This is a genomic window from Streptomyces sp. NPDC036764 (assembly GCF_055609385.1).
The window spans coordinates 397,108-454,778 of the sequence record NZ_JBVJPT010000006.1; the positions used below are offsets into that span (position 1 = coordinate 397,108).

The 57,671-nt window shown below is 70.6% G+C and carries 48 protein-coding genes (2 of these 48 only partly in view); 16 read left to right on the forward strand and 32 right to left on the reverse strand.

Annotated features, from left to right (window positions below):
• From ACZ69Q_RS24645 to ACZ69Q_RS24660, 4 genes are all read left to right on the forward strand, one after another.
• Positions 1 to 406, forward strand: partial view of a DUF2252 domain-containing protein gene (locus ACZ69Q_RS24645; RefSeq protein WP_471045476.1) — the 3' end only. Its footprint begins 920 nt before the window's first position; the window shows 406 of its 1,326 coding nt (coding positions 921-1,326); the start codon falls outside the window, past its left edge; it ends in the stop codon at positions 404 to 406.
• An 89-nt stretch (positions 407 to 495) separates the two neighbouring features.
• Positions 496 to 1,194 (forward strand): hypothetical protein, encoded by a 699-nt coding sequence (locus ACZ69Q_RS24650; protein ID WP_471045478.1) that lies wholly within the window; start codon positions 496 to 498, stop codon positions 1,192 to 1,194.
• 100 nt (positions 1,195 to 1,294) lie between these two features.
• Entirely contained in the window at positions 1,295 to 2,143 is an 849-nt protein-coding gene (locus ACZ69Q_RS24655) for a thioredoxin domain-containing protein (protein WP_471045479.1), read from the forward strand.
• A gap of 81 nt (positions 2,144 to 2,224) precedes the next feature.
• Positions 2,225 to 3,886, forward strand: coding sequence for an alkaline phosphatase D family protein (locus ACZ69Q_RS24660; RefSeq protein WP_471045480.1), 1,662 nt, complete (start codon positions 2,225 to 2,227; stop codon positions 3,884 to 3,886).
• Between the two features lie 12 nt (positions 3,887 to 3,898).
• Here the strand turns inward: ACZ69Q_RS24660 and ACZ69Q_RS24665 are convergent, their stop codons facing one another.
• A complete protein-coding gene (locus tag ACZ69Q_RS24665) occupies positions 3,899 to 4,471 on the reverse strand; it encodes a dienelactone hydrolase family protein (protein ID WP_471045483.1) in 573 nt (190 codons plus the stop codon).
• 95 nt (positions 4,472 to 4,566) lie between these two features.
• Between ACZ69Q_RS24665 and ACZ69Q_RS24670 the strand changes: the two genes are divergently transcribed.
• A complete protein-coding gene (locus tag ACZ69Q_RS24670; protein ID WP_471045485.1) occupies positions 4,567 to 5,688 on the forward strand; it encodes a mechanosensitive ion channel family protein in 1,122 nt (373 codons plus the stop codon).
• 67 nt (positions 5,689 to 5,755) lie between these two features.
• On the opposite strand, the gene ACZ69Q_RS24675 is transcribed toward ACZ69Q_RS24670, so the two are convergent.
• The 6 genes from ACZ69Q_RS24675 to ACZ69Q_RS24700 all read right to left on the reverse strand — a co-directional run bounded on the left by ACZ69Q_RS24675 (position 5,756) and on the right by ACZ69Q_RS24700 (position 11,393).
• Entirely contained in the window at positions 5,756 to 6,496 is a 741-nt protein-coding gene (locus ACZ69Q_RS24675; protein ID WP_471045487.1) for an SDR family NAD(P)-dependent oxidoreductase, read from the reverse strand.
• A 37-nt stretch (positions 6,497 to 6,533) separates the two neighbouring features.
• On the reverse strand, positions 6,534 to 8,120 hold the full coding sequence (locus ACZ69Q_RS24680) for a Na+/H+ antiporter (protein ID WP_471045601.1): 1,587 nt from the start codon (positions 8,118 to 8,120) through the stop codon (positions 6,534 to 6,536).
• Positions 8,121 to 8,207: 87 nt separating this feature from the next.
• Positions 8,208 to 8,678 carry a GNAT family N-acetyltransferase gene (locus ACZ69Q_RS24685; protein WP_471045490.1) on the reverse strand — a complete coding sequence of 157 codons (471 nt, stop codon included), beginning with the start codon at positions 8,676 to 8,678 and terminating at the stop codon, positions 8,208 to 8,210.
• On the reverse strand, positions 8,675 to 9,619 hold the full coding sequence (locus ACZ69Q_RS24690) for an RluA family pseudouridine synthase (RefSeq protein ID WP_471045493.1): 945 nt from the start codon (positions 9,617 to 9,619) through the stop codon (positions 8,675 to 8,677). Before ACZ69Q_RS24690 ends, ACZ69Q_RS24685 begins: the two co-directional genes overlap by 4 nt.
• Positions 9,620 to 9,693: 74 nt before the next feature.
• Complete coding sequence (gene lspA, locus ACZ69Q_RS24695) at positions 9,694 to 10,293, reverse strand: signal peptidase II (protein ID WP_471045496.1); 600 nt, start codon at positions 10,291 to 10,293, stop codon at positions 9,694 to 9,696.
• A 71-nt stretch (positions 10,294 to 10,364) separates the two neighbouring features.
• Positions 10,365 to 11,393, reverse strand: a complete 1,029-nt coding sequence (locus tag ACZ69Q_RS24700; protein WP_471045498.1) for a TraR/DksA family transcriptional regulator — start codon at positions 11,391 to 11,393, stop codon at positions 10,365 to 10,367.
• Between the two features lie 631 nt (positions 11,394 to 12,024).
• On the opposite strand from ACZ69Q_RS24700, the gene ileS reads away from it, so the two are divergent.
• Positions 12,025 to 15,162, forward strand: coding sequence for an isoleucine--tRNA ligase (ileS, locus tag ACZ69Q_RS24705; protein WP_471045501.1), 3,138 nt, complete (start codon positions 12,025 to 12,027; stop codon positions 15,160 to 15,162).
• 209 nt (positions 15,163 to 15,371) lie between these two features.
• On the opposite strand, the gene ACZ69Q_RS24710 is transcribed toward ileS, so the two are convergent.
• From ACZ69Q_RS24710 to rsmH, 16 genes are all read right to left on the reverse strand, one after another.
• Positions 15,372 to 16,532, reverse strand: a complete 1,161-nt coding sequence (locus tag ACZ69Q_RS24710) for a DivIVA domain-containing protein (protein WP_471045504.1) — start codon at positions 16,530 to 16,532, stop codon at positions 15,372 to 15,374.
• Positions 16,533 to 16,587: 55 nt separating this feature from the next.
• Positions 16,588 to 16,875 (reverse strand): YggT family protein, encoded by a 288-nt coding sequence (locus ACZ69Q_RS24715; protein ID WP_471045506.1) that lies wholly within the window; start codon positions 16,873 to 16,875, stop codon positions 16,588 to 16,590.
• A gap of 50 nt (positions 16,876 to 16,925) precedes the next feature.
• On the reverse strand, positions 16,926 to 17,567 hold the full coding sequence (locus ACZ69Q_RS24720) for a cell division protein SepF (RefSeq protein WP_030950524.1): 642 nt from the start codon (positions 17,565 to 17,567) through the stop codon (positions 16,926 to 16,928).
• Between the two features lie 125 nt (positions 17,568 to 17,692).
• Positions 17,693 to 18,412 (reverse strand): YggS family pyridoxal phosphate-dependent enzyme, encoded by a 720-nt coding sequence (locus tag ACZ69Q_RS24725; RefSeq protein ID WP_471045509.1) that lies wholly within the window; start codon positions 18,410 to 18,412, stop codon positions 17,693 to 17,695.
• Between the two features lie 6 nt (positions 18,413 to 18,418).
• A complete protein-coding gene (gene pgeF, locus ACZ69Q_RS24730; RefSeq protein ID WP_471045510.1) occupies positions 18,419 to 19,147 on the reverse strand; it encodes a peptidoglycan editing factor PgeF in 729 nt (242 codons plus the stop codon).
• A 10-nt stretch (positions 19,148 to 19,157) separates the two neighbouring features.
• Positions 19,158 to 20,354 (reverse strand): cell division protein FtsZ, encoded by a 1,197-nt coding sequence (gene ftsZ / locus ACZ69Q_RS24735; protein WP_471045511.1) that lies wholly within the window; start codon positions 20,352 to 20,354, stop codon positions 19,158 to 19,160.
• Positions 20,355 to 20,641: 287 nt separating this feature from the next.
• Complete coding sequence (locus tag ACZ69Q_RS24740; RefSeq protein ID WP_471045513.1) at positions 20,642 to 21,439, reverse strand: cell division protein FtsQ/DivIB; 798 nt, start codon at positions 21,437 to 21,439, stop codon at positions 20,642 to 20,644.
• 23 nt (positions 21,440 to 21,462) lie between these two features.
• Entirely contained in the window at positions 21,463 to 22,557 is a 1,095-nt protein-coding gene (murG, locus tag ACZ69Q_RS24745) for an undecaprenyldiphospho-muramoylpentapeptide beta-N-acetylglucosaminyltransferase (protein WP_030955152.1), read from the reverse strand.
• A 6-nt stretch (positions 22,558 to 22,563) separates the two neighbouring features.
• Positions 22,564 to 23,925: a putative lipid II flippase FtsW gene (gene ftsW / locus ACZ69Q_RS24750; RefSeq protein WP_471045516.1), complete on the reverse strand. Its 1,362-nt coding sequence runs from the start codon at positions 23,923 to 23,925 to the stop codon at positions 22,564 to 22,566.
• A 103-nt stretch (positions 23,926 to 24,028) separates the two neighbouring features.
• Positions 24,029 to 25,453, reverse strand: a complete 1,425-nt coding sequence (gene murD, locus ACZ69Q_RS24755) for a UDP-N-acetylmuramoyl-L-alanine--D-glutamate ligase (RefSeq protein ID WP_471045519.1) — start codon at positions 25,451 to 25,453, stop codon at positions 24,029 to 24,031.
• Positions 25,435 to 26,508 (reverse strand): phospho-N-acetylmuramoyl-pentapeptide-transferase, encoded by a 1,074-nt coding sequence (mraY, locus tag ACZ69Q_RS24760; RefSeq protein ID WP_471045522.1) that lies wholly within the window; start codon positions 26,506 to 26,508, stop codon positions 25,435 to 25,437. Before mraY ends, murD begins: the two co-directional genes overlap by 19 nt.
• Positions 26,505 to 27,911, reverse strand: a complete 1,407-nt coding sequence (locus ACZ69Q_RS24765) for a UDP-N-acetylmuramoyl-tripeptide--D-alanyl-D-alanine ligase (RefSeq protein ID WP_471045525.1) — start codon at positions 27,909 to 27,911, stop codon at positions 26,505 to 26,507. The genes mraY and ACZ69Q_RS24765 overlap by 4 nt, the downstream gene beginning before the upstream one ends.
• 4 nt (positions 27,912 to 27,915) lie before the next feature.
• Positions 27,916 to 29,445, reverse strand: a complete 1,530-nt coding sequence (locus ACZ69Q_RS24770; RefSeq protein ID WP_471045528.1) for a UDP-N-acetylmuramoyl-L-alanyl-D-glutamate--2,6-diaminopimelate ligase — start codon at positions 29,443 to 29,445, stop codon at positions 27,916 to 27,918.
• A 172-nt stretch (positions 29,446 to 29,617) separates the two neighbouring features.
• Complete coding sequence (locus tag ACZ69Q_RS24775) at positions 29,618 to 31,579, reverse strand: peptidoglycan D,D-transpeptidase FtsI family protein (RefSeq protein ID WP_471045531.1); 1,962 nt, start codon at positions 31,577 to 31,579, stop codon at positions 29,618 to 29,620.
• 5 nt (positions 31,580 to 31,584) lie between these two features.
• A complete protein-coding gene (ftsL, locus tag ACZ69Q_RS24780) occupies positions 31,585 to 32,163 on the reverse strand; it encodes a cell division protein FtsL (RefSeq protein ID WP_471045534.1) in 579 nt (192 codons plus the stop codon).
• 78 nt (positions 32,164 to 32,241) lie between these two features.
• Positions 32,242 to 33,198 carry a 16S rRNA (cytosine(1402)-N(4))-methyltransferase RsmH gene (gene rsmH / locus ACZ69Q_RS24785; protein WP_471045536.1) on the reverse strand — a complete coding sequence of 319 codons (957 nt, stop codon included), beginning with the start codon at positions 33,196 to 33,198 and terminating at the stop codon, positions 32,242 to 32,244.
• A gap of 419 nt (positions 33,199 to 33,617) precedes the next feature.
• Between rsmH and ACZ69Q_RS24790 the strand changes: the two genes are divergently transcribed.
• The 4 genes from ACZ69Q_RS24790 to ACZ69Q_RS24805 all read left to right on the forward strand — a co-directional run bounded on the left by ACZ69Q_RS24790 (position 33,618) and on the right by ACZ69Q_RS24805 (position 39,265).
• Entirely contained in the window at positions 33,618 to 34,166 is a 549-nt protein-coding gene (locus ACZ69Q_RS24790; RefSeq protein WP_471045538.1) for a beta-class carbonic anhydrase, read from the forward strand.
• 316 nt (positions 34,167 to 34,482) lie between these two features.
• Positions 34,483 to 35,526 (forward strand): AAA family ATPase, encoded by a 1,044-nt coding sequence (locus ACZ69Q_RS24795; RefSeq protein WP_471045541.1) that lies wholly within the window; start codon positions 34,483 to 34,485, stop codon positions 35,524 to 35,526.
• A complete protein-coding gene (locus ACZ69Q_RS24800; RefSeq protein WP_471045544.1) occupies positions 35,523 to 36,884 on the forward strand; it encodes a DUF58 domain-containing protein in 1,362 nt (453 codons plus the stop codon). Before ACZ69Q_RS24795 ends, ACZ69Q_RS24800 begins: the two co-directional genes overlap by 4 nt.
• Positions 36,881 to 39,265: a transglutaminase TgpA family protein gene (locus tag ACZ69Q_RS24805; protein ID WP_471045547.1), complete on the forward strand. Its 2,385-nt coding sequence runs from the start codon at positions 36,881 to 36,883 to the stop codon at positions 39,263 to 39,265. The genes ACZ69Q_RS24800 and ACZ69Q_RS24805 overlap by 4 nt, the downstream gene beginning before the upstream one ends.
• Positions 39,266 to 39,612: 347 nt before the next feature.
• Here the strand turns inward: ACZ69Q_RS24805 and ACZ69Q_RS24810 are convergent, their stop codons facing one another.
• From ACZ69Q_RS24810 to ACZ69Q_RS24820, 3 genes are all read right to left on the reverse strand, one after another.
• Positions 39,613 to 40,005 (reverse strand): DUF3040 domain-containing protein, encoded by a 393-nt coding sequence (locus ACZ69Q_RS24810; RefSeq protein ID WP_471045550.1) that lies wholly within the window; start codon positions 40,003 to 40,005, stop codon positions 39,613 to 39,615.
• A 291-nt stretch (positions 40,006 to 40,296) separates the two neighbouring features.
• Entirely contained in the window at positions 40,297 to 41,067 is a 771-nt protein-coding gene (locus tag ACZ69Q_RS24815) for a methyltransferase (protein WP_471045552.1), read from the reverse strand.
• 184 nt (positions 41,068 to 41,251) lie between these two features.
• The gene (locus ACZ69Q_RS24820) at positions 41,252 to 41,830 is read right to left on the reverse strand and encodes an SAV_6107 family HEPN domain-containing protein (RefSeq protein ID WP_471045554.1); all 579 of its coding nucleotides are present in this window, start codon (positions 41,828 to 41,830) and stop codon (positions 41,252 to 41,254) included.
• Between the two features lie 166 nt (positions 41,831 to 41,996).
• Between ACZ69Q_RS24820 and ACZ69Q_RS24825 the strand changes: the two genes are divergently transcribed.
• The 5 genes from ACZ69Q_RS24825 (at position 41,997) to ACZ69Q_RS24845 (ending at position 48,149) form a co-directional block, all read left to right on the forward strand.
• Positions 41,997 to 42,854, forward strand: a complete 858-nt coding sequence (locus ACZ69Q_RS24825; protein WP_471045556.1) for an ATP-binding cassette domain-containing protein — start codon at positions 41,997 to 41,999, stop codon at positions 42,852 to 42,854.
• Complete coding sequence (locus ACZ69Q_RS24830; protein ID WP_471045557.1) at positions 42,826 to 44,910, forward strand: YhgE/Pip family protein; 2,085 nt, start codon at positions 42,826 to 42,828, stop codon at positions 44,908 to 44,910. The genes ACZ69Q_RS24825 and ACZ69Q_RS24830 overlap by 29 nt, the downstream gene beginning before the upstream one ends.
• 23 nt (positions 44,911 to 44,933) lie before the next feature.
• Complete coding sequence (locus tag ACZ69Q_RS24835) at positions 44,934 to 45,563, forward strand: TetR/AcrR family transcriptional regulator (protein ID WP_471045560.1); 630 nt, start codon at positions 44,934 to 44,936, stop codon at positions 45,561 to 45,563.
• Positions 45,564 to 45,964: 401 nt separating this feature from the next.
• Positions 45,965 to 46,579, forward strand: coding sequence for a DUF4126 domain-containing protein (locus tag ACZ69Q_RS24840; protein WP_471045563.1), 615 nt, complete (start codon positions 45,965 to 45,967; stop codon positions 46,577 to 46,579).
• Between the two features lie 55 nt (positions 46,580 to 46,634).
• Positions 46,635 to 48,149: a phytoene desaturase family protein gene (locus tag ACZ69Q_RS24845; protein ID WP_471045565.1), complete on the forward strand. Its 1,515-nt coding sequence runs from the start codon at positions 46,635 to 46,637 to the stop codon at positions 48,147 to 48,149.
• 47 nt (positions 48,150 to 48,196) lie between these two features.
• Here the strand turns inward: ACZ69Q_RS24845 and ACZ69Q_RS24850 are convergent, their stop codons facing one another.
• The 6 genes from ACZ69Q_RS24850 to ACZ69Q_RS24875 all read right to left on the reverse strand — a co-directional run bounded on the left by ACZ69Q_RS24850 (position 48,197) and on the right by ACZ69Q_RS24875 (position 55,968).
• Positions 48,197 to 49,141, reverse strand: a complete 945-nt coding sequence (locus ACZ69Q_RS24850; RefSeq protein ID WP_471045567.1) for an SCO2102 family sporulation regulator — start codon at positions 49,139 to 49,141, stop codon at positions 48,197 to 48,199.
• A gap of 57 nt (positions 49,142 to 49,198) precedes the next feature.
• Entirely contained in the window at positions 49,199 to 50,122 is a 924-nt protein-coding gene (gene metF, locus ACZ69Q_RS24855; protein ID WP_471045568.1) for a methylenetetrahydrofolate reductase [NAD(P)H], read from the reverse strand.
• A gap of 253 nt (positions 50,123 to 50,375) precedes the next feature.
• Positions 50,376 to 51,038 carry a thiamine phosphate synthase gene (gene thiE, locus ACZ69Q_RS24860; protein WP_471045569.1) on the reverse strand — a complete coding sequence of 221 codons (663 nt, stop codon included), beginning with the start codon at positions 51,036 to 51,038 and terminating at the stop codon, positions 50,376 to 50,378.
• Positions 51,039 to 51,575: 537 nt separating this feature from the next.
• Entirely contained in the window at positions 51,576 to 51,941 is a 366-nt protein-coding gene (locus ACZ69Q_RS24865; RefSeq protein WP_403455987.1) for an Rv2175c family DNA-binding protein, read from the reverse strand.
• Between the two features lie 76 nt (positions 51,942 to 52,017).
• Positions 52,018 to 53,235 carry an NAD(P)/FAD-dependent oxidoreductase gene (locus ACZ69Q_RS24870; protein ID WP_471045572.1) on the reverse strand — a complete coding sequence of 406 codons (1,218 nt, stop codon included), beginning with the start codon at positions 53,233 to 53,235 and terminating at the stop codon, positions 52,018 to 52,020.
• 1,686 nt (positions 53,236 to 54,921) lie between these two features.
• Positions 54,922 to 55,968, reverse strand: coding sequence for a pentapeptide repeat-containing protein (locus ACZ69Q_RS24875; RefSeq protein WP_471045574.1), 1,047 nt, complete (start codon positions 55,966 to 55,968; stop codon positions 54,922 to 54,924).
• A 1,458-nt stretch (positions 55,969 to 57,426) separates the two neighbouring features.
• On the opposite strand from ACZ69Q_RS24875, the gene ACZ69Q_RS24880 reads away from it, so the two are divergent.
• Positions 57,427 to 57,671 carry the start of a hypothetical protein gene (locus ACZ69Q_RS24880; protein ID WP_471045575.1) on the forward strand. Its footprint extends 259 nt past the window's final position, so 245 of the gene's 504 nt are visible here — the first part of the coding sequence; the start codon lies at positions 57,427 to 57,429; the stop codon falls past the right edge of the window.

Here is a 57,671-nt window from a genome sequence, read left to right on the forward strand (position 1 = left end):
GCACGAGGGCCACCGCACGGTGATCTCCCAGCGTGCCCTTCAGGCGCACGCCGACCCGTGGCTGGGCTGGACCGAACTGGACGGCGCGGGCCAGCTCGTCGCCGAGGTCTCGCCGTACGCGGTGGACCTGGACTGGGGCGACATCGACGACCCGGAGGAGATCGCGTCGGTCGTCGCCGACCTCGGCCGGGCCACGGCCACGATGCACGCCGCGGCGGACGACACCTCCGGCGAGTCCCTGGTGCCGTTCTCCACCGAGCGTGCCATCGACGCGGCCATCGCGGCCGACGAGGACGGCTTCGCGGAGCTCCTGGTCGACTTCGCGCACGGCTACGGCGCCCGCGCGCGTGCCGACCACCAGATCTTCGTGGACCTGTTCCGCAACGGCCGGATCCCGGGTCTGTGACGGACAGGCCACTCACGGTCGCTCCCCGGCCATTCACAGGCACCCTTTAGGGGTCTCTTACAGGAGCACGTGACACACTCTCCACCGCTATGGACATATCCGGGACCCAGTTGCGAGCCGTACGCGCGGCGCTCTTCACGGCATTCGTCGTGACACTGAGCACCGCGTCGCACGTGCTGCTGTCCCGGGCACCCCTGCCGCTGAACACGGTGACCCTGCTCACGGCCACCGTGTTCGTCCTCGCCTACGCCCTGGCCGGGCGCGAGCGGACCTTCGGCCGGATCGCCGCCTTGTTGATCCCGCTGGAGCTGGCCGCCGACACCGTCCTCACCACCGGCCAGCACGTCTGTTACGGCAGGGCGGGCGGCCCGGTCGCCGGCCCGCTGGCCTCGGTCGGCTGGGACGTCCTGTGCGGCGACGGCACCCAGGTCGGCACCCCGCTGGCGCAGGTCACCGGCACCGACCCGGACCGGCTCGGCGGTCTCCTCGGCCATGTCGACCCGGCCACCGCCTGGCTCCTGCTCGGCGCCCACATCGGCGTCGGCCTCCTCGCCGCGGCCTGGCTGCGCCGCGGCGAGCGGGCCCTGGCCCAGTTGCTGAGCGCGGTCGCGGCGACCACGTTCCGGCCGCTGCTCACGGCGGTCGCCGCGGTGACGGTCCGGACGACCGCCCCGGCCCGCCGCCTGCCGCGCCCCACCGACCGTACGGCCGCCGCCCGCAGCCGCCTCCTCGTGCACTCCCTGGGACGACGTGGACCGCCTCGCTCCCCCGCCTTCACCTGCGCGTGACCAGCGTCCGTCCGACGCGCGTGAACGGCGACCGAGCAGCACAGCCCACCCATACGTATCCCGCACACGACGTGTGCGTGTCCCCATGGAGATCACCAACATGAGCAAGCGGAACAGCCAGGCCGCGAAGACGGCGGCCCGGGAGCGGCTGCGCATCGAGCGCGAGCGCGAGGCGAAGCGGGCGAAGGTCAAGCGACAGCTCATCGTCGCCGGCTCCATCGTCGGCGTCCTGGCGATAGCCGGCGGCATCAGCTACGCGGTCGTCCAGGCCAACAAGCCCAGCCAGTGGGAGGCCGTACTGGACCAGAAGGTCGTCGCACCCGCCAACACCTCGGGCGAGAACGGCACCACCGTGGTCATCGGCAAGAGCAGCGCGAAGAAGACCCTGAAGCTGTACGAGGACCCGCGCTGCCCGATCTGCGCCTCGTTCGAGCAGACCGTCGGCTCGACCGTCAAGAAGGGCTACGACGAGGGCAAGTACAAGATCCAGTTCATCGGCGGCACCTTCCTGGACGGTGACACCGACAAGGACGGCAAGCTGGAGATCGGTTCCCGGGGCGAGGGCTCCAAGAACGCGATGAGCGCCCTCGGCGCCGCCCTGAACGTCAGCCCCGAGGCCTTCCTGGAGTACAAGGAGGCCCTCTACTCGGCGAAGTACCACCCCGAGGAGTCGGAGGACAAGCTCAAGAGCGACGACTACCTGATCGAGGTGGGTGACTCCGTCGACGCCCTCAAGAACAACAAGAAGTTCCAGGACGCCGTGAAGAACGGCACGTACGACGCGTGGGCGCTGGCCATGTCCCACACGTTCAACACGAACAAGGACGACGTCAACGGCACGCCGAGCCTCGTCATGGACGGCAAGAAGCTCACCGGGGCGGACGGCAAGAACGCCCCGATGACGGTGCCCGACTTCAACAAGGCGATCGAGACCGCCCTCAAGGGCTGAATCGAACCTTCAGAGGAAGAGCGGGCGAACTTTTGTGAGTTCGCCCGCTCTTGTTCATACCAGTCAGTAACCTGATCGGCTGTGACCAGTCGATACAGATCACCAGAGCAGCACAACTCCCTCGCCCCTCGCCGCCGTACGGTCGTCAAGGCCGCGGCGGCGACGGCTGTCCTGGCGGGTCCGCTCGCCGCGGCGCTGCCCGCCGGTGCCGCCGAAGCGGGCCCCGCCTTCCTGCACGGCGTCGCCTCCGGTGACCCGCTGCCCGACGGCGTCCTGCTGTGGACCCGGGTGACGCCGACCGCCGAGGCGACGCCCGGCTCCGGGATCGGGCGTCCCACCGAGGTCAGTTGGGTCGTCGCCCGGGACAAGGCGCTGACGAACATCGTCGCCAAGGGCTCGACCACCGCGACCGCCGCCTCCGACCACACGGTGAAGGCGGACATACGCGGCCTGGAGCCGGCCACCGACTACTGGTTCCGCTTCTCGGCCGGCGGCACGGACTCCCCGGTGGCGCGCACCCGCACCGCGCCGGCGGCGAACGCCTCCGTCGCCGGCCTGCGCTTCGGCGTGGTCTCCTGCGCCAACTGGGAGGCCGGCTACTTCGCCTCGTACCGCCACCTCGCCGCCCGCGGTGACCTGGACGCCTGGCTGCACCTCGGCGACTACATCTACGAGTACGGCACCGGCCAGTACGGCACGCGCGGCACCGTCGTACGGCAGACGGAGCCCGCGGGCGAGATCCTCACGCTCGCCGACTACCGCGGCCGGCACGGCAAGTACAAGACGGACCCCGATCTCCAGGCGCTGCACACGAAGGCGCCCGTCATCGCGATCTGGGACGACCACGAGATGGCCAACGACGCCTGGTCGGGCGGTGCCGAGAACCACACCGAGGGCGCCGAGGGCGCCTGGGCCGCGCGTCAGGCCGCCGCCAAGCAGGCGTACTTCGAGTGGATGCCGGTGCGTCCGGCCATCGCCGGCACCACCTACCGGCGGCTGCGCTTCGGCAAGCTCGCCGACCTCTCCCTGCTGGACCTGCGTTCCTTCCGCTCGCAGCAGGTCAAGGTCGGCAACGGCGACGTCGACGACCCGGACCGCACCCTCACCGGCCGCGCCCAACTGGACTGGCTGAAGGCGGGCCTGAAGTCCTCCGACACCACCTGGCGGCTGGTCGGCAACTCGGTGATGATCTCGCCGTTCGCGATCGGCTCCCTCTCCGCGGACCTGCTCAAGCCGCTGGCCAAGCTGCTGGGCCTGCCGCAGGAGGGCCTCGCCCTCAACACCGACCAGTGGGACGGCTACACGGACGACCGCCGCGAGCTGCTCGCCCATCTGCGCTCGAACGCGATCCGCAACACCGTGTTCCTGACCGGCGACATCCACATGGCGTGGGCCAACGACGTGCCGGTGGACGCCGGTACCTACCCGCTGTCCGCCTCCGCCGCCACGGAGTTCGTCGTCACGTCGGTCACCTCCGACAACCTCGACGACATCGTGAAGGTCCCCGAGGGAACCGTCTCCGCGATCGCCTCGCCGATCATCAGGGCCGCCAACCGCCACGTCCACTGGGTCGACACCGACCGCCACGGCTACGGCATCCTGGACATCACGGCCGACCGCGCGCAGATGGACTACTACGTCCTGTCCGACAAGACCAAGCAGGACTCCGGCGCGTCCTGGGCGCGTTCGTACCGCACGCGCAGCGGCACGCAGAAGGTCGAACGCACCTACGACCCCGTGTGACCCTGTGACGGACTACCGGAGGGTTTCGAGGAAGCCGAGCGCCACCCGCCAGGTGGCCTCGGCGGCCTCCTCGTCGTAGTCCGGCAGTTCGGGATCGGTGTAGAGGTGGCCCGCCCCGGCGTATCTGTACACCTCGACGTCGGCGCCCGCTCTGCCCATCTGGAGATACCAGGCGCTCAGCCAGTCGTCTGTCTCAAACGGGTCCGGCTCGGCCACATGGAGCTGCACCGGCAGCTCGTCCACCGAGGCACCGGCCGCGATGTCCGACGTGCCGTGCAAAAGCAGCAGTCCGCGCGCCTTCTCGTCACCGAGCCCGAGGGTCTGGGCGATGGAGGCGCCGAGCGAGAACCCGGCGTAGACCAGCCCCCGCTCCGAGTAGGGCGCGGCGGCGAGCACGGCTCGCTTCAGCAGCTCGTCCTTGCCGATCCGCTGGTTGAACTCCATGCCCTCCTCGACCGTGTCGAACGTGCGGCCCTCGAACAGGTCCGGCGTCCACACCTCGTGTCCGGCGGCACGCAGCCGGTCCGCGGCCTGCTGCACGGCGGGCCTGAGGCCATAGGTCGAGTGAAACAGCATGATGTTCATGAGGCCATGGTGCCAGCCGGGTACGACAGTGCCGTGACCACCGCCTCACCGTCGCGCATGTTCACGACCCCCCTCGGCTGGTTACGTTCTGAGGCATGGAGACCGTACTCCGACCGCTGATCGTGATCGGTGGCTCGGTGCTGCTCACCCTGATCATCGGGTGGGCCACCGACCGCCTCATGTGCAAGGCCGACGAACGCCACAGTGAGACACCGCTGTGGGGTCTGCTGCGCCAGGCCCGCGTTCCCTACCAGCTCGTGCTGTGCACGGCCCTGCTCAGAGGGTCCTACGACGAGGCCGAGCTGTTCCAGGAGAACCGGGTCGCGATCGGCAGGGTGCTGACGCTGGTGCTGATCGGGGCGGCGGCCTGGCTGGCGATCCGGATCGCGGCGGCCGTCGTGGAGACGACGTACAGCCGCTATGCCCGGGTGCACCGCGATCCGGCCCGGGTCCGCAGGGTGCGCACCCAGGTGACGTTGATCATGCGTGTGGTGTCCGCGGTCGTCGGCGTGGTCGCGGCTGCGTCGATGCTGCTGACGTTCCCGGCGATGCGCGCGGCCGGTGCCTCGCTGCTGGCCTCGGCCGGCATCCTCGGCATCGTCGCCGGTGTCGCGGCCCAGTCGACGCTGAGCAACATGTTCGCCGGGCTCCAGATCGCCTTCGGCGACATGGTGCGCATCGGGGACACCGTCGTGGTGGACGACGAGTGGGGCACCGTCGAGGAGATCACCCTGACGTTCCTGACGGTGCGGACCTGGGACGAGCGCCGGATCACGATGCCCGTGTCGTACTTCACGTCGAAGGCGTTCGAGAACTGGTCGCGCGGCGGCGCCCAGATGACCGGCACCGTCTTCCTCCATCTCGACCACTCGGCACCGCTGGAGGCCATGCGCGAGCAGCTCCGGGACATCCTGCGCGAGTGCCCGGCATGGGACGGCCGCGACTACGGCCTGGTCGTCACCGACTCCACGCACAGCACGATGGAGGTGCGGGCCCTGGTCACGGCGAAGGACGCGGACGACCTGTGGACGGTCCGGGTCACGGTGCGCGAGCGGCTGATCCGCTGGCTGGCCGAGCGCCACCCGTACGCGCTGCCGCGCGTCAACGCGGCGGACGCTGCCCTGCCGCCCGGCTTTCCCGTCCCCGGCCGTCTCCCGGGCGCCCGCCGCACCCACCAGCACGACCACCAGCCGGCGGCCCGCCCGGACCGCCCCTGACCGCCCGCCGACCGCACCTGATCGCCGGCCGACCGTCCGCGACCACTGCCGGCCGTCCCTGACCGGCTCAGTGGCCGCGCTCGGCCCCTCCGTTGACCTGGATGATCTGCGAGGTGATGTGCCCGGCGCCGTGGGACGCCAGCCAGTGCAGGGTCGCGGCGACGTCCCCCGGCGCACCGGACCGCCCGGTCGAGGTCTCCGCGACGAGCCTCGCCCGCCGCTCCTCGTCCATCCCGTCGCCGAAGAACTCGGTGTCCTCGACATAGCCGGGCGCGACCACGTTCACGGTGATCCCGCGCGGCCCCAACTGCCGGGCCAGATCGTGGGCGTACGGGTGCAGCGCGGCCTTGGACGCCGCGTACGCCCCGCTGCCGGACCCCCGGAAGGCGGCGATGGAGCTGAGGAACAGCACCCGCCCGCCGGGGTCCGCGAGCCGGTCCTTCAGGGCCTCGGTGAGCAGGGCCGCGGTCAGGGTGTTGAGACCGAAGTTCAGGGTCCAGTTGTGCAGGACGACGTCGAGGGGCTCGTCGCTGTCCACCTCGGGCTCACGGTGCCCGGAGCCACCCGCGCTGTGGATCAGTACGTCCACGGTGCCGAGCTCCGACGCCACGAACCGCTCCACACCCCGCACCCCGCGCGGCCTGCTCAGATCCGCCGCGTAGGTGAGGGCGCCCGGCACGCCGGCCTGCTCCAGCACCTCGGCACGTCTGCCGAGCAGCAGCACCCGGTCCCCGTCCGCCGCGAAGAGCTGCGCCGCCGCGAGCCCGATTCCCGTACCGCCTCCACTGATCACCACGTTGCGAGCCATGATCAGATCCTACGAAAAGGGGGCACCGGCAGCACGATCACCTGAGGCTGCGCACGTCCAAATGCCGCAGCACCCGGTCCACCACCTCGGGATCGGCCCCCGACTCGCTGCGCGCCGCCAGCACCTCGTGGCGTGCCGCGCTCAGCATCTCGCCCTGGATCCGCCGCACCCGCTTCAGCCGCCGCGCACGCTGCTGATGCGCCTCACGCCGCTCCTCCTCCCCCATCTCCGGGCTGATCCGCAGCCCGATGTCGAACGCCCGCCGCAGCATCTGCTCGGACAGCTCCTCCGGCAGATCCTCGACGGCCTCGATCTCCCGCAGCCGCCGCTTCGCCGCCTTGGCCGCGCGTACCGCGAGCTGCTTCTCGAACTCCTTCCCCTGCTCGCTGTCGGCGCGCACCCCGAGCCGTTTCACCAGCCACGGCAGAGTCAGCCCCTGCACCACCAGCGTCGCCATGATCACCCCGAACGCGATGAACACGATCTCGTTCCGGTCGGGGAAGGGAGCGCCCGAGTCGGTCTCCAGGGGGATGGCCAGCGCCAGGGCCACGGACGCCACGCCGCGCATCCCCGACCACCACATCACGACGGTCTCGCGCCAGCTCACCGGGATCTCCTCGTCCACGTCCCGCTTGGCGTGCAGCCGCTTGGTGAGCCAGGTGGCCGGCAGCAGCCACAGCAGCCGGACCACCACGACGACCCCGACCACCGTGGCCGCCCAGCCGAGCATCTCCTGCCAGCGCCCGGACGCCGTGCGCACCGCGATGTGCAGTTCGAGCCCGATCAGCCCGAACGCGACGCCGGTGACCAGCGTGTCGACGATGTCCCAGAAGGTGTGCCCGGCGAGCCGCGTCATCACGTCGTCGGCGTCGGTGGCGTACTCGGCGAGGAACAGGGCGGTGACGAGCACGGCGAGCACACCGGAGCCGTGCAGCTCCTCCGCCAGCACGTACGAGGCGTACGGCACGAGCAGCGAGAGCCCGATCTGGAGGGTCGCGTCCCCCAGCAGATCCATCAGCTTGTTGGCGCCCCACCCGAGGGCGAGCCCGACGGCCAGCGCGACGACGGCGGACAGAACGAGATCGAGTCCCGCCTCCCATGCGGTGAAGTCGCCGCTCACGGCGGCGGCGATGGCCACGTGGTAGAGCACGATGGCCGTCACGTCGTTGAAGAGCCCCTCGCCCTCCAGGATGGACACCAGACGCCTCGGCAGCCCGAGTTGTCCGGCGACGGCGGTCGCGGCGACCGGATCGGGCGGCGCGACGAGCGCGCCCAGCGCCACGGCGGCGGCGAGCGGCAGCCCCGGCACGATCGCGTGGGCGACCGCGGCCACGCAGAACGTCGTGACGAACACCAGCGCCACGGCGAGCAGGAAGATGGGGCGCACGTTCGCCGCGAACTGCCGCCACGAGGTGCGCCGTACGGCCGCGTACAGCAGGGGCGGCAGCAGCAGCGGGAGGATCAGATCCGGCGGCACGTCGACGTTCGGTACGAACTCCAGCAGCGCGAGCACGATCCCGAGCAGGGTCATCAGCACCGGCGCGGGCAGCCCGAACCGCTCCCCCACCGGGACACTCACCACGGCCCCGAGCAACAGCACGAACAACAGGGCCAACTGATCCACGGTCAGCGCTCCGGTGATCTCGGCTTCCACAGGCAGACCTCAAGCCTGCCACGGCGCCCTTCTCACCAGCGGCTGCGTGCCCCTCGGTTACAGAGCGCGCCGCATCGCCCGGTGCGGTATCCCCGCGTCCGGGAACTCCGGCCCGTACGCCACGTACCCCAGCCGCTCGTAGAACCCCAGGGCGTGCGTCTGCGCGTGCAGGTCGACGGCGGCGAGGCCGCGCGCGCGTGCCGCGTCCTCTATCGCCCGTACCAGGGCCGCCCCGACGCCCAGCCCGCGGGCCTGCTGCGTCACGGCGAGCCGCCCCAGCGACCCCACCGACGGGTCGCCGTCGGTCCTGGCCGCGGCCGCCTCGCCGTACAGCAGCCGCCCGGTCCCGAGCGGCAGCCCGTCCTCCCGGACCGCCAGCACATGCACGGCACCGGCGTCGTGGGCGTCGTACTCGATCTCCTGCGGGACGCCCTGCTCGACGACGAAGACCTCCTTGCGCACGGCGAAGCACGCCTCGCGGTCGGCCGGGTCTTCGGCGACCCGCACGGCATACGGCGCGGAGCTCATCCCCACGTCTCCTCGCGGACCTGGTCCAGCGCCTTCTGGAGGTCGGCCGGGTAGTCGCTCTCGAACTCCACCCACTGGCCGTCCCCCGGGTGCTCGAAGCCGAGCCGCACCGCGTGCAGCCACTGGCGGGTCAGCCGCAGCCGCTTGGCGAGCGTGGGGTCGGCGCCGTAGGTCAGGTCGCCGACGCAGGGGTGCCGGTGGGCCGCCATGTGGACGCGGATCTGGTGGGTGCGCCCGGTCTCCAGCTTCACGTCGAGCAGGGAGGCCGCGCGGAACGCCTCGATGAGGTCGTAGTGCGTGATCGACGGCTTGCCGTCGGCCGTGACCGCCCACTTGTAGTCGTGGTTCGGGTGGCGGCCGATCGGGGCGTCGATGGTGCCGCTGGTCGGGTCCGGGTGGCCCTGGACGAGCGTGTGGTACCGCTTGTCGACCGTGCGCTCCTTGAACTGGCGCTTGAGCGAGGTGTAGGCGCGCTCCGACTTGGCGACCACCATCAGGCCGGAGGTGCCCACGTCGAGGCGGTGGACGATGCCCTGACGCTCGGCGGCGCCGGACGTCGAGATCCGGTACCCGGCCGCGGCGAGCCCGCCGATGACCGTCGTCCCGCTCCAGCCCGGCGACGGATGCGCGGCGACGCCGACCGGCTTGACGATCACGACCACGTCATCGTCGTCGTGCACGATCTCCATGCCCTCGACCGGCTCGGCGACGATCTGCACCGGCGCGGGCGCACCAGGCATCTCGACCTCCAGCCAGGCCCCGCCGTGCACCCGCTCGGACTTCCCGACCACCGATCCGTCGACCGTGACCTTTCCCGCCGCGGCAAGCTCGGCCGCCTTGGTACGGGAGAAGCCGAACATCCGGGAGATGGCGGCGTCGACGCGCTCGCCCTCCAGGCCGTCGGGCACGGGCAGGGTTCGGATCTCGGGAATCGTGCTCACCCGACGAGTATGCCGGACCGGGCCGACACCCCCGTACGGAGCCTGTGGATAACGCTCGCAGTCCCTTGCGGGAATCAGTCCTTGTGCACGGTGCCGTCGGGGTCCAGCCCCCGGAACGACAGCAGCACGATCAGGATGCCACCGCACACGATCGCCGAATCGGCGAGATTGAACACGGCGAAGTGCTTGGGCGCGATGAAGTCCACGACCGCGCCCTCGAAGACGCCCGGCGAGCGGAAGATCCGGTCGGTCAGGTTGCCGAGCGCACCACCGAGCAGCAGGCCGAGCGCGATCGCCCAGGGCAGGCTGTACAGCTTGCGGGCGAGCCGGGCGATCACCACGATCACCGCCGCCGCGATCACCGTGAAGATCACCGTGAAGGCCTCGCCGAAGCCGAAGGCCGCGCCCGCGTTACGGATCGCCTCGAACTTCAGCCAGTCCCCGATGATCTCTATCGGCGGATGGTGCTCGAGCTTGGCGACCACGATCATCTTGCTGATCAGGTCGAGGGCGTACGCGAACACCGCGACGCCGAACAGCACGGCGATCCGGCGCCTGCCCCGGGGCCGCTCGGCCGCAGCGCCCTGCGACGTGTCGCCGCCGGACTGCTCCGGCTCGGCCGCCGCCGGCTCTGGGGTATCCGGCGTACCGATGATGCGCTCCGCCTCTGCCACGTGAGTCCCTCGACCTAGGTACCTGACTGAGGACGAGAGTACGACACGTCCCCCGGGGCCCGGGCCACCGGTCAGTACCGCCGTTCCTGCTTCTGCTTGCACTCGACGCACAGGGTCGCGCGCGGGAATGCCTGCATACGGGCCTTGCCGATCGGGTTCCCGCAGTTCTCGCACAGGCCGTAGGTGCCCGCGTCGAGCCTCTCCAGGGCGCGCTCGGTCTGGATGAGCATCTCGCGGGCGTTCGCGGCGAGCGCCAGCTCGTGCTCGCGCGTGATGTTCTTGGCGCCGGTGTCGGCCTGGTCGTCGCCCGCGCCGTCCCCGGAGTCCCGCATCAGGCCGACGAGGGACTGCTCGGACGACTCGATCTCGTTGCGCAGCCGCATCTCCTCGGCCATCAGCTCGGCCCGCGCCTCCTCGACCTCCTCCGAGGTCCAGGGGTCCTCACCGGGGCGCACCGCGAGCTCGCCGGGCTCCACCGCCGCGGCGACGCGTGCCTTGGGAACGGCGGTCTTGGCCGCCGTGGCCGTGCCAGGGGTCTTCTTCGCAACCACCGTCGTGGCTCCCGTCTGCTCCGCGGCCTGCGCCGCGCCCACCTTCTTGACCCTGCTCTCGGCGGCCGCCGGTTTCCCGGCCGCGCTCTTCTTGGCGGCGCTCTTCTTGGCAGTGCTCTTCTTGACGGCACCCTTCTTGGCCGCGGCCTCCTCGGCCTGGCCCTTCTCGGCCACGGCCTCCTCGGCCGCTCGTCCCTTCGCCGCCTTCCTCTTGGACGCGGTCTTGCCGGCTGCCGCCTGCTCGGCCTCCCCCGCCTCCTTGAGGGCCTCCCCCTCAGCCGCCTTCTCCTTGCCGACGGCCTTCTTGCCGGCCGCCTTCTTCCCGGCCGCCTTGGGAGCGGCGGCCGTTTTCTTCCCCGCAGCCTTGCCGGCCGCCTTGGCGGTCTCCTGGCCGGCCCCTTTCCGGCCCTTCTCCTTCTCCTCCGCGGCGACCACCTGTGCGGCCTTCTTCCCGTGAACGTCCTTGGCCGCCCCACCGGAGGCACCGGCACGCACATGGGTGGATCTGCTCGACGCCGACTGCTGTACGGCGGTCTTCTTCGCCACCATGCCGCGGCCCCTTCACATATTGTGATCTTGCTCGCGAATCGTGCTGGGACGATAAATCGACTTGAGTCCCGCGGCAACGGGGCACACCGCCCGATTCGCCCGCCTCGCGCATGCCGCGCGGCAGACCTGCATGCGTTGTGCCCAGCTCCCCGCGGGGTATGCCGACGAGCCGGACGTCCCAGAATCCGAACAGACGTACCGCACCATTCGGGTCATCGCGGCCCACACCCGAGCCCGAATCCGAGCCCCGCCCCGATCCCGGGCCTCGGCACCCGTCCCCGCGCCCGGGAAAACCGGTCGGCCGCTGTCCGCGCGGCGCCGTACACTGGGCGGAGCGAAAAGCGTGGATGGGGACGAGTAGCGGCGTACGCAGCCCAGAGCGACCCGGGGACGGTGGAAGCCCGGGGGCGAGCGCGACGTGAAGATCACCCCGGAGCCGCCGGAGGAAAGCCTTGCGAGGGCGAGTAGAACCGGCATCGCGACCCCAATGAGGGGGCTCGCCGACGCACACCCCGCGTCGGAGGGCCAAGGAGGGTGGTACCGCGGGAGCGCGCCGAAACCGGCGTAAGGAAAGACTCGGCTCTCGTCCCTCCGGACGGAAGGCAGCAAGTCCGCCGGAGGAAGCTCGCTGATGACAACGCCGACGTACCGCCAGGTGCCCGCCCAGGTCGACCTGCCCGCGCTCGAGCACGCGGTGCTCGACTTCTGGCGCGAGCAGAAGATCTTCGCCAAGAGCCTGGAGCAGTCCGAGGGCCGCCCCGAGTGGGTGTTCTACGAGGGCCCGCCCACCGCCAACGGCATGCCCGGCGCCCACCACATCGAGGCCCGCGTCTTCAAGGACGTCTTCCCCCGCTTCCGCACCATGCGCGGCTACCACGTGGCCCGCAAGGCCGGCTGGGACTGCCACGGCCTCCCGGTGGAGCTGGCGGTCGAGAAGGAGCTCGGCTTCAGCGGCAAGAAGGACATCGAGGCGTACGGCATCGCCGAGTTCAACGCCAAGTGCCGCGACTCCGTGCTGCGCCACACCGACGCCTTCTCCGACCTGACGACCCGCATGGGCTACTGGGTCGACCTCGACGACGCCTACGTCACGATGGAACCCGAGTACATCGAGTCCGTCTGGTGGTCGCTGAAGGAGATCTTCAACAAGGGCCTGCTGGTCCAGGACCACCGCGTCGCCCCCTGGTGCCCGCGCTGCGGCACCGGCCTGTCCGACCACGAGCTGGCACAGGGCTACGAGACGGTCGTCGACCCGTCCGTGTACGTCCGTTTCCCGCTCACCTCCGGTCCGCTCGCCGGCGAGGCCGCCCTCCTGGTGTGGACGACCACGCCCTGGACGCTCGTCTCCAACACGGCCGTGGCCGCGCACCCCGAGGTCACCTACGTCGTCGCGACCAATGGCGAGGAGAAGCTCGTCGTCGCCGAGCCGCTCGTCGCCAAGGCCCTCGGCGAGGGCTGGGAGACCACCGGCCAGACCTTCACCGGCGCCGAGATGGAGCGCTGGACGTATCAACGTCCCTTCGAGCTCGTGGAGTTCCCGGCCGAGGCCCACTACGTGGTCAACGCCGAGTACGTCACGACCGAGGACGGCACGGGTCTGGTCCACCAGTCCCCCGCCTTCGGTGAGGACGACCTCAAGGTCTGCCGCGCGTACGGCCTGCCGGTGGTGAACCCGGTCCGCCCGGACGGCACCTTCGAGGAGGACGTCCCCCTGGTCGGCGGCGTCTTCTTCAAGAAGGCGGACGAAAAGCTCACCGAGGACCTCCAGCAGCGCGGTCTGCTCTTCAGGCACATCCCGTACGAGCACAGCTACCCGCACTGCTGGCGCTGCCACACCGCGCTGCTCTACTACGCGCAGCCGTCCTGGTACATCCGCACCACCGCCATCAAGGACCGCCTCCTCCAGGAGAACGAGGACACCAACTGGTTCCCGGAGACGGTCAAGCACGGCCGGTACGGCGACTGGCTGAACAACAACATCGACTGGGCGCTGTCCCGCAACCGCTACTGGGGCACCCCGCTGCCGATCTGGCGCTGCGAGGACGACCACCTCACCGTGGTCGGCTCCCGCGCGGAGCTCACCGAGCTGACCGGCACCGACCAGTCGGGCCTGGACCCGCACCGCCCGTTCATCGACGACGTCACCTTCGACTGCCCGAGTTGCGCGAAGACGGCCACGCGCGTGCCGGAGGTCATCGACGCCTGGTACGACTCGGGCTCGATGCCGTTCGCGCAGTGGGGCTACCCGTACAAGAACAAGGAGCTGTTCGAGGCCCGCTATCCGGCGCAGTTCATCTGTGAGGCCATCGACCAGACCCGCGGCTGGTTCTACACGCTGATGGCGATCGGCACGCTGGTCTTCGACAAGTCGTCGTACGAGAACGTCGTCTGCCTCGGCCACATCCTCGCCGAGGACGGCCGCAAGATGTCCAAGCACCTGGGCAACATCCTCCAGCCGATCCCGCTGATGGACCAGCACGGCGCCGACGCGGTCCGCTGGTTCATGGCGGCCGGCGGCTCCCCGTGGGCGGCACGCCGCGTGGGCCACGGCACGATCCAGGAGGTCGTCCGCAAGACCCTCCTGACGTACTGGAACACGGTCGCCTTCCAGGCCCTGTACGCCCGCACGTCGAACTGGGCGCCCTCCGCGGCCGACCCGGCCCCGGCCGACCGCCCGGTCCTGGACCGCTGGCTGCTGTCCGAACTGCACGCGCTGGTCGACCAGATGACCCAGTCCCTGGACGCCTACGACACCCAGCGCGCCGGCAAGCTCCTCTCGGCGTTCGTCGACGACCTGTCCAACTGGTACGTACGCCGCTCGCGTCGCCGCTTCTGGCAGGGCGACAAGGCGGCCCTGCGCACGCTGCACGAGGTCGTCGAGACGGTCACCAAGCTGATGGCCCCGCTGACCCCGTTCATCACCGAGCGGGTCTGGCAGGACCTGATCGTCCCGGTCACCCCCGGCGCCCCGGAGTCGGTCCACCTCTCCTCCTGGCCGGAGGCGGACCTGTCGGCGATCGACCCGGAGCTGTCGAAGCAGATGGTCCTGGTGCGCCGGCTGGTCGAGCTGGGCCGTGCCACGCGCGCGGAGTCGGGCGTCAAGACCCGCCAGCCGCTGTCCCGGGCCCTGGTGGCCGTCGCGGGCTTCGAGACCCTCGACTCCGAGCTGCACGCGCAGATCACCGAGGAGCTGAACGTCTCGTCGCTGGCGTCGCTGTCCGAGGTCGGCGGCAGCCTGGTGGACACCACCGCCAAGGCCAACTTCCGCGCCCTGGGCAAGCGGTTCGGCAAGCGCGTCCAGGACGTGGCGAAGGCCGTAGCGAACGCCGACGCGGCGGCGCTGTCCCTGGCCCTGCGCGAGGGCACGGCCTCGGTGGAGGTCGACGGTGAGACGGTGACGCTCGCCCCGGACGAGGTGATCATCACGGAGACCCCGCGCGAGGGTTGGTCGGTCGCCTCCGACTCGGGCGCGACGGTCGCCCTCGACCTGGAGATCACGGAGGAGCTGCGCCGGGCGGGCCTGGCCCGTGACGCGATCCGCCTGATCCAGGAGGCCCGTAAGAACAGCGGCCTGGACGTGGCCGACCGCATCGCCCTGCGCTGGACGGCGATGGACCCGGCGACGATCGCGGCGCTCGGCGGGCACGCCGAGTTGATCGCCGACGAGGTCCTGGCGACGGACTTCGCCCAGGGCGAGGCGGACGACACGTACGGCTCCGCCTTCACGGACGAGGGACTGACCCTGACGTTCCGCCTGCGCAAGCAGTAGCGAGCCTCAGCAGCACGACCGAAGGCCCGGGACCGCCAAAGAATCTTGGTGGTCCCGGGCCTTCGGCGTTGCGTACGTCGGACACCACACCCACCCCCGAACAAACACCGCAGACTCCGCGAACACGCGTAGCAAAAGGGCGGGGCCCCGGATCAATATCCGGGGCCCCGCCCTGAACGCTGCCGACGCCTACGGCGTACTACCAACCGTCAGTTGTCGTCCTCGTCGATGAGGAACCCGCGCATCGGCGACGGGGCCTGGCCCATGGGGCCCGGACCCTGCGGCCGGACCGGAGCCATCGGCTGGGTCATCGCCGGGGACATCTGCTGCTGACCGCCGTAGGACGGAGCAGCCGGAGACGGGGCGCCGCCCATCGTCTGGTTGCCGCCGTACGACGGGGCACTCGCGCCGGCCGGTGCCATGGAAGGCGCCGGGGACGGCGGGAGGGACGCCGCAGCGGGCGTGCGCGGCGGGGCGAGCGAGTCGTCCGCCTGAGTCTCGAGCTGGCGCAACTGGGACTCGAGGTAGGACTTCAGCCGCGTGCGGTACTCGCGCTCGAAGCCGCGCAGGTCCTCGACCTTGCGCTCCAGCGTGGCGCGGGCGGACTCCAGGGAGCCCATCGCGACGCGGTGCTTCTCCTGCGCGTCCCGCTCCAGGGCGTCGGCCTTGGCACGGGCGTCACGCTCAAGACCCTCGGCACGCGAACGCGCCTCGCCGACGATCTTGTTGGCCTCGGAACGAGCCTCGGCGATCGCCTGGTCAGCGGTCTGCTGCGCGAGCGACAGAACGCGCGCGGCGCTGTCGCCGCCGGGGCCGCCCTGACCGGGACCGCCCATCGGGCCACCCATAGGACCGCCCATCGGGCCGCCCATCTGCTGCATGGGGGGCTGGCCCATCGGCCCCGGACCCTGGCCCATCGGACCGGGACCCTGAGGGCCACCCTGACCGCCGGGACCGGCGGGCAGCTGCGGGGCACCGCTCGGCAACTGGGGCGGACCACCCATGGGGCCACCCATCTGCTGCTGCGGCGGGCCCGATATGCCGGCGGGTACGGGAGCCCCGGGACCGCGCATGCCCTGCTGGGGCATGCCGCCCTGAGGCATTCCACCCTGCTGGGGCATACCGCCCTGCTGCTGGTCCTGCGGACCGCCGGGCCCCTCCGGAGGCTTGCGCATGTTCTGCTGGTTCTGGGCAGCAGCACGCGTGGCCGCGGCCAGCTTGGCGCGCAGGTCCTCGTTCTCGCGGAGCAGGCGCGTCAGTTCGGCTTCGACCTCATCGAGGAAGGCATCGACCTCGTCCTCGTCATAGCCTTCTCGGAGGCGGACGGTCGTGAACTGCTTGTTCCGCACGTCCTCGGGGGTCAACGGCATCTCTTCACCTCAACGTAGTCGTCGGCAGTCGGCAAGACCGTATCTGTCACATCGTTCACATCGCGCCTCGTACCAACGTGATCAGGATGTAGATGACGATCAGCAGCACGAAGAAGGACAGGTCGAGCGCCACGCCCCCGAGACGCAGCGGCGGGATGAACCGCCGCAGAAGCTTCAGCGGTGGATCAGTGACAGTGTAGGTGGCCTCCAGAACGACCACCATCGCCTTGCCGGGTTGCCATGAGCGGGCGAACTGGAAGACGTAGTCCATGACCAACCGGAAGATGAGCACGATGAGGAACACCATCAGCGCGATGTAAAGAACCTGCAAGACCACGCTCATGACTGGTGCTTCCCTCTCCCCTGTTCCGTGCTGTCTTCCGGTCGTGCGTCTCAGCTCTGGTTGAAGAACCCGCCCTCTGCGATGCGGGCCTTGTCCTCCGCCGTGACATCGACGTTAGCAGGCGACAACAGGAACACCTTCTGCGTCACCCGCTCGATGCTGCCGTGAAGACCAAACACCAAACCAGCCGCAAAGTCGACAAGTCGCTTTGCGTCTGTGTCATCCATCTCAGTCAGATTCATGATCACCGGGGTGCCCTCACGGAAGTGTTCCCCGATGGTACGGGCCTCGTTGTAGGTCCGGGGGTGAAGTGTGGTGATCCGGTACGGCTCTCGTTCCGACACGACCTTGGGCATGATCACCGGTGCGTTCTTCTCCAGGCTTGCGCGTTCTTGTGTGATGGACGCCACGGGCGCGATGCGCGCCGGGCGGCCGGATTCCGCGGGTAGCGAAGTCGCACGGGCCACAGGCTCACGAGGCGCGGGCGGCTGCACGATTCGCACCTCTTCGTCCCTTTGGGACTGATGTGCACTGTGCGACTGGTGGGACGGCTCATGCCGTCGGTGGTCCCGCTCGGGCTCCGGGTCCAGTTCGGGCTCGAAGTCGTCATCGGGGTCGAACCCCCGGCCGTCGTACCCATCGTCCTCCACGAGGCCGAGGTAGACCGCCATCTTGCGCATCGCGCCGGCCATTCTCTGAGTCCTCCGCTCTGTGGTGGATCGGCGACTGCCAAGTGCCCGCGATCCACGGGGTCGTTACGCCAGCCTTTCGGCGACATTGACCATATTTTCTGCTGTGGTCCGACTTCTTGGCGACGTTACCCGAGCCTGGGGCGGACTCCGAGTACCGCAGTGCCGACGCGCACATGTGTCGCACCCGCCGCCACCGCCTCTTCGAGATCCGCACTCATCCCTGCCGACACCATGTTCGCAGTCGGATGAGCTCGGCGCAGGTCGGTCGACAAATCCATCAACCGCTCGAACGCCGCCTGTTGGCGACCCGCGAACTCCCCGGTGAGGGGAGCGACGGTCATCAGCCCGTCCAGCCGCAAACCGGGAGCCTTCGCGACGAGTCCGGCCAACTCTTCGATGCCGCCCGGCGCCACACCGCCCCTCTCGCCCCGCGCGCTCTCGCCGGCGTCCAGCGCCACCTGGATCAGGCAGCCCACCTCGCGCTCCTGCCGCACGGCCTCCTTCGAGAGCGCCGTCACCAGCCGGGAGCGGTCGACCGACTGCACGAGGTTCGCGTAACCGACCACGGACCGCACCTTGTTGGTCTGCAACTGCCCGACGAAGTGCCAGGCGAGGGGCAGATCCGAGCATTCGGCGGCCTTGGGCGCCGCGTCCTGGTCACGGTTCTCGGCGACGTCGCGCACACCGAGTTCCGACAGGATCCGCACATCGTCCGCGGGGTAGGTCTTGGTGACCACGATCAGGGTCACCTCCTCGCGGGCACGTCCGGCAGCAGCACAGGCGGCGGCGATTCGTTCCTCCACCTGCGCCAGGTTTGCGGCGAGTTCGCCCTTACGGTCCGTCATGTCCATTCAGTCCAGCCAGACATATCCCGCGAGCCGCCCTGTGGTGCGGTCGCGGCGGTACGAGAAGTGATCGCCCGACTCCAGCGTGCACACCGGTGACTGCGCCCGGTCGTGCACTCCGAGCCGCGCGAGCTGGGCGTGCACCCCGGCGGCCACGTCCACCGCCGGCGTGCCCCAGCTCGTCTCGGCGTACGCCGTCGGCTCCTCGGCGGCCACCTCGGCGCGCATCGCCTCCGGCACCTCGTAGCACCGGCCGCAGACGGCGGGGCCGGTGCGGGCGACGATCCGGGCGGGGTCGGCGCCCAGTTCCGTCATCGCGCGTAGCGCCGCCGGGACGACCCCGGCGATCATGCCGGGCCGCCCCGCGTGGGCCGCGGCGGCGATCCCGGCGACGGGGTCGGCCAGCAGGACCGGCACGCAGTCGGCGGTGAGGACGGCGAGGGCGAGACCCCGCCGTGCCGTGACGATCGCGTCGACCTCGGGCACCGGACGATCACGCCATGGTCCGTCGACCACGGTGACGTCCGCCCCGTGCACCTGGTTCATCCAGACGACGTCGCCCGGGTCCAGCCCGAGCGACTTGGCGGCGAGCTCACGGTTGGCCGTCACGGTCACGGGGTCGTCGCCGACCGCTCCGCCGAGGTTGAGCTGCTCATACGGAGCGGCGCTCACCCCGCCCCACCGGTCGGTGAAAGCGAAGTGCGCGCCGCTCACGGTGTCGCGCTGTCCTATCACGTCAGAAGGATCACTTAAGGAAGTCCGGGACGTCCAGCTCCTCCGCCGCGCTGTCGGCGTAGGTCCGGGACGGCGGGACCGGCGGGGCGACCGGGATGTCGGCCACCGGCTCCGGCGCGGGCTCCGGCTCCTCCTTCGGCGTGACGCTGCCGAGCGAGCCGAAGGACGGGCGGCTCTCGGGCTGGCGTGCCGGAGCGGGCTCCTCGCGGCGGGGCGAGGAGGAGGTCGAGCCGAGGACGTTGTCCCGGCGGGCCGGCGGCTGGCCGCCGTCGAAGCCGGCGGCGATCACGGTGACCCGGACCTCGTCGCCGAGGGCGTCGTCGATGACCGCGCCGAAGATGATGTTGGCCTCGGGGTGGGCGGCCTCGCTGACGAGCTGGGCCGCTTCGTTGATCTCGAACAGGCCGAGGTCGGAGCCGCCGGAGATGGAGAGCAGCACGCCCCGGGCGCCGTCGATGGACGCCTCGAGCAGCGGCGAGGAGATCGCCATCTCGGCGGCGGCCACGGCGCGGTCATCGCCGCGGGCCGAGCCGATGCCCATGAGGGCCGAACCGGCCTCGGACATGACCGACTTGACGTCGGCGAAGTCGAGGTTGATCAGGCCGGGCGTGGTGATGAGGTCGGTGATGCCCTGGACACCGGAGAGCAGGACCTGGTCGGCCGACTTGAAGGCGTCGAGCACCGAGACCTGGCGGTCCGAGATGGACAGCAGCCGGTCGTTCGGGATGACGATGAGGGTGTCGACCTCTTCGCGGAGTTCGGCGATGCCGTCCTCGGCCTGGTTGGCGCGGCGCCGTCCCTCGAAGGTGAACGGGCGGGTGACCACACCGATGGTGAGGGCACCCAGGGAGCGGGCGATGTTGGCCACGACGGGCGCGCCGCCGGTGCCGGTGCCGCCGCCTTCACCGGCCGTCACGAAGACCATGTCGGCCCCCTTGAGGACCTCCTCGATCTCCTCGCGGTGGTCCTCGGCGGCCTTGCGGCCGACGGCCGGGTTGGCTCCGGCGCCGAGTCCGCGGGTGAGTTCCCGGCCGACGTCGAGCTTGACGTCGGCGTCGCTCATCAACAGCGCCTGTGCGTCAGTGTTGATGGCGATGAACTCGACGCCCTTGAGACCGACCTCGATCATCCGGTTGATGGCATTGACACCACCGCCGCCGACACCGATGACTTTGATGACTGCGAGGTAGTTCTGCGGTGCTGCCACGTCGAAGGCCTCTCGCCTCGAGTTACGGGTCGTCGGTTCACAAGAAGCGCTCCGCTTCTGGAACCGGCGACTGATGCCGAATGGGACGGTCCGTAGCGCCGACCCGAACCCTAACCCTGAAGTTTAGGGTTACCAGTGTGTCTGTTCCTTGAAGTCTTCTGAACAGGACACTAAGTCGACAAGTGGCGCACGTTCAACGAACACGCCGAACCTCCCGTTTTTCTTTTCACCCTATGTGATCAGCCATGTCGCTGCCCAACCAGGGTGTTGGCCTGCGCAGATGTGCGTCAACTCCCCGATGACGCGGGGGCGGTGGGAACGCTCACGTCGAAGTACCGCGCACGCGGCGAGGCTTTCATGAGAGCGGTGAGTGTGCGAGCCTTGGCGGCTCCCTTCTCGCCACTCCCCCACGCGACGATCCTGCCGTCCCGCAACTCCAGCGAGATGTCGTCGTAGGAACGGACCTTGACGACCAGGGTGTCGTGGGAGACGGCGGCCGGAATGGCGCCCGCGACCCGGACCGCCTCGCGCACCAGACGGCCCTCTCCGAAGCGGCGCAGGCTCGCGGCGGCGGAGCTCGACCGGGACACCGTCAATTCCAGTGCGGGAACGCCTTTCGGAGGCGTGGAAACCGTGGCGAAACGGACACCTTCATCGTCCACTTCGATGAACTTTCCGTCTTTTTGCACCATCAGAACCGGAGTACGCTCCATCACTTTCAGGCTGATTCCATGGGGCCAGGAGCGGACTACGTCAACCTCGTCAATTCGGGGCAATTTCCGGCGCAGGCGCGCCTCAATCGCATCGGTGTCGACGGAAATCAGTGGTGCCCCGACGGGGACGTCGGCCGCCTCGCGGACCTGCTCGGGCGTCAGAACCCGGGTTCCCGCGACCGATACGCGCTCGACGCGCAGCCACTTGGAGCCGTAGAGCAGCCACACGGAGCCCGCGCCCAGGAGCACGAGGACCACGGTAATGATGATGATCGTACGAAGGCGCGACACCCTCAACCGCCGCCGGGCGAGGGGCGGGTCGGACGACTCGTGCTGGCGTTCACCGCGCTCGGCGGTCGTCGGTCCGGCCACGCTCCCTGCCCTCCGTCACACGGTTACTGGCGGCGGTGCGAGGCGATCGCCTCGTACACCATGCCGACGAGCAGGTCGTCGGCGTCCCGGCGGCCGAATTCGCTTGCGGCGCGGGACATCTCGTACAGCCGGTGCGGGTCGGCGAGCACGGGCAGGACGTTCTGCTGCACCCATTCGGGCGTGAGTTCCGCGTCGTCGACCAGCAGCCCGCCGCCGGCCTTGACCACCGGCTGGGCGTTCAGCCGCTGTTCGCCGTTGCCGATGGGCAGCGGGACGTAGGCGGCGGGGAGCCCGACGGCGGAGAGTTCGGCGACGGTCATCGCGCCCGCGCGGCAGAGCATCATGTCGGCCGCGGCGTACGCGAGGTCCATCCGGTCCAAGTAACTTACCGGGATGTAGGGGGGCATCCCCGGCATCTGGTGCACCTGCGGCAGTTCGTTCTTCGGACCGACCGCGTGCAGGATCTGGATTCCGGCCTGCTGGAGCCAGGGCGCGACCTGCTGGACGACCTCGTTCAGCCGCCGTGCGCCCTGCGAGCCGCCGGAGACCAGCAGCGTCGGCAGGTTCGGGTCGAGCCCGAACATCGCGCGGGCCTCGGGGCGGCGGGCGGCCCGGTCCAGGGTGGCGATGGTGTGGCGCAGCGGGATGCCGATGTAGCGGGAGTTGCGCAGCTTGCTGTCGGGCGTTGCGACGGCTACCTGGGCGGCGTAGCGCGAGCCGATCTTGTTGGCCAGGCCCGGGCGGGCGTTGGCCTCGTGGATGATGATCGGCACGCCGAGGCGCTTGGCGGCGAGGTAGCCGGGCAGGGCGACATAGCCGCCGAAGCCGACCACGGCGTCCGCCTTGGTGCGCTCCAGGATCTGCTCGGTCGCCTTGATCGTGCCGCGCAGCCGGCCCGGGACGGTGATCAGCTCGGGAGTGGGCTTGCGCGGCAGCGGGACCGCCGGGATGAGTGCGAGTTCATAGCCACGCTGTGGAACGAGCTTGGTCTCCAGGCCGCGCTCCGTGCCCAGGGCCGTGATCCCCACGGTCGGGTCCTGCCTGCGCAGGGCGTCCGCGAGGGCGAGCGCGGGCTCGATGTGGCCGGCGGTCCCCCCACCGGCGAGTACGACATGCACCGAAATTCACCGCTCTCCGGACGAACGCGCCGCCGAGGCACGCCGTCGCATCGTGTTCCATCTCCGAGGCCCCCGGTCACGCACGGCGCCTCCCGCACGCTTTCTACCAAAGCGGGGTTGCCGCACGGAAAGCGCTGCCCGCGCAGCGGGCTCGTCGCGTGCGAACGCGATGAGCAGCCCGATGGCGAACATGGTCGGCAGCAGGGCGGACCCTCCGTACGAGAACAGCGGCAGGGGGACGCCGGCGATCGGCAGCAGGCCGAGCACCGCACCGATGTTGATCACAGCTTGCGCGGTGATCCAGGTGGTCACGCCTCCCGCGGCGTACCTCACGAAGGGGTCCTCCGTGCGTCCGGCCACGCGGATACCCGCATAGCCTAGAGCCGCGAAGAGGGCGAGCACCGACAGCGTCCCCGCCAGGCCCAGTTCCTCACCGGTGACGGCGAAGATGAAGTCGGTGTGGGCTTCCGGTAGTTGGCCCCATTTCTCCACACTCGCACCCAGCCCGGAGCCGAAGATTCCGCCAGACGCGAGCGCATAGATGCCGTGCACGGCCTGCCAGCAGTCGATCGCGCCGCTGCGCGGTTCCGTGGCGCCCAGGCACTGGAGGCGGGCCATGCGGTTCGCGCTGGTCTTGATCAGGACCAGCCCGATCAGTCCGGCGACCGACAGGACCCCGACGAACAGCCGGGTCGGGGCACCCGCCAGCCACAGCAGGCCGAACAGGATCGCCGACAGGATGATCGCCGTACCCATGTCGCCGCCGAGCATGATCAGCCCGAGCAGCATGAAGGCGACCGGGACGAGCGGCACCAGCATGTGCTTCCACTGGTTCAGCAGCTTCTTGTCCTGCTTGCGGGCGATCAGGTCGGCGCCCCACAGCACGAGCGCGAGCTTGCCGAACTCACTGGGCTGGATCTGGAAGGAGCCGCCGAGGGCGATCCAGTTCTGGTTGCCGTTGACCGCGACTCCTATCCCGGGCACCTGCACCAGCGCCATCATGAAGACGGCGCCCGCGAGGATCGGGTAGGCCAGCGCCCGGTGCAGCTTCACCGGCATCCGGGAGGCGGCGAACAGCAGCCCGGCACCGATCACGGCGGCGAGGAGCTGCTTGCGGAAGAAGTACGACCCGGGCAGCGACATCTGCAGCGCGGTGATCTGGGAGGCCGAGTAGACCATCACCAGACCGAGCACGGTGATCAGCAGGCTGCCGCCGAGGATCAGGTAGTACGCGGTCAGCGGCCGGTCCCACGCCCGCTGCAGACGTGTGTAGAGCCGCCGTACCGGGTTGTCGCGCGGCGGCCCCGGAGTCGCGGGCCTGCGAACGGCCCGCTGCACGGGCGGCCGGCCCGTACGGCTACCGGGCATGGGCGCTCACCGCTTCGCCGTGGGCGTACGAACCGTCCGGCCACATCCGAGTCACGCGTCCCTCCAAGGGTCCCGAAGCACCCGCTGTGGCCGAGACCCGCCGTCAGGCGCCCGCGCCGAGTTCGCGAACCGCTTCCGCGAACGCGTCACCGCGCTGGTTGTAGTTGGCGAACATGTCCATCGAGGCACACGCGGGGGCGAGGAGCACCGTGTCGCCGGGCCGGGCGAGCCGCTGCGCCTCTTGGACTGCCGCGAGCATCGCCCCAGTGTCGGTCCGGTCGAGGTCGACGACGGGTACTTCCGGCGCGTGTCGCGCGAGGGCTTCTCGGATCAGACCACGATCGGCGCCGATGAGGACGGCCGCGCGCAGGTGCCCGGCCGACTTGGCGACCAGCTCCTCGAATACGGCGCCCTTGGCGAGCCCGCCGGCGATCCACACGATGGACTCGTACGCCGCCAACGAGGCTTCCGCCGCGTGCGTGTTGGTGGCCTTGGAGTCGTCGACGTACGAGACCCCGGCGACGTCCGCCACGTGAGCGATGCGGTGGGCGTCCGGGGTGAACGCCCGCAGGCCGTCCCGCACGGCAGTGGGAGGCACCCCGAAGGCCCGGGCGAGGGCCGCCGCCGCAAGGGCGTTGGCGATGTTGTGCGGGGCCGGCGGGTTGACGTCGGAGACCTCGGCGAGCTCCTGGGCGTTCTTCTGCCGGTTCTCGACGAAGGCGCGGTCGACGAGGATGCCGTCGACGACGCCGAGTTGGGAGGGGGCCGGGGCGCCGAGGGTGAAGCCGATGGCCCGGCAGCCCTCCTCGACGTCCGCCTCGCGCACCAGGTCCTCGGTGGCCTTGTCGGCGACGTTGTAGACGCAGGCGACGCGGTTGCCTTCGTAGATGCGGCCCTTGTCGGCGGCGTACGCCTCCATGGAGCCGTGCCAGTCGAGGTGGTCGGGCGCGAGGTTCAGCACGGCAGCCGAGTGCGCCCGCAGGGAGGGCGCCCAGTGGAGCTGGTAACTGGACAACTCCACGGCGAGGACGTCGTACTGCTCCTCGCCGAGCACCGCGTCCAGCAGTGAGACGCCGATGTTGCCGACTGCGGCGGTGCGCAGGCCCGCCGCCTTCAGGATCGAGGCCAGAATCTGGACGGTCGTGGTCTTGCCGTTGGTGCCGGTGACGGCGAGCCAGGGCGCGGCGTCCGGGCCGCGCAGCCGCCAGGCGAGCTCGACGTCGCCCCAGATCTCGACGCCCGCGGCACGGGCCGCGGTGAACAGCGGCTTGTCCGGCTTCCAGCCGGGCGCGGTGACGATCAGTTCGGTGCCTTCGGGCAGGGTCGCCCCATCACCGAGGCGCACGGTGATGCCCAGCGCCTCGAGTTCGGCCGCCTGGGCACGCGCGCGTGCGTCGTCGCCGTCGTTGACGACGGTGACCTTCGCGCCGAGGCCGTGCAGCACCTTGGCCGCCGGGATCCCGGAGACGCCGAGCCCGGCGACGGTGACGTTCTTCCCCTGCCAGTCGGTCACTTGTCCGCTGCCCATCCCGCGTAGAAGAGGCCCAGTCCGACGATCACACAGATGCCCTGAATGATCCAGAAGCGGACCACGACGAGCACTTCGGACCAGCCCTTGAGTTCGAAGTGGTGCTGGAGTGGCGCCATGCGGAAGACACGCTTGCCGGTGAGGCGGAAGGAACCGACCTGGATGACCACCGACATGGTGATCAGCACGAACAGGCCGCCGAGGATGGCGAGCAGCAGCTCGGTGCGGGAGCAGATGGCGAGACCCGCGAGCGCGCCGCCGAGGGCCAGCGAACCGGTGTCACCCATGAAGATCTTGGCCGGCGAGGTGTTCCACCACAGGAAGCCGAGGCAGGCACCCATCAGCGCCGAGGAGACGACGGCGAGGTCGAGTGGATCTCGCACTTCGTAACAGGCGCCCGGGTTGGTCAGGGTCATCGCGTTGGCGCAGGACTCCTGGAACTGCCATACGCCGATGAAGGTGTAGGCGCCGAAGACCAGCACGGAGGCGCCGGTGGCGAGGCCGTCCAGACCGTCCGTCAGGTTCACGCCGTTCGACATGGCGAGGATCATGAACAGCGCCCAGACGACGAACAGCACCGGGCCGATGGACCAGCCGAAGTCCTGCACGAAGGAGAGCTTGGTGGAGGCCGGGGTGTTGCCGCGGTTGTCCGCGAACTGGAGCGAGAGCACCGCGAAGGCGATACCGCCGAGGAGCTGGCCGGCCATCTTGGCCTTGGCCCGCAGACCCAGCGAGCGACGCTTGACGATCTTGATGTAGTCGTCCAGGAAGCCGACCAGACCCATGCCGCCCATCAGGCCGAGCACCAGCAGGCCCGAGTAGGTCACGGGCTTTCCGGTGATCACCTTCGACAGGAAGTACGCCACGATCGTGGCCAGGATGAAGGCGATGCCACCCATGGTCGGGGTACCGCGCTTGCTGGCGTGCTCGCGCGGGCCGTCGTCGCGGATGTACTGGCCGTAGCCCTTGCGGGCGAGGAGCTTGATCAGCAGCGGTGTGCCGATCAGTGTCAGGAAGAGTCCGATGACACCAGCGAACAGGATCTGATTCATCATCGGGCGTCGACCTCACCCTGGGCGCCGCCCGCGAGCAGCGCCTCGGCGATGCTCTCCAGACCCACCGAACGGGACGCCTTCACGAGCACGACGTCCCCTGGGCGCAACTCGCTGCGCAACAGGTCGACCGCCGCCTGTGCGTCGGACACGTGCACCGACTCCTCACCCCACGAACCCTCGTTATATGCGCCCAGTTGCAGCCAGGACGCTTCCCTGCCCCCGACCGCGACGAGCTTGCTGACGTTGAGCCGGACGGCGAGCCGTCCGACCGCGTCGTGCTCGGCGAGCGCCTCGTCCCCGAGCTCGGCCATCTTGCCGAGCACCGCCCACGTACGGCGTCCCTTTCCCATGGCCGCCAGCGCCCTGAGGGCGGCTCGCATGGACTCGGGGTTCGCGTTGTAGGCGTCGTTGACGATGGTCACGCCGTCCGGGCGCTCTGTGACCTCCATACGCCAGCGGGAGAGGGAGCCCGCCTCGGAGAGCGCGGTGGCGATCTCACTTGCGGACATGCCCAGCTCATGGGCGACGGCGGCCGCGGCGAGCGCGTTCGACACGTGGTGCTCACCGTACAGGCGCATGGTCACATCGCTGCACCCGGAGGGTGTGTGAAGCATGAAGGACGGCTGTCCGCTGTCCGTGAGGCGCACGTTCTCGGCGCGTACGTCCGCTTCGCCGGACTCTCCGAAAAGGATCACCTTCGCCTTCGTACGGGATGCCATGGCCCGTACGAGGGGATCGTCGGCGTTGAGGATCGCGGCGCCGTCCTTGGGCAGGCTCTCCACGAGCTCGCCCTTGGCCTGCGCGATCTGCTCGCGGCCGCCGAACTCGCCGATGTGGGCGGTCCCGACGTTGAGGACGAGGCCGATCCTCGGCGGGGTCAGATCGGCGAGGTAGCGGATGTGGCCGATGCCCCGCGCGCCCATCTCCAGGACGAGGAACCTGGTGTCCTCGGTGGCGCTGAGGGCGGTGAGCGGCAGCCCGATCTCGTTGTTGAGCGAGCCCGGCGTGAACACGGTCGGCGCCTTGCTCCGCAGCACCTGGGCGATCAGGTCCTTGGTGCTGGTCTTGCCGGCCGAGCCGGTCAGCGCCACGAGGGTCGCGCCGAGCCGCTGGACGACATGACGGGCGAGGGCGCCGAGCGCCTTCTGCACGTCCGGCACGACGATCGCCGGCACGCCCACGGGCCGCGAGCCCAGGACGGCGACCGCGCCGGCCGCGACGACGGCCTCGGCGAAGTCGTGGCCGTCCACGCGCTCGCCTGCGAAGGCGACGAAGAGGCTGCCGGGCTCCACTTCACGGGAGTCCCGGACGACGGATCCGGTGACATGGACCGACGGATCCGGTATGTCGTGAGTCTGCCCGCCGACGACTTCTGCGATCTCGGCGAGAGAGAGGGCGATCACAAGTTCATCCCTGGGTCTTCTGGATAGCTTCGCGAAGCACCTGGCGGTCGTCGAAGGGACGGACCACTCCGGCGATGTCCTGGCCCTGCTCATGGCCCTTGCCCGCGACCAGCACCGTGTCGCCGGGCTGGGCGCGCGCGACGGCCGCGGCGATCGCGGCGGCCCGGTCCTCGAAGACCTGGACCTCGCCACGCTCGTGCACCGGCACGGACGCCGCGCCCTGGAGCATGGTTGCGAGGATCGCGAGCGGGTCCTCGGAGCGGGGGTTGTCGGAGGTCAGTACGGCGGTGTCGGCGAGCCGGGCCGCGGCGGCGCCCATCGGCTCCCGCTTGGTCTTGTCACGGTCCCCGCCGCAGCCGAGCACCACGTGCACCCTGCCCTCGGTGACCTTGCGCAGTGCCTTGAGCACCGACTCGACGGCGTCGGTCTTGTGGGCGTAGTCCACGACCGCGAGATACGGCTGCCCGGCGTCCACCCGCTCCAGGCGGCCCGGCACACCCGGCACGGCGGCCACGCCGTCGGCCGCGGTCTGCGCGTCGAGGCCGGCGGCGGCCAGGGCGACGATGGCGGCGAGGGTGTTCGCCACGTTGAAGGGGCCCGGCAGCGGCGAAGTGGCGGCGATGCGCTCGCCCTTGGGGCCGATCACCGTGAACGTGGCGTCCATCGGGCCGACCTCGACGTCCTCGGCGCGCCAGTCGGCGTCGGGGTGGCCCTCGGCGGAGAAGGTGACGACCGGGACGGTGGCCTCCTCGGCGAGCCTGCGGCCGTACTCGTCGTCGAGGTTGACGACGCCGAGTCTGCTGCGTTTCGGCGTGAAGAGCTGCGCCTTGGCCCGGAAGTAGTCCTCCATGTCGGAGTGGAACTCCATGTGTTCCGGGCTGAGGTTGGTGAACACCGCGATGTCGAAGACGCAGCCGTCGACCCGGCCGAGGACCAGCGCGTGGCTGGAGACCTCCATGGCGACCGCGTCGACGCCGCGTTCGCGCATGACGGCGAACAGGGCCTGGAGGTCGGTGGCTTCGGGGGTGGTCCGCTCCGACTTGATGCGCTCGTCGCCGATGCGCATCTCGACCGTGCCGATGAGGCCGGTCGACCTGAGCGTCTTCAGGCCGCCCTCGACGAGGTAGGCGGTGGTGGTCTTGCCGGATGTGCCGGTGATGCCGATCTGGAGCAGATCGCGGCCGGGGTGGCCGTAGATCGTGGCCGCCAGTTCGCCCATCTGCCCGCGCGGGTCCTCCACGACCAGGACCGGCAGTCCCGTCTCCGCGGCGCGTTCGGCGCCGGTCGGGTCGGTCAGCACCGCGGCCGCGCCGAGGCCGGCGGCCTGCGTGACGAAGTCGGCGCCGTGCAGGCGGGCGCCCGGGAGGGCGGCGTACAGGTCGCCGGGACGGACGGCGCGCGAGTCATGGGTGATGCCCGTGACCTCGGCGGAGCCGTCCTGGTGTTCCGGCGCGGGGACACCCAGTTGGCCGGCGAGCTCCGCGAGGGGTGTGGCGGAGACCTGGGCCGGCCTGGGCGGTCCCGGATACGTCACAGGATGCCCCTTCTGGGTGGTTTGGGACTGATCAGCGTGTGGCACGGCGGTGAGCGTACCGGGCGCACCGGCATGAGAGCGAAGTGAGGGGCTGGGCGTGCCCTGGTTCCCGGAGTCGGGGGTGATCGTTGTCACGAGGTGGTTCCTGGCTGCTCGGTGCTGATCAGGGTGGTCAGGGTTTGTAGGCGACCGGGAGCTTGGCGGCCTTGGCCCCGGTCGGCGGGACCTGGAGGGTCTTCAGCGCGAACTCCATCACCTGCTTGTAGATGGGGCCGCAGATCTGGCCGCCGAAGTAGTTGCCCTGGGTGGCGTTCTGGATGGCGCAGTACACGGTGATCCGGGGGTTGTCGGCGGGCGCGAAGCCGGCGAAGGAGGACGTGTAGCCGCGGTACTTTCCGGTGGCCGGATCCACGCGGTTCGCCGTACCGGTCTTGCCCGCGACCCGGTAGCCGGGGATGCGCGCCTTGGTACCGGTGCCCTCCCGGTCGCCCACCACCGACTCCAGCATCTGGGCGAGGGTCCTCGCCGTCCGGGCGCTGATGACCCGGGTCTTCTTGGGCTTCGCCGCCTCGGTGAACTGCCCGTCGGGTCCCTCGGTGCCGCGCACCAGCGTGGGTTCGACGCGTACGCCGCCGTTGGCGATCGTCGAGTAGATCGATGCGGCCTGCATCGCGTTGAGGGACAGACCCTGGCCGAAAGGAATCGTGTACTGCTGCGAGGTCGACCACTTGTCCGGGGCGGCCAGGATGCCGGGCGTCTCGCCGGGGAAGCCGAGCCCGGTGTAGCTGCCGAGGCCGAACTTGCGCAGGTAGTCGTAGAGGACCCGGTTGGACTGCCGCTGCGTCTTGCCGAGCTGGCCGGTGGCGAGGATGGTGCCGATGTTGCTGGACTTGGCGAGCACGCCGTTGAGCGTGAGGTACCAGGTCTCGTGGTCGATGTCGTCCTTGAAGAGCCGGTCTCCGCGGTGCAGCCGGTTGGGCACGATGACATGCGTGCCGGGCGTGGCCACGTCCTCCTCCAGTACGGCGGCCATCGACATGACCTTCGCGGTGGAGCCGGGTTCGTAGGCGTCCTGGAGGGCGGCGTTGCCCATGTTCGCGCTGCTGGCCTCGGAGAGGTCGTTGGGGTCGAAGCCGGGCGAGTTGGCCATGGCGAGGATCTCGCCGGTGCGGGTGTCCTGGACGATCACATAGCCGCGGTCCGCCCTGGACTCCTCCACCTGCTTGGTGATCGCGTTCTGCGCGGCCCACTGGATGTCGCGGTCGATGGTGAGCTCGACGTCGCTGCCGGGCACGGCGGGCGTCTCGGTGGAGTTCACCGTGGGGACCTGCCGGCCGCCGGACTGGGCGTAGCGGATCTCGCCGTCCGTGCCGGACAGCGCCTTGTCGAGCTGCTGCTCGACACCGCCGCCGCCCTTGCCGTCGGAGTTGACCCAGCCCAGTATCCCGGCGGCGAGATCTCCGTTGGGGTACACCCGCTTGCTGCTGGCGACGGAGAGGACGCCCGCGAGGACGTTGACCGCGCTCTTGTCGGTCTCCGCCTTGGTTGCCAGCGCGCTCTTCAGGTCCTTGATCTGCTTCCAGACCTGCGGGGTCTGGCGGCTGGCCAGCAGGGTGTAGCGCAGGTTCCTGTTCGCCGGCCGGAGCTTGTTGACGATCTTCTGCTGGTCCTGGCCGAGGATCGGGGCGAGCAGCGCGGCCGCCTGCTCGGGGCCGTCGTCGATCTTCAGTTGGTCACGGGAGAACAGCGTGGGGTCGGCCGTGATGTCGTACGCGTCCACGCTGGTCGCCAGCGCCACGCCGTTGCGGTCGGTGATGCCGCCGCGCTCGGCGGCCAGGGTGTAGCCGACGTAGCGGTTCTTCTCGGCCTTGGCGGCATAGGTGCTCGCGTCGACGCCCTGCACCTGCAGCAGCCGTACGACGAAGGCGATCAGGACGAGCGTCAGGGCCAGGCTGACCATGCGCAGCCGGGGGCGGGGGCTGCCGAGCCTGATGGCGACGGGCGCCCCGGGACGTGGGCGTGCCGGGCGGCGGGCCGGGCGGGCGCCGGGGCCCGGGCGCCGCTGGGCGCCGCCGGAGCGGGCGGGCTTCGCGGGTCCGGGCACGCGACGGCGCGGCGGTTCCCTGTCGGACACTTCCGTCACCTGCCGGGGGTCGGGTACGTGGAGGACTGGGCGGACGGGGCGGGCTGCTGGAGGGGGGTCGTGTACTGAGGCACGGTCTGCGCCGTGACCTGGCCGGCCGCGGGCCGGGACGCGTCCGGGGTGGCCGCGGGCTCGGGCTCGACCGGTGTCGTCGCGAGCGAGCCGGGGATGGCCTCGGGGGCGAGGGGGCCGCGGGCCGCGATCTGCCCGGCGGGCGCGGCGCTGGGGACGCCCTTGACCGTTCCGTCCGGATCGAGGAAGGCGGGGTCGCCGCCCGGGACCATGCCGAGTTCCCGGGCCCGGCGCTGGAGGGCGTCGGGGGCGGAGTAGGCGTCGATGTCCCGCTGAAGGGACTGCTCCTCGTCGGTGAGGGCCTTCGTCTCCTTCTGGAGGTCGTCCTTCTGGAACGCACCCTCGCTCAGGGCGGAGTTCAGTACGAGAAGGCCGATGAGGCCGCCGCCGAGGAGAAGGACGACCAGGAGGACGAAGGGGGCGCGGGCGGCCTGCCCGGCGCCCGGGGGGAAGAGCCGCGCGAGCCGGGCGGCCCGCCCCCTCAGTTCGGGTTTCCTACTCACTCGCCCTCCCCCGGGTCCGCTTTTCCAACCGATGGGTTCGCATCGTGGACCCGGGCTCCCGCCCCTGCCTCACGGCCTTCATTCGATGGACTCCCTGATGCGCTCGGCCCCGCGCAGGCGCGCCGGTGCCGCGCGCCGGTTCTCGGCGATCTCTTCCTCGGTGGGAAGTTCGGCACCGCGCGTCAGCAGCTTGAGCCGGGGCTGGTACTGCTCGGGGACGACGGGCAGCCCGGGCGGGGCGGTGTTGGCGGCGCCGGCCGCGAACACCTGCTTGACCAGCCGGTCCTCCAGCGAGTGGTACGACAGCACGGCGATCCGACCGCCGACGGCGAGGGCCTGGACGGCGCCCGGGATCGCCCGCTCCAGGACGGAGAGCTCGCCGTTGACCTCGATGCGCAGCGCCTGGAAGGTGCGCTTGGCCGGGTTGCCGCCGGTGCGCTTGGCGGCCTGCGGCAGCGCGTCCCGGATCAGCTCCACGAGCCGCGCGCTGTTGCTGAACGGCTCCTTCTCGCGCTCGCGCACGACAGCGGCCACGATCCGCTTGGCCTGCTTCTCCTCGCCGTAGGCGCGCAGGATCCGGACGAGCTCGCCGGGCGGGTAGGTGTTGAGGACCTCGGCGGCGCTGATGCCGGTCGTCTGGTCCATGCGCATGTCGAGGGGGGCGTCCTGCGCGTAGGCGAAACCGCGGTCGGCCTCGTCGAGCTGCATGGAGGAGACGCCCAGGTCGAACAGGACGCCCTGCACGCGCGCGATGCCGAGCCTGGCCAGTACGTCAGGGAGCTCGTCGTAGACGGCGTGCACCAGGGTGGCGCGCTCGCCGTACGGGGCCAGCCGCTCGCCGGAGAGGCGCAGGGCCTCCTTGTCGCGGTCGAGGGCGACGAGCCGGGCCTCGGGGAACTGTGTCAGAAGGGCCTCGCTGTGGCCCCCCAGGCCGAGCGTGCAGTCGACGACGACCGCTCCCGGCCGCTGAAGGGCGGGGGCCAACAGGTCCAGGCACCGCTGGAGCATCACCGGGACGTGTCGACTGGAACTCAAGGGGCCCTCTCAGATCCGGCAGGGCGGTACGCACCGCCGGGTCCCCGCCCGCTCGTGAAGGGGAGGCCTGCCGGCGCCGGAAGCGTCAGCCGACCGGGAGCGGGAGGAGGCCGAGCCGTACGTACGCGCCGCGCACGCGGGGAGATCTCCGGAAAAATCGCCGGTGTCTCCGGGAAAAACAGTCCAGCAGGGAGCCTCGCCTCCCGCTTCGCGTCACTTTAGTCCACCGTGTCGCGCGGTCAATCAACCGGCCTGCGCGTCGCCGCTTCGGGTTCGGCAGAAGTCGTACCGCCGGGAAAATGGCTCGTATGGGGGCACTCACACCACCCTTGTGGGTTAGCTCACAACAAGCCTCGATGACGTTCTTTGTCCCCTCTCACAACAGGACCGCCCTGGACGTGACCAGTAACGTCATGGGTATGACGACTTCTGCATCGGTTCCCGCCGGCCCCGACAGTGAGATAGTCCGCCGCGGCACGGTCACCGACCGTCTCGTCGACGCCAACGAGCGCTACGCCAACGCCTTCAGCGACCCGGGCATGGACGCCCGCCCGGTCCTGCACGTCGCCATCGTGGCCTGCATGGACGCCCGTCTCGACCTGCACGCCGCGCTGGGTCTGGAACTCGGCGACTGTCACACCATCCGCAACGCGGGCGGGGTCGTCACGGACGACGTGATCCGCTCGCTCACGATCAGCCAGCGCAAGCTCGGCACCCGCAGCATCGTCCTGATCCACCACACCGGCTGCGGCCTGGAGAGCATCACCGAGGACTTCCGCAACGAGCTGGAGCTCGAGGTGGGCCAGCGTCCCGCCTGGGCGGTGGAGGCGTTCCGTGACGTCGACCAGGACGTACGGCAGTCGATGCAGCGCGTGCGCACCTCGCCGTTCCTGCTGCACGCGGACGACGTGCGGGGTTTCGTCTTCGACGTGAAGACGGGCCTGCTGCGCGAGATCGACCCCGCGTAACCGCCGGAGCGCACTCCGTGCGACGGTCGGCGTGGATGCCGTGCGGCGGACGCCGTGCGACCCTCGCTCGGGCGTCGCGTGACCAGCCGTGGTGCCTGTCGTTTCGCTGTCAGTTTGCGCTCGGGCGTGCCCAAAAGGCCGTAAGACCCGACATATCGCAGGCAGTTGTCCACAGGCGAGTGACACGAATCGGTAACGGCAGCAAGAATGCGGGTGTGGCAGCACGCGGAACACTTCTCGCGTGGTGTCCGTGTTCAAGGGGTGGGCCGGTCCGCGCATCGCGTCGGCCCGGAAAGAACGGGCCGAGGAGGGCCGGGTGACGACCTATGACGATCGAGCGAGCCTCACTGATCTGACCGCCACTGTGGAGCGTGTCCGCAACGCGGTGGAAGGAGTGATCGAGGGCAAGCCCGAGGTCGTACGGCTTTCGCTGACCGTACTGCTCGCCGAGGGACATCTTCTGATCGAAGACGTTCCCGGCGTGGGCAAGACCATGCTGGCGAAGACGCTGGCACGGTCCATCGACTGTTCGGTGCGACGCATCCAGTTCACGCCTGACCTGCTGCCGTCGGACATCACGGGCGTGTCGATCTGGGACCAGCAGCGCAAGGACTTCGAGTTCAAGCCCGGCGCGATCTTCGCCCAGATCGTGATCGGCGACGAGATCAACCGCGCCTCGCCGAAGACTCAGTCCGCGCTCCTGGAGTCCATGGAGGAGCGCCAGGTCACCATCGACGGGACGACCTACGAGCTGCCGAGCCCGTTCATGGTGGTGGCCACGCAGAACCCGGTCGAGATGGAGGGCACCTACCCGCTGCCCGAGGCCCAGCGCGACCGCTTCATGGCCCGCGTCTCCGTCGGCTACCCCAGCGTGGAGGCCGAGCTCCAGATGCTGGACGTGCACGGCGGCGTCTCGCCGCTGGAGGACATGCAGCCGGTGGCGCACGCGCACGACATCGTGAAGCTGATCGACGCCGTGCGCGGGGTGCACGTCGCCGACCCGGTCCGCCGCTACGCGGTCGACCTGGTCTCGGCCACGCGCAACCACCCCGACCTCAGACTCGGCGCCTCCCCGCGCGCGACGCTGCACCTGCTGCGCGCCGCGAAGGCGTCCGCGGCCCTCAGCGGCCGGGAGTACGCGCTGCCCGACGACGTGCAGGCCCTCGCCGTGGCCGTCCTGGCCCACCGACTGCTGCCCACCGCGCAGGCCCAGCTCAACCGCCGCACGTCCGAGCAGGTCGTCCAGGAGATCCTCCAGCGCACCCCCGTGCCCGCCGCGCAACAGCAGCAGCTCGGCTTCGGCGGTCTGGGCCGCGGCACCCCGTCGTACGGCCAGCAGCCGCCGCGGAGGCTGGGATGACCTCCGGCAGTACGGGCCAGGCCGAAGCGGATCACGACGACAAGAGCGGGATCCGCACGGCACTGGCCGGTCTGACCACGCGCGGCCGCTCCTTCCTGGCCGCCGGCATCGCGGCGGCCGTCTGCGCCTACGTCCTCGGCCAGAGCGACCTGCTGCGCGTCGGACTGCTGCTCTCGGTTCTCCCGCTGGTCTGCGCGACGGTGCTGTACCGCACCCGCTACCGGGTCTCGGGCAGCCGCAGGCTCTCCCCCGCGCGCGTGCCCGCCGGCAGCGAGGCCCGTGTGCATCTGCGGATGGACAACGTCTCCCGGCTGCCCACCGGCCTGCTCATGCTCCAGGACCGGGTGCCCTACGTCCTCGGCCCGCGCCCCCGCTTCGTGCTGGACCGGGTCGAGCCGGGCGGCCGCCGCGAGGTGTCCTACCGAGTGCGCTCCGACCTGCGCGGCCGCTATCCGCTGGGCCCGTTGCAGCTCCGCCTGAGCGACCCGTTCGGCATGTGCGAGCTGACCCGCTCCTTCTCGACGTACGACACCCTCACCGTCATCCCGCGCGTGGAGCCGCTGCCGCCGGTGCGCTTCAGCGGGGAGGCGAAGGGGTACGGCGACGGGCGGCAGCGCTCACTGGCGCTGGCCGGCGAGGACGACGTGATCCCGCGCGGTTACCGCTACGGCGACGACCTGCGCCGCGTCCACTGGCGCTCCACCGCCCGCTACGGCGAGCTGATGGTGCGCCGCGAGGAGCAGCCGCAGCGCGCCCGCTGCACGGTGCTGCTGGACACCCGGGGCCCGGCCTTCAAGGGCGCGGGCCCGGACTCGGCCTTCGAGTGGGCCGTGTCGGGCACGGCGTCCGTGCTGGTCCACATGCTGGAGCGGGGCTTCTCCGTCCGGCTGCTGACCGACACCGGCAGTTCGGTGCCCGGCGAGGGCGCCGACGGTTTCGCGGGCGCGAGCCAGGAGTCGGCGGACGCGGCCGGGCTGATGATGGACACGCTCGCGGTGATCGACCACTCCGACGGCACGGGTCTGTCGCGGGCGTACGACGTGCTGCGCGGCGGCAACGAAGGGCTGCTGGTCGCCTTCTTCGGCGACCTGGACGAGGAGCAGGCGACGGTGGCCGCCAAGATGCGCCAGCGCAGCGGGGGCGCGGTGGCGTTCGTGCTGGACAGCGAGATCTGGGGGCGGGAACCCACCGACGTGCCCGGCCCGTTGGACAGAGGCGAGGAGCGGCTGCGGATGCTGCGGGAGGCGGGCTGGACGGCCCTGAGCGTGCCGCGCGGCGCCTCGCTGAACGAGCTGTGGCGCCAGGCGGACCGAGCGCGTACGGACGCCGTCGTGCGGGGCGAGGGGGGAGCTGCATGAGCGGGCGGACACGGATGGCGCTGTGCGCCGCGGCGGCCACGCTGATGGCCGCGTGCGCCCTGCTGCCGCTGGTCTCGCCGGTCACCTGGCTGATGCAGGCGATCTTCCTGCTCGCGATCCAGACGGGCGTGGGCATGGCGACTCGGCGGGTCCCCCTGGCCCGGCCGGTGACGGTGGCCGCGCAGGCCCTGGCCGCGCTGATGCTGCTGACCCTGACCTTCGCCAACCAGCAGGCGATCATCGGCGTGATCCCGGGGCCGGAGGCGTTCGCCCACTTCGCCGACCTGTTGCAGGCGGGCGCGGACGACGTCAGCCGGTACTCGATCCCGGCGCCGCTGTCCGACGGCATCCGGCTGATGCTCATCGGCGGCGTCCTGATCATCGGCCTCGCGGTGGACACGCTCGCGGTGACGTTCCGCAGCGCGGCACCGGCCGGACTGCCCCTGCTGGCGCTGTACTCCGTGGCCGCGGGGCTGTCCGAGGGGGGCGCGGACTGGCTGTGGTTCCTGGTCGCCGCCATGGGCTATCTGATGCTGCTCCTGGCCGAGGGCCGCGACCGTCTGGCGCAGTGGGGCCGGGTCTTCGGCGGGGCGCCGCGGACACCGGGCGGGGAGCCGAGCGGCGCGGTGGCACCGGTCCGCACCGGCCGGCGCATCGGCGTGCTCGCGCTGGGCATCGCCCTGGCGGTGCCGCTGGCGCTGCCCTCGATGAACGGCGGCCTGCTGGACGCCGCGGGCACGGGCGTGGGCTCAGGCAGTGGCGGCGGGGGCACGATTTCCGCGGTGAACCCGCTGGTGTCGCTGCGCGACAGCCTGAACGTGGACGAGGATCGCGAGGTCCTGTCCGTGAAGACCAATTCGGCGGACCTGTCGAACCTCTATCTGCGGATCGTGTCCCTGGACGACTTCGACGGCACCACCTGGCAGCCGTCCAAGCGCAGCATCGAGGCCGTGCCGAACAAGTTCCCCACCCCCTTCGGCCTGGGCGCCGAAGTCCGGCGCGCGGAGGTGGAGACGACCGTCTCGGCGGCGGACTGGTACGCCCAGAACTGGCTGCCCATGCCGTACCCGCCCAGCGGCGTGGACATCAGCGGCAACTGGCGGTACGAACCGCTCGGCATGACCGTGGTCGGCGACCGCCGCCAGACCACGCGCGGGGTGACGTACACCGTGCGCAGCCTCGACGTGCAGCCGACGGCGGAGCAGCTCGCGGGCGCGCCGGAGCCGCCGGCCGCGCTGAAGCGCGAGTTCACCAAGCTGCCGAAGTCGCTGCCCGCGGTGGTCGGCCGGACCGCCCGCCAGGTCACCGAGGGCGCGAGCAGCCACTACGAGCAGGCGGTCAAGCTCCAGGAGTACTTCTCCATCACGGGCGGTTTCCAGTACGACACCAACGTGAAGGTCGGCAGCGGTCCCGGGGCCATCGCCCGCTTCCTGCGGGACAAGGAAGGCTTCTGCGTCCACTTCTCCTTCGCGATGGCGGCGATGGCCCGCTCGCTGGACATACCGGCCCGGGTCGCGGTGGGCTTCGCGCCCGGTACCCCGCAGGGCGACAACTCCGTCTCGGTGGGGCTGCGGGACGCGCACGCCTGGCCCGAGCTGTACTTCGAGGGCGTGGGCTGGACCCGCTTCGAGCCGACGCCGACCCGCGGTTCCGTGCCGTCCTACACCCAGTCGGACACGCCCGGCTCCACGCTCCCGGACGTGGCGCGGCCCTCGCAGTCGACCAGCACGGGCCCGTCCGCCACCCCCTCGACCAGCGAGAGCTGCGCGGGGCAGAAGCCGGAGCTGTGCTCGAGCGAGTCGCCGGAGGCCGCGGTGGCCGTCGGCGGTGACGGCCCGAAGTGGTACGTCCTGCTGGCATGGGCGCTCGGCGGCGCCGCGGCGCTGCTGATCCCGTCTTCACCGATGCTGTGGCGACTGCGGACGAGATCGGTACGGCTGGGAGCGCACGGGCGCGCCGAGGCGGACATCCCGCTGCACACCTTGTCGGTCTGGCAGGAACTGACGGACACGGCCTGGGACTTCGGCATTCCGCCGGACGACTCTCAGACGCCCCGCAAGACGGCCGCCCGCATCGTCCGCCTGGGCCGGCTCGACCCACCGGCCGCTGCCTCGGTCCACCGAGTGGCCGACGCGGTGGAGCAGGTCCTCTATGCCCCCGTCCCCCACCCGACGGCGGGCCTCGCGGAGGACGTCCGGCGGGTGCGGAGCGACCTCCGGTCCAAGGCCGGCTGGACGGCCAACCTGCGTGCGCTGCTGGTCCCCCGGTCCAGCGTGCGCGTGGCCTGGGCGGTGTTGGACCGGTGGAACGCGGTCAAGCGCCGCGCGGCAGCGGCCCGGCCGACGCTGCGGAGGCCGTCGACGCCCGGGCAGCAGGGGTGACGGCACGCGTGAGGCGAGGGTTCGTGCGGGCCCACGCCTGAGGGCGAGGGTTCGTGCGGGCCCACGCCTGAGGCGAGGGTTCGTGCGGGCCCACGCCTGAGGCGAGGGTTCGTGCGGGCCCACGCCTGAGGCGAGGGTTCGTGCGGGCCGCGTTGGCGTGAGCCGCGGGTTCGCGGGAGCCTGAGAGGGGCTGCGTGGGCCAAGGGTGCGCGAGGGCCTGACGTGGCGTGGGCTGACGTGGGCGTGAGGCTGCCGGGCGGCCGGAGCAGGACATGCATCAGGGGGTGACCACCTTGCGGATGGTCACCCCCTGATGCATGTCCGGGAGCTGTTGGGGGCTCTTCGAGTTAATGGCCGCCCTGTTCGTCACGGCGGCGCTGCCAGCGCTGTTCGATGCGGTCCATCAGGGAGCGCTTCTGATGCGGCTGACGGCGGGCCTGCTGGCCGCCCGAGGGCTGTTCGCCCGGCTTGGGGGCCTTGCGCCAACCGGTCACCGCGAGTACCGCACAGCCCAGCATGACGAGGAAGCCCACCACGCTGAGCCACACCTGCTTGGCGACCATTCCAGCCATGAGGAGCGCGATACCTACGAGGAAGCCCGCGACCGCCTGGTAGACCCGTCGCCGGGTGTACGTGCGCAGCCCGCTTCCCTCAAGCGCTGTCGCGAACTTGGGATCTTCGGCGTACAGCGCTCGCTCCATTTGCTCGAGCATTCGCTGCTCGTGCTCCGAGAGCGGCACGGAGTCCTCCTCATCGTGCAGTCGCCGGGGCGACCCGGGGGGTCCCTTCAGGATAGGCAGGGAATCGCCCCCGTGAAACCCGCCCCTCTACGCCAATTGGCCAACCGGGCTCCGGCATGGACGTCCCGGCTCGCTGAGATCTTCATTCCCCAGCGGCCGACCCGTCATGCCGGAACGGTCTCCCTCGATCATACGGCGCTGAGCGCTCGATCGGGGGGCCTGTGGCGTACTCCATGTGCAGCCAAGTCCCTGATCAAGGCGCACCCTGACGGTCCGGGCGCAGTGGGCGGCTCAGGTCTGCGAGGTCTCCCTCGTCTCGCCCAGCACGTGGAGCTGGGTGGCCACCGAGTGGAAGGCGGACAGCTCGGCCGCGGCCTCCTCCAGCTTCAGCAGCGCCTCCAGCGCCCCGGGCTCGGTGTCCACCAGCACCCCGGGAACCAGGTCGGCGAAGACCCGCACGCCGTGCACGGCACCGACCCTGAGCCCGGCCCCCTCGACGAGCCCGGTGAGCTGCTCGGCGGTGAAACGGCGTGGCATGGGATCGCCCTGGCCCCAGCGGCCGTCCGGGTCCTGAAGGGCCTGCTTGGCCTCCTTGAAGTGCCCGGCGAGAGCGCGCGCCAGCACGGCACCGCCCAGACCGGCGGCGAGGAGGCTGAGGACGCCCTCGGAGCGCAGGGCGGCCACCGCGTTGAGGATGCCCTCGGCGGGGTCGTCGACGTACTCCAGGACGCCGTGGCACAGCACGACGTCGTAGCCGCCGCGCTCGGCGACGTCGAACAGGCCGTGGGCGTCTCCCTGCACGCCCTTCACCCGGTCGGCGACCTCGGCCTCGGCGGCGCGCCGCTCCAGGGCGAAGAGCGCGTTCGGGCTGGGGTCGACCACGGTGACACGGTGGCCGAGGCGGGCCAGGGGCACGGCGAAGTTGCCGCTGCCGCCGCCGGTGTCGAGGACGTCCAGCGCCTGGCGACCCGTGGCCTTCACCCGGCGGTCCAGGGCGTCCTGGAGGACCTCCCAGACCACGGCGGTACGCAGGGAGGCGCGGGGGCGCATCGGGTCCGACACGGCGATTGACTCCTCGGCGGGGCACCGCCGTCTGCACGGCGGAGCGAGCGGGCTGCCTTCCTCGGCCCGGGTCACGGGCGGGAAGGCTCCAGGCGCCCTCCACCCTATTGCCTAAGACACCCCACCCGGCCATCGCGGTGCCGCGTGACGCCGTACGTCTCGCACGACGGACACGACGGGCTCCTCAGCCAGCGTCCGGCATGTCGTCCCTCTCCCGGTGCACCCCGCCCACCTCCTCGGTGCTTCCGTCCGCGTCCGTGCGCGGCTGGGACAGGACCGGTTGGAGCACCAGCATCCGCTCGACGAGGCGCAGGAACATCGCCACGTCGCGTATCAGGTCGTCGGCGTCCCGGCGGCTGGCCGCGCCCTGGATGCCCGCCTCGGCCCGGGCGCGGCGCCGGGCACCCGAGGCGAACAGGGCGCTCCACTCGGTGAGTTCGGGCACGATCTCGGGGAGCACTTCCCAAGCGCTCCGGATGCGGGCCCGCCGCCTGGACGTGGGCTCCGGGCGCCCGCGCGCGGCCAGTACGGCGGCGGCGGTGCGCAGGGCGGCGAGGTGGGCGGTTGCGTAGCGCTCGTTCGGCGTTTCCAGAACGGCGGCCTCGTCCAGTCCGGCACGGGCCTGGGCGAGCAGGTCGAGGGCGGCGGGCGGGGCCGTGGTCCGGCGGAGCACGGGGTGCACGTCGCTCGCCGGGCCGGTCAGTGAGGGGGCAGGGCCGGTGGCGCGGCGCCGGCGGGCGGCGGCTGCGTGGTAGCTGGCCATGACGAACCTCCTGTCGTCTGTGTGACGGCATGCCCGATACGGGATGCCGTATGTGCCCATCGTGAGGTATGGCACTGACAATCCGTTCTGACCTGCGGCTTTGCTTCGATCGCGAGTTCGGACTAACTTTTGCACTGACCAGTCAGTTCAAATCGAGGGGGCAGGGATGGGGGGAACCGTGGCCGGAGCCGGCGTCACGGCCCTGGGGCTCGGGCTCAAGGGGCCCCGCGGATGGGCGTTCCGCGGGGTCTCGTTCGAGGCCGGGCCAGGCTCGCTGATCACGATCGAGGGGCCGTCGGGCACCGGCAGGACGTGCCTGCTGCTGGCGCTCACGGGGCGGATGAAGTCCACCGAGGGAACCGCGACGGTGGGCGGGACGGCGCTGCCCAAGCGCATGGCGGCGGTGCGGCGCGTCAGCGGCGTGGCCCACGTTCCGGGTGTGACCGACCTGGACCCGGCCCTGACCGTCGCCGAGCACCTGCACGAACGCGCGCTGCTTCAGCGGCGGTTCGGCGATTCGCTGCGTGGGCTGCTGCGCCCGCGTGCCGAGCGGAAGTCGGAGGAACGGCTTCGGATCGACGCCGCGCTGAAGGCGGCGGGGCTCGACCTCGCTTCCCTGCCCAAGGGATCGCGTACGGCCGTACGCGATCTTGAGCGTCTGGAGGCGCTGCGGCTGTCCCTCGCGCTGACCCTGATCGGGCGCCCGCGACTGCTCGGCGTCGACGACACCGACCTCAAGCTCTCGGACGCCGAACGGGCCGAGGTCTGGGCGCTGTTGAAGTCGCTCGCCGAGAACGGGACCACGGTCGTCGCGGTGTGCAGCGAGGCCCCCGAAGGCACGGTCAAGGTCTCCACAGGGCCGACCGAACCCACCGACACGACCGACCCCACCGACGCGACCGACACGGCGGACACGAACGACTCGGCGGACGAGGCGCCGGCCTCCCAGGACGCGCAGGAAGACGTGCAGGAATCCGACGGAAAGGAGGCCGCCGATGCGCTCGCCGAGGCTGGCCGCGCTTGAGCTGAGGCGCTTCGGCCGGGGGAAGCTGCCGCGTGCCGCCCTGGTCGCGCTGCTGGTGCTGCCCCTGCTGTACGGCGCGCTGTACCTGTGGTCGTTCTGGGACCCGTACGGCCGTCTCGACAAGATCCCCGTGGCGCTCGTCAACGACGACAAGGGGGCGGCCGTCGGGGAGAAGAAGCTGACGGCCGGCGACGACATCGCCAAGGGGCTGCTCGAGAGCGACGTCTTCGACTGGCGCGAGGTCAGTGCGGCCGAGGCCGAGAAGGGCGTCGAGGACGGCACCTACTACCTGTCGCTGACCATGCCGTCCGACTTCAGTGAGCGGATCGCCTCCAGCGCGGGCGACGCGCCGGAGACGGGCGCCCTCCAGGTGCGTACGAACGACGCGAACAACTACATCGTCGGGCAGATCTCGCGGACCGTCTTCAGCGAGGTGCGCGAGGCGGCGTCCACGAAGGCTTCGCGGTCGTTCCTGGACCGGATCTTCGTGTCGTTCTCCGACATCCACGGCGCGACGGTGAAGGCCGCGAACGGCGCCGACCGGCTCGAAGGCGGCATCGGCAAGGCCGAGAAGGGCTCCAAAGACCTCGCCGACGGCCTGAAGGACGCCAAGGAGGGCAGCGGCAAGCTGTCCAGCGGCCTGAGGAAGCTCAACAAGGGCGCGGGCGACCTTGAGGACGGCTCGCGACGGGTCGCGCAGGGCACGCAGACGCTGGCCGACAGGGTCAACGGGATCGACAAGAAGATCGGCCCGTTCCTGAAGGACAACGAGAAGTCCATCGGTGACACCGCCCAACTGGTCGCCGACGCCTCGGGTGCGATCCGCAACAACCTCGACGACCTGGTGGAGCGCGCTCCGGCCGCCGCCAAGGGCGCCCATACGGCCTCCGACGCGCTGGATCTCATCTACAAGGCGCGCTGCGAGGATCCCGTACTGCCCGACCCGGCCTGCTCCGACCTGAAGAAGGCGAAGCAGTCGGCCGCCGACGTGGCTCTGATCGCCGACGACCTCAACACGCTGATCGCCGACCAGAACGGCGATCTGAAGAAGCTCGACAAGCACCTCGCCACGCTCCAGAAGCAGGCCCAGGGCCTTGCCGACCGCGCGCCCCGCCTCTCCGAGGACCTCGACGACGCCGTCGGCCGGATCAACAAGCTCAACCAGGGCGCCACGAAGGTCGCCGCGGGCGCCAAGAAGCTGCACTCCGGGCTCGGCGACGCCAAGGGCGGCGCGGCCGATCTGGACACCGGTGTGGGCGAGTTGAAGACCGGTGCCCACGACCTCAACGGCGGCATCTACAAGCTCGTCGACGGCTCCGGGAAGCTCTCGGACGGTCTGCACGACGGCGCGAAGCAGATCCCCGACTACGACAAGAACGACCGCGACCAGCGCACCGAGGTCATGGCCGACCCCGTCCAACTGCTGTCCAGGGACCTGCACAAGGCGCCCAACTACGGCACCGGGTTCGCCCCGTACTTCATCCCGCTGTCCCTGTGGGTGGGCGCGATGGTGGCGTACATGCTGATCGCGCCGATGAACCGGCGCGCGCTCGCCGCGGGCGCCCCGGCGTGGCGGATCGCGCTGGCCGGATGGCTGCCCGTGGTGGCGATCGGGGTGCTCCAGACGGTGGCCCTGATGTCGGTGCTGCACTGGGCCATCGGGCTCCAGATGGCGCGCGCGGCCGGCACGGTGGGCTTCCTGTTCCTGGTGACGGCGTGCTTCGCGGCGATCGTGCAGTGGCTGAACGCACGCTTCGGGGCGGCCGGCCGGATCCTCGTACTGGCCTTGCTGATGCTTCAGTTGACGTCCGCGGGCGGCACCTACCCCGTGCAGACCAGCCCGGGCTTCTTCAACGCGCTCCACCCCTTCCTGCCGATGAGCTACGTCGTCGAGGCCCTCAGGAGGCTCATCACGGGCGGCGGTCTGGGACCGGTGTGGCACGCGTGCGTGGTGCTCGTCGCCTTCACCGCGGGCGCCCTCGCGCTGACCGCGCTGTCGGCCCGGCGCCGCCAGGTGTGGACGCTCGACCGGCTGCACCCGGAGCTGAGCCTGTGAGCGCGCGCGGGACAATCAGCCACATGGAAAGCAGCAGCGCCGCGTCGGGCGGCAGCACGCGCCGTGAGGCCACCCGGCAGAAGCTCTACGAGGCGGCCGTCACGCTCATCGCCGAGCAGGGCTTCTCCGCCACCACGGTCGACGAGATCGCCGAGCGGGCCGGAGTGGCGAAAGGCACGGTCTACTACAACTTCGCCAGCAAGTCGGTCCTCTTCGAGGAGCTGCTGCGCCACGGCGTGGGCCTCCTGACCGCCTCCCTGCGCGAGGCCGCCGAGCAGACCGCGCGGGAGGGCGGCGGCAAGGTGGACGCTCTGGACGCGATGGTCCGCGCGGGGCTGGTCTTCATCGACCGCTACCCGTCCTTCACACAGCTCTACGTCGCCGAGCTGTGGCGGACGAACCGGGCCTGGCAGTCCACGCTGATGGTGGTCCGCCAGCAGGCCGTGGCGGTCGTCGAGGGCGTGCTGCGCGAGGGCGTGGAGAGCGGCGAGTTCAGCGACGAGATCGATGTCCCGCTGACGGCCGCGGCACTGGTCGGCATGGTCCTGGTGGCCGCGCTGGACTGGAAGTCGTTCCAGCCGGAGCGCTCCCTGGACGACGTGCACGCGGCGCTGTCCCGGCTGTTGCAGGGCCGGGTGAGCGGCCACCGCTGAGGCCGGCCGGAGCGCGCACACGAAAGCGCCGGTTCGAAGTGGCCGCGTCCCCCGCGGGCCACTGTCGAACCGGCGCCTTCTCGTGCTCCCCCGTTTCCCCCGTACGCCCCCCGATTTCCCCCGTATCCCCCCTGGACCCCCGTTCGGTCGATCCCCCGGGTCCCCCGGTCTCACTCCCGCCGACACCAGGCCGGCGGAAGGAGCGGATCCGGGGACGCTCCGTTCCGGCGCCCCGTGTCGCCGGTGCCGGAGCCGATCCCCTTCTCCGTGCCTCCACTCTCTCGTTCACGCAGGTCGCGCCCCATCCGCGCGCGTACTCATCTCGTCGGCTAGGTACGCGTACTCAGAGCTGCGTGCTCATCCCCAAGACCCCGTGTTGACCAGTGGTTACGATCGCCCCCGTGTCTGTACTCCCATTGGTGTTCACAAGCGGCTGGGCCAGCGGCATCAACGCCTACGCCGTCGTGCTGCTGCTCGGCATATTCGGCGCGACGGGGCTGAGCGACGAGGTGCCCGAGGCACTGCAGCGGCCCGACGTCCTGATAGCGGCCGGCGTGCTGTTCCTCATCGAGGCCGTCGCCGACAAGATCCCGTACGTCGACACGGCGTGGGACTCGGTGCACACCGTGATCCGGCCGGTGTCGGGCGCGGTCGTCGCGGCGCTGCTCGCCGGGCAGAACGGGTCGGTGCCGGAGCTGGCGGCGGGCGCGGTCGGCGGTTCCACGGCGTTGGTCAGCCACCTGGTCAAGGCCGGGACGCGGATGGCGGTCAACTCCTCGCCCGAGCCGTTCAGCAACGTCATCGTGAGCCTCGCCGAGGATCTCGGGGTCGCCGCGATCATCACCTTCGCGATCTTCCACCCCGTGGCCGCGGCCTCCGTGGCGGGCGCCCTGCTGCTCGCCGGGCTGTTCCTGCTGTACTTCCTGGTCTCCCGGATCCGTCGCTTCCTGCGGAGCAGGGCCGAGCGGCGGGCCGAGAAGCGGCTCGCGCAGGCGGTGACGCAACGGCCAGGCTGAGCCGTCCTCCCAGGTCGGTGGGCCGTTGTCAGTAGCGGCCGATAAAGTCCCTGGCATGGCGAGGATTGCGGTGATCGGCGCGGGGATGGGCGCGATGGCGGCCGCTGCCCGACTGGCCGTCGCGGGCCACCGGGTGACGGTGTACGAGCGTGCGGAGACGTACGGCGGAGCGGTGCGCCGCTTCGAGCGCGACGGCTTCGGCTTCGACACCGGCCCCGGGCTGCTCACCCTCCCCGCCGTGTACCGCGACCTGTTCGTCAAGACCGGCAAGGAGCCGCTGGAGGCGTGCGTCGAGCTGGTCCAGGTCGACCCGTCCGCGCGGCACGTCTTCGCGGACGGCACCGAGGTGTCGCTGCCGAACGCCTCACGCGCGGGCGTCGTTGCGGCTCTGGACGAGGCGCTGGGCGCCGGAGCGGGCGGCCGCTGGGGCGACTTCCTGATCCGCGCCCGCGAGACCTGGGACCGCACCCGCAGACCACTGCTGGAGGAGCCCCTGTGGCCGAACTGGCAGGTGCTGGCCGAGCGCGAGCCCTACCCGGCGGTCCCGCACAAACGCCTCCTGCGCACCCGCCGGGCGGGCACCCTCGCCGAGGTCGGCGCCTGGGAGCTGCGTGACCCCCGGCTCGTCGCCCTGCTGGAGAGCCACGCGCTGGCGTACGGCCTGGATCCCGGCACGACCCCGGCCAACGCGGCCGTGCTGCCGTATATGGAGCACGCCTTCGGGACCTGGTATGTGCGCGGCGGAATACGGGAGTTGGCGCGGGCCGTGTACGAGCGGTGCCTGGCCAGGAAGGTCGAGTTCCACTTCGGCGTCGAGGTCACCGGGGTCCTGGAGAAGGACGGGTGTGCGGCGGGGCTGGAGCTGGCCGACCGGTCGATGGCGGAGGCCGACTTCGTGGTCTCGGGGGTCACTCCCGGGGTGCTGGACCACCTCATGCGGGGAACGGCGGTGCGCGGCGAGGGCGAGGTCGCGCCCCAGCGCCGGGCGGCGAGCCGGCTGACGGTGCTGCTGGCGCTGCGCGGCGCCCGGCCGGAGGGCACGGCGCACCGCACGGTGGTGCACGCGGAGGACCGTGAGATCGAGCTGGACGCCCTGTTCGGTGCTGCCGGCGGCATGGCCAAGCGGCCCACGGTCACCGTCCTACGGCCCGACGACCCCGCGCTGGTTCCGGACGCCGGCCATGAGGCGATCACGCTCACGTCGACGGTGCCGGCGCAGCCCGACTGGGGCTCGGCAGAAGCGGAGCTCTTCGAGCGACACGTGGACGACGTGATCGCCGTGGCCGAGCGGGCCGTGCCCGGCCTGCGCGACCGCCTCCTGTGGCATGAGGTGCGCACCCCGGCCGACATCGCGGAGGCGACCGGCGCGGCCGGCGGAGCGGTTCCGGCCCCGGCGCTGGCCGCTGCCGAGGGGCGTCTGCTGCACGCGCCGAACGGCACGGCCGTGTCGGGCCTGTTCACGGTCGGCGGCTGGTCCCACCCCGGCGGCGGCCTCCCGCACGCCGGCATGTCGGGTGCGCTGGTGGCCGGGCTGATCGTGGAGGGGCCGGACTTCCAGGGCTCGCAGTGACCGCCGGCCGAGCCGTCCCCCGTGGCTGAGTCGCCCTGCGCAAACCGTCAGAAACGGTACTGCTCGTCGTACCCCTGCCCCTGCTGCTGGCCGTTGCCCTGGTACGGGTACTGCTGTTCCGGCGGGAGTTCGCCGCCGTAGGCCTCGTCGGTGCGCTGCTGCGGGACCCAGACGCCGCTGGACGGGGTCTCGCCGTAGGTACCCGTGGCGTACTGGTCCTGACCGTAGCCCTGCTGCCCGTACTGCTGCTGGCCGTAGGCGTCGTAGGAGGCGCCGTCGTAGGTCTGGGTGCCGACGTACGGGTCGGAGTAGGCGGCGTACTGCTGCTGGCCGTTGGGGTCGTAGCCGTACTGCTGCTGGTCGTAGCCGGCGTAGGCGTCGTAGCCGTAGCTCTGGTCGGCCGTCGCGTACTGGTCCTGGGGCTGGCCCGCGGCGGCGTAGTCCTGATTGGCGGCGGCGTAGGCGGCGTCGCTGTATATGCCGTACGAGCCGGTGTCCTCCGGCATGGGCTGCGGCTCGTAGACGGCGGTCGACTCCGCGGCGAGGGGCTGCCCACCGCGGGTGGGGGTGAAGACGTCGTCGCGGTCGTAGTCGTCGCCGTATCCGGCGCCTTCCTGGCCGTAGGCATCGTCGTGCCCCGTGTACCCGCCCTCGGACGCCTCCAGGTCGGAGACCTCCAGGGTCGGCTCCTGGCGCTCGGGCTCGCCGCGGCGCTTGCTGCCGAGGGGGCCCAGGGCAGGCGCGGAGACCGCCCAGCCCGCCGAGAAGCCGCGGCGGAACGACAGCGTGACGTAGGTCTGGCCGATCGCGAAGGCGGCCGCGCCCAGACCGATGACGATGACCGACGGGATCAGCACCCCGACCACGACGCCGAGGAACCCGACGAAGGCGAGCAGCCGCCAGCGCAGCCGCGCCTTGTACTGCAACAGCACCTCGCCGAGCAGCCACAGCGCGACGATGCCGAACGCGATGTAGAGGACCGTCCAGCCCATGTACGCCCCTCTCCCAGTGGCCGCCTACGCAGTGTGACGTACGTCAGGACGGCCGGTCTAGGCCTGCGGGGGATGGTGCAAGCCCAGGTTCTCGTAGATTTCCAGCGTCGCCGTGGAGTTGTTGAGCGTGATGAAGTGCAGTCCGGGCACTCCCTCGGCCAACAGCCGTGCGCAGAACTCCGTGGCGAACTCGATGCCAATGGAGCGTACAGCCGCAGGATCGTCCTTTGCTGTGAGGATCCGCTCTTTCAGGGCGGCCGGGAAGCCGGCGTTGGTGAGCGAGGGGATCCGCTCCAGCGTCCTCGCGCTGGCAATCGGCATGATCTCCGGGATGATCGGGGTGTCGCAGCCGGCCGCCGACACGCGGTCGCGCAGCCGGAGATAGTCCTCCGGCTCGAAGAACATCTGCGTGATCGCGTAGTCCGCGCCCGCGCGGCACTTGTCGACGAAGTGACGGACGTCGACGTCCCAGTCGGCAGAGCGCGGATGCATCGCCGGGAAGGCCGCGACGCCCACACAGAAGTCGCCGGAGTCCTTGATCAGCTCGACGAGCTCGGCTGCGTAGGTCAGGCCCTGGGGGTGCCGCACCCACTCGCCCAGCGGGTCTCCGGGCGGGTCGCCGCGCAGCGCCAGCATGTTGCGGATCCCGGCGTCGGCGTACTGGCCGATGATGTTGCGCAGGTCGGCCACCGAGTGGTCGACGGCGGTGAGGTGGGCGATCGGGGTGAGCGTCGTGTCCGAGGCGATGGCCTCGGTCGCCTTGACCGTGCCGGCGCGGGTGGAGCCGCCCGCACCGTAGGTCACGGAGACGAAGTCGGGTCCGACGGCCTCGACCCGGCGCAGCGCGTTCCACAGGTTCCGCTCGCCCTTCGGGGTCTTGGGCGCGTAGAACTCGAAGGAATACGTCGTCTTGCCGGTCGCGAGCATGTCGCGCACGGTACGAGCGTGGTCCGACCTGATGGATGCGGTGCCGAGGGCCATACTCGCAGGTTAGCCAGGGGGCACCGGTCCCCCAACCGGACGCCGGACATTTGCCCGAATTGTCTGGTGGTTGTCCACGCCTTGGACAAACAAGGGCCGAACGACGGCCGAATACGGGGGTCGCTCCGCGGGGAAGCGGCCAGGTTGCCCACTGGCTGAGACACGCCCCATCGGCCGATCGACGGGCGATGCGGTGATGCGGTGAGCGGCGATGCGGCGATGCGGCGATGCGGCGATGCGGCGATGCGGCGGCCTAAGCCTGCCGGAGCCGCTTGGCGAAGTCGGCCGCCGCGGCGGCCGGGTCGTCGGCCTCCGTGATCGCCCGTACGACGACGACACGTCGGGCGCCCGCCTCCAGCACCTGGTCGAGGTTGCCGAGGTCGATGCCGCCGATGGCGAACCAGGGGCGGTCGGTACCGAGGGCCGCGGTGTGCCGGACGAGGTCGAGGCCGGGTGCGTGGCGGCCGGGCTTGGTGGGGGTGGGCCAGCAGGGGCCGGTGCAGAAGTAGTCCACGCCCTCCTCGCCGGCGGCCGCGTCGGCCTCCGCGTCGGCGTGCGTGGAGCGGCCGATCAGGATGTCGTCCCCGAGGATCGCGCGGGCGGCGGGGACCGGGAGGTCGCCCTGGCCGAGGTGCAGGACGTCGGCGCCGGCGGCGTGGGCCACGTCGGCCCGGTCGTTGACCGCGAGGAGCTTGCCATGCCGGGCACAGGCGTCGGCGAAGACCTTCAGGTGCTCCAGTTCCTCGGCCGCCTCCATGCCCTTGTCCCGGAGCTGCACGATGTCGACGCCACCGGCCAGGGCGGCGTCCAGGAACTCGGCGAGGTCGCCCTGCCGCTTACGGGCGTCGGTGCAGAGGTAGAGCCGGGCGTCGGCGAGCTGACTGCGGACGCTGCCGGCGGTGACGGTGTCGGACATGCGGTGCCCCCTGTGGTCGGGTTGCCGGGCGGGTGAGACCGGCCGGTGAGGTCGGACGGGTGCCGGACGGTGGCACACGGTAGCCGGAGCCGACGGTACGGCGGGCGCAGCCCTCAGCGTGCGGGCGCAGCCCACGGCGTGCGGACGCAGCCCACGGCGTGCGGACGCAGCCCACGGCGTGCGGACGCAGCCCTCAGCGCGCGGCCCACGGCCCACGGCACGGGCGCCGGAACCTGCGCACAGCGCCTGGGCCCATGGCGCCGGGCCCCTCGGAGGGGTGCACCCAAGAGGGCGGACCGGAGAGGGCGGACCGGAGAAGGCAGACCGGAGAAGGCGGACCCGCCCAACCGGGGACCCGGCGGATGCGCGCGGCAGGTGCTGCCCGCCGCGCGCCCCGCACAGTCGCAGTCGCAGTCGCAGTCGACCAGGGTCCCTGGACACGGCCGCGGTCATCCGCGGCCGTGGCTCAAGGCGGCCCCGGCCTGTAGCCGGACGATATTCGGATTCGCGCCCTTCGCGCGTTTGACGTGCTTCGGATCAGACGGCAAGCGCCTGAGCGCGCCGCTTCACCTCCGTGCCGCGGTTCTCACTGAGGGCCTGCGCGGGGGTACCGGGCAGACTCTCGTCGGGCGTGAAGAGCCACTCCAGCATCTCTTCGTCCGTGAAGCCGTCGTCCCTCAGGAGCGTCAGGGTCCCGGACAGACCCTTGACGACCTTGTCTCCGTCGATGAAGGCGGCAGGGACGTGCAGCGCGCGGTTCTCACCACGGCGTACGGCGATGAGCTGGCCCTCCTTGACCAGTTGCCGGACGCGCGTCACCTCGACGTCGAGCTGTTCGGCGATGTCGGGCAGGGTGAGCCAGGCGGGGACGAGAGCATCAATCTTTGCGTCAATCTCGGTCACGGAAACAAGCCTGCCATCTGCCACTGACAGTCGGAAGTCAGGCCGGTCCACCTGGGATCGGCGTCGCCTCGGCGCGCTAGGCCGTCGCGGCCTTCAGCGGCCTCGCCGGGTCCGTCATCAGGTCCGTGTTCATCGGGGTGCCCGATTCGATCAGCCGCCGCCCCTGCGCGAGGTCCCTCGGCCGGCCCACCGCCAACAGGGCGACGAGGCGGTCGTCCCGCAGCCAGCAGACCGTCCAGGCCGGGCTCGACGGGTCGCCGCGCCACAGGGTGGTGTCGGCGGCGGCGTGGTGGCCGGCGTACTGGACGAAGCGGCCGAACTGCTCGGACCAGAAGTACGGCACCGGGTCGTAGACCGCGAGGGTCTCGCCGAGGATGTTGGCGGCGACCGTGCGCGGGCCCTGGAGGGCGTTGTCCCAGTGGTGGACCAGCAGCCTCTCGCCGTAGCGCCCGGAGGGGAAGGAGGCGCAGTCGCCGACCGCGTAGACGTCCGGCACCGACGTGCGCAGCCGGTCGTCGGCCACGACCTCGCCGTGCGCGCCGAGATGGATGCCGGAGCCGGCCAGCCAGGCGGTGGCGGGGCGGGCCCCGATGCCGACCACGACGGCGCCCGCGGGCACCCGCGAGCCGTCGTCGAGGATCACCGCGCCGGGCTCGACGCGCGCCACGCGCGTGTGCGTGCGCAGTGTCGTCCCGCTGTCCGCGTACCAGGCGGTCATCGGCGCGGCCACCTCCGCGGGCAGCGCCCCCGCGAGCGGCCGGTCGGCGGCCTCCACGACCGTCACCGCGCAGCCCGCCTCGCGCGCGGCCGTCGCGAACTCCGCGCCGATCCAGCCCGCGCCGACGACCACGATGTCGTGCTGCCGGGCCAGCACCGGGCGCAGCCGCTCGGCGTCGTCCAGGGTGCGCAGCAGATGCACGCCGGGCACGCCCTCCGCGCCCGGCAGCCGGATCGGTTCGGCGCCGGTGGCCAGCACGAGGACGTCGTACGGGACGGGCCCGGCCTCGGTGTCCAGTTCCCGGTCGGCGACGCGCACGCCCAGCACCTCGCGCCCCAGCCGCAGGTCGATGCCGAGCGACTCGAAGTCGACGTCGAAGGCGGAGCCCTCGGCCTTGCCGAGCAGCACGGCCTTGGACAGGGGCGGCCGGTCGTACGGCTGGTGGGGCTCGGCGCCGATCAGCGTGACGGTGCCGGTGAAGCCCTGTTCGCGCAGGGCGACCGCCGTCTGCACACCGGCCATGCCGGCGCCGGCGACGACCACTGACCGCTGCGACTGCGTCGTCTGCTCGCTCACCTGATCACCATAGACTCGTGATAGGTATCGCTTACCTGCAAATGGGCTACGCGACGCCCTCGTTACCAGGGATGAAGCACTCGTCGTCTGTCGTCGTCGGCCACCCTCGGACGGCCCACAGACGGCCCGGCGTAGGGCCCCGAGGAGCCGCTAGCGCTAGCGGCAGGGACCGTTAGCGTTAGCGACCCCGCTAGCGACCAAAAATGCTGGTGACCAGCACGTTAGCGGTTAGCGAGCTATCCAGGGCTCCGCACTCGCGCCGCATGGCGCCTCCACAGGGGAGCGCCGCCGGATCGCTATCGGGCTGGGCCGTGCCCGGCCGTCGGTTCGTCGTTGTGGAAGAGTGAGAGGGACCGCCCTTCGGGCGGACGATTCTTGTCCTGTGACACTGAAGGTTGAGCGTGTGCCATCGAAGGCTGAGCGGTGCTCGATGCCTGCGGAGCGGGACGACCAAAACAGAGACGGGTGCCCCCGCACCTTGCCCACGGGGGCACCCCACAACTCCAGCAGCCTTTACGCCGAAGCCTCGGCTTCGCTAGTTATGAGCACGGAGAGGGCGCCGAGAGCTGCTGCGGTGACAGTGTCACCTAGCCACGTAGACAGCACGATGATCCAGAACCAACGGCTTCGCGTCGGCTGACCGCAAGGGGAACTTCGAAAGATGACACCCTTCCTTCGCCTACATTGCGAGTGAGGGTCTGGCCAGACGTGTTACGAAGTATGTCAGGGTTGTAGCACTCTTCTGCCAATGATCGCCAGGTTGCGGTTGGGATTGCCCTATGGTTCCTCACACTTGGCGTCAACTCGCGTTCCTCTGGCACCCACAGTCACGCCGTTACTCGCCGAGTCAGGGCACTTTCCCTCCAGGCAGATACTCCATCGGGTTCCTGGTCGCCTGGCTGCTTGCCCCGCTGCTTGCCCTCGCTGTGAGAAGTCGGGGTGAGCAGCCGTGTGCGGTCCGCGCTTGGGAGCAGGCAACTCGCGGCACTGTCGGTCGGTCATACGGCGCGCCAACCAACTGTCGCTAGGGGACCGGAGAGTCGGGACGTGCATCGTCGACGAGTTGAAGTGGCGTGGGGTGCCCAGCCTGTCCACGGACGGGGATTCTTGCGCGGTGTTCGTTCAGGTCGCTCAAGTCGGATGACGCTCGGGGGGTCGGGCGACTACCGGCTACGCGGCGCCCCCTGACCAGCCCGGTCAGGTTTCGTTGTCACGAACGCGCATCCATCAAGGTTCACTGGCACGCGCTCAACCTCCACCGGCACGGAACAATTCTCGGGCGCCTACGAGTTCGTGGCCTCGGCCCTACGGGGGCCGTCACGCCGTAACGGTGTGACGGCCGCGTCACACCCAAACCCCTAGGCGAACACGGGTGTGACGGGCCCTAACGGCGGCCCGTCACACCCCCTCACAGTGGCCCGTAACGGTCCCTCACAGCCCTGGAATCCCAGCTCGGACACCATGGGACAACTAACCGGCCGGTAGCTGGGGCGGAACCAGACGTGACACCACGACCATCGTGAGCCGACTGCGGAAATGGGTACAGGGCCCGGCGTCCCTGTACCGTCCTAGTCCTGGGCACACGCGGTGGCGTCGGTGGGGGCTTCCTCTTCGGTGAGGTGCGGTGAAGCCTGCGGGTGGAGGCATGGCCTTCGAGGGCTTCCTAGCCTTCTTCCGCTTTTGGCGTCACCCTCCCGAGTCAGTTGGCGGGAAAGGTCCCCAGTCCTGTGGGGCGCCTGTCACGTCCTCGAAGTCGACCGTGCCGCCGCTGTACACCGCGTCGATGAAGGTAACCGCGCCGCCGCTGAACTTCGCGCGGCGGAAGTCGACGCTGCCGGCGCTGAACTTCGCGCCGGTGAAGTCGACGCTGCCGCCGCTGAACTTCGCGCCAACGAAGGCAACCGTGCCGCCACTGAACTCCGCGTCGATGAAGGTAACCCTGCCGCCGCTGAACTTCGCGCCGGTGAAGTCGACGCTGCCGCCGCTGAACTTCGCGCCGCGGAAGGTGACGCTGCCGCCGCTGAACTTCGCGCCGCCGAAGTAGACTCTGCCAGCGCTGAAATCCGCGCCACCGAAGTAGAAGCTGCGGCCGCTGAACTCCGCGCCGCCGAAGGAGACCGTGCCTTGAAAAAGGCTTCCCTGTAGGTACCCGCCGTCGAAAGTGGCGCGGGTGAAGTCGAAGTTGCACGCCGACCAGGAGGTCGGTGCTTGAGGTTGTAGGTGGCTGCGGATGGTTCGGATGATGGTGTGGCGGACCTCGCGTTCGCCCTCCTTGTATGCGACGGGCATCGACGACAGTGATTCGCCCTCCGATGTCGTCGAGGTGGCCTCCAGATTGGGCTCGTACGGCATGCGCAGATAGGCGCACAGAACATCGACGCACACTTGTCGCTGTTCGACCCAGTCGTCGGCGAGCCGGGCCATGGCGTATACGCCAGCCAGGCGCACCGCTGCCTGGTCGTGGCCGAGTTGGTCGGCGGCGGTGGTGAAGCGCTCAGCGAGCTGCTTGTCGTCGGCCCGATGAGCGTCGCCCTCCGCAAGGCGCTGTTTGCGGTAGGCATAGACCCCTGCGAGAACAGCGCCGGCAAAGGTGAGGGTCGCCAGCGCGGTGCGGATCACCTCGTGGGCAGCGACGGGGTTCTCCGGGGTGGCCTCCTTCGACGCGAGAGAGTGAAGGAATTCGTAGATCCCGTAGCCCACGGCCAGGGCCAGCAGGAGGGCGAGCAGGCCCACTACCCAGACGGGCCACAAGCGGGGAGCGTGTCGGCCCCGTGAGGCCGGGTCCCTCTGTCCCCGTCGCGGCTTAGCTGTCACGGCTTGATCATGCTCGTGCCTGGCCCTGACGGGGCGCCGTGGCCGCCGTTCGGCGGAACGGGAACGCTCGCCTGGGTCCGGGGTACTCCCAGCCCTGGGCGCATTTCTGCACGGTGCGCGCACGATGGTCGCATGTCCGTTCGGTTCGGCCCCAGCTACTGGCCGGTCAGTTGTCCCCTGGTGTCCGAGCTGGGAGTCCGGAGCCCTCACACCTGCGCGTAACACCTGGGTGCCGGCGTGCGTCCTCGCCGATGCCGGGCTCGTCGGGGAGGAAGAGCATGAAGGAGCGGCCTACGGCCGTGTGTTCCTTGGCAGCTCGCTACGCTCGCGCGGCGAGCGCCGTAGGGGCAAAGGCCGTGAGGGCCCCTCAGGGCGCTTGGACCCTCTTGCATGGGGTGGAACCTCCCAGAGGCGCGAACGGCCGCCCATGCCCCCACGGAGACGCTGCAATACGGCAGTTCGCGTCTCCCTACGCGCGCGTGCGCGTAGGGCCCTTTGCCCGGAAACTGTGGCAACTTGGAAACTCGCAGGTCAGAGGCGGTTGCAGGGGGTCAACCGGCCCTGTCGACGCAACTGGCGGCATCAACCGACCCAAATCGGTCGGGATGACGGCCCCGGCGGAACGCCGCGCACAAGCAAGAGGAGCACCCCGGGCGGCGCGTGGTGCTCCTCTTGCTTGTGGGCGAGGACGGCAATCCAGGGGGCAGCGGACCTCCCTCCCCGCCTGGAATGCCATCCCGGGGGCCTTCCAAGGGGTGGACGGCAGGCTTTGGTGAGCGTCGCCGGGCCCCTCCCGCTCTGCGTGGCCCACGCCGGCTCTTCAGGTGGGGGCGGCAGTGCGCACCACGATCCCCCGTCCTGAACAGCCGTCCTTCACTCTCTTACTAGAGAGTTGAGGGGAGATAGCGTCCGCCGCGTCCGCCGGGCATCGCACACCCCCTCTGACCTGCACTGTTCCTGCGGACGCTAAACAAAATGTTTAGCGTCCGCCAGCGTCCGCAGCGTCCGGGCACGCTCTGTTGTTAAGAGCGTGTTTCCGCAGGTCAGATCGGCTCTTAGATAGGGGAGGGGTGCGGAAGCTGCGGACGCTAGCCCGAGTCGGGACAGTCGAAGAGACCACCCCCGCGCGGGTGTGGGTGGTCTCTTCAACGCCTGCCGACGACGCGGCGGGGAGCTGCAACATCCAAATGTTGCAACCGCCTGTCCGGCGGATCGGCCGGAGCGCGTGTCGGCGCTCAACGCGGTACGGCGGCCGACGCGCGGGAGCGCAGCCAACTGCCAAAGGTCGCGCGGCCGTAGGCCGCTCTCCATCAGGTGATGTCTATATGGCCCGACTCGCGGATACACTCTCAGGAAGCTACTGGGGGAGGCGGCGCGATGTCGATCATGTGGCTACTACTAATCCTGCTGCCGTTCCTGGTCGTACTTTTCCTGTTTTCGTTCGTCTTAATGGGTGCGGGCAGCTCAGCAAATTGCATTGGAGCCACCGCGCTACTCGTGTGCGGATCAGCACTATTGGTCGACATCGCCTGGCTGATCGTCTATGGCTTCCGCTCTAACACCCAGGCGGCTGGGGCTATTGCGCTGTCCGGCTTGCTTGCTGGCGGCTTTGGGTGGGCGCT

Bases quoted from the DNA above. Each gene is read 5' to 3' on its own strand.
- ACZ69Q_RS24825 (WP_471045556.1), top strand. From the start codon at position 41,997: ATGGGGGGAACCGTGGCCGGAGCCGGCGTCACGGCCCTGGGGCTCGGG.
- ACZ69Q_RS24790 (WP_471045538.1), top strand. From the start codon at position 33,618: ATGACGACTTCTGCATCGGTTCCCGCCGGCCCCGACAGTGAGATAGTC.
- ACZ69Q_RS24850 (WP_471045567.1), bottom strand. From the start codon at position 49,141: ATGGGCTGGACGGTCCTCTACATCGCGTTCGGCATCGTCGCGCTGTGG.
- mraY (WP_471045522.1), bottom strand. From the start codon at position 26,508: ATGATGAATCAGATCCTGTTCGCTGGTGTCATCGGACTCTTCCTGACA.
- ACZ69Q_RS24720 (WP_030950524.1), bottom strand. From the start codon at position 17,567: ATGGCCGGCGCGATGCGCAAGATGGCGGTCTACCTCGGCCTCGTGGAG.
- ACZ69Q_RS24715 (WP_471045506.1), bottom strand. From the start codon at position 16,875: ATGAGCGTGGTCTTGCAGGTTCTTTACATCGCGCTGATGGTGTTCCTC.
- ftsW (WP_471045516.1), bottom strand. From the start codon at position 23,925: ATGCCCGGTAGCCGTACGGGCCGGCCGCCCGTGCAGCGGGCCGTTCGC.
- murD (WP_471045519.1), bottom strand. From the start codon at position 25,453: ATGGGCAGCGGACAAGTGACCGACTGGCAGGGGAAGAACGTCACCGTC.
- ACZ69Q_RS24725 (WP_471045509.1), bottom strand. From the start codon at position 18,412: ATGACGGACCGTAAGGGCGAACTCGCCGCAAACCTGGCGCAGGTGGAG.
- ACZ69Q_RS24665 (WP_471045483.1), bottom strand. From the start codon at position 4,471: ATGAACATCATGCTGTTTCACTCGACCTATGGCCTCAGGCCCGCCGTG.
- ACZ69Q_RS24670 (WP_471045485.1), top strand. From the start codon at position 4,567: ATGGAGACCGTACTCCGACCGCTGATCGTGATCGGTGGCTCGGTGCTG.
- ACZ69Q_RS24820 (WP_471045554.1), bottom strand. From the start codon at position 41,830: ATGGCCAGCTACCACGCAGCCGCCGCCCGCCGGCGCCGCGCCACCGGC.
- ACZ69Q_RS24650 (WP_471045478.1), top strand. From the start codon at position 496: ATGGACATATCCGGGACCCAGTTGCGAGCCGTACGCGCGGCGCTCTTC.
- ACZ69Q_RS24805 (WP_471045547.1), top strand. From the start codon at position 36,881: ATGAGCGGGCGGACACGGATGGCGCTGTGCGCCGCGGCGGCCACGCTG.
- metF (WP_471045568.1), bottom strand. From the start codon at position 50,122: ATGGCCCTCGGCACCGCATCCATCAGGTCGGACCACGCTCGTACCGTG.
- ACZ69Q_RS24700 (WP_471045498.1), bottom strand. From the start codon at position 11,393: ATGGTGGCGAAGAAGACCGCCGTACAGCAGTCGGCGTCGAGCAGATCC.
- ACZ69Q_RS24830 (WP_471045557.1), top strand. From the start codon at position 42,826: ATGCGCTCGCCGAGGCTGGCCGCGCTTGAGCTGAGGCGCTTCGGCCGG.
- ACZ69Q_RS24685 (WP_471045490.1), bottom strand. From the start codon at position 8,678: ATGAGCTCCGCGCCGTATGCCGTGCGGGTCGCCGAAGACCCGGCCGAC.
- ACZ69Q_RS24800 (WP_471045544.1), top strand. From the start codon at position 35,523: ATGACCTCCGGCAGTACGGGCCAGGCCGAAGCGGATCACGACGACAAG.
- ACZ69Q_RS24845 (WP_471045565.1), top strand. From the start codon at position 46,635: ATGGCGAGGATTGCGGTGATCGGCGCGGGGATGGGCGCGATGGCGGCC.
- ACZ69Q_RS24675 (WP_471045487.1), bottom strand. From the start codon at position 6,496: ATGGCTCGCAACGTGGTGATCAGTGGAGGCGGTACGGGAATCGGGCTC.
- ileS (WP_471045501.1), top strand. From the start codon at position 12,025: ATGACAACGCCGACGTACCGCCAGGTGCCCGCCCAGGTCGACCTGCCC.
- ACZ69Q_RS24655 (WP_471045479.1), top strand. From the start codon at position 1,295: ATGAGCAAGCGGAACAGCCAGGCCGCGAAGACGGCGGCCCGGGAGCGG.
- thiE (WP_471045569.1), bottom strand. From the start codon at position 51,038: ATGTCCGACACCGTCACCGCCGGCAGCGTCCGCAGTCAGCTCGCCGAC.
- ACZ69Q_RS24710 (WP_471045504.1), bottom strand. From the start codon at position 16,532: ATGCCGTTGACCCCCGAGGACGTGCGGAACAAGCAGTTCACGACCGTC.
- ACZ69Q_RS24835 (WP_471045560.1), top strand. From the start codon at position 44,934: ATGGAAAGCAGCAGCGCCGCGTCGGGCGGCAGCACGCGCCGTGAGGCC.